Annotated in this window: 32 protein-coding genes; 11 read left to right on the forward strand and 21 right to left on the reverse strand. The window is 45.8% G+C overall.

Annotation, left to right across the window (positions count from 1 at the left end; all coding sequences use genetic code 11):
- Positions 1-174: 174 nt before the first annotated feature.
- Positions 175-1,680: a glutamine synthetase family protein gene (locus HMPREF0650_RS02975; protein WP_004348273.1), complete on the reverse strand. Its 1,506-nt coding sequence runs from the start codon at positions 1,678-1,680 to the stop codon at positions 175-177.
- 336 nt (positions 1,681-2,016) lie between these two features.
- Here HMPREF0650_RS02975 and HMPREF0650_RS02980 point away from each other — a divergent pair, with 336 nt between their 5' ends.
- Genes HMPREF0650_RS02980 through HMPREF0650_RS02990 form a run of 3 tightly spaced genes read left to right on the forward strand, consistent with a single transcriptional unit; the run spans position 2,017 to position 4,972 of the window.
- Positions 2,017-2,937: a glycosyltransferase family 2 protein gene (locus HMPREF0650_RS02980; protein WP_040562268.1), complete on the forward strand. Its 921-nt coding sequence runs from the start codon at positions 2,017-2,019 to the stop codon at positions 2,935-2,937.
- Positions 2,889-3,866 (forward strand): glycosyltransferase, encoded by a 978-nt coding sequence (locus HMPREF0650_RS02985; RefSeq protein ID WP_004348275.1) that lies wholly within the window; start codon positions 2,889-2,891, stop codon positions 3,864-3,866. Before HMPREF0650_RS02980 ends, HMPREF0650_RS02985 begins: the two co-directional genes overlap by 49 nt.
- A complete protein-coding gene (locus HMPREF0650_RS02990; protein WP_004348276.1) occupies positions 3,863-4,972 on the forward strand; it encodes a glycosyltransferase family protein in 1,110 nt (369 codons plus the stop codon). Before HMPREF0650_RS02985 ends, HMPREF0650_RS02990 begins: the two co-directional genes overlap by 4 nt.
- Before the next feature lie 89 nt (positions 4,973-5,061).
- On the opposite strand, the gene HMPREF0650_RS02995 is transcribed toward HMPREF0650_RS02990, so the two are convergent.
- The 11 genes from HMPREF0650_RS02995 to HMPREF0650_RS03045 form a co-directional block, all read right to left on the reverse strand.
- The gene (locus tag HMPREF0650_RS02995; protein ID WP_004348277.1) at positions 5,062-7,119 is read right to left on the reverse strand and encodes an NAD(+) synthase; all 2,058 of its coding nucleotides are present in this window, start codon (positions 7,117-7,119) and stop codon (positions 5,062-5,064) included.
- 210 nt (positions 7,120-7,329) lie between these two features.
- A complete protein-coding gene (locus HMPREF0650_RS03000) occupies positions 7,330-8,502 on the reverse strand; it encodes a DUF2027 domain-containing protein (RefSeq protein WP_004348278.1) in 1,173 nt (390 codons plus the stop codon).
- A 123-nt stretch (positions 8,503-8,625) separates the two neighbouring features.
- Positions 8,626-9,924 carry an S-adenosylmethionine:tRNA ribosyltransferase-isomerase gene (locus HMPREF0650_RS03005; RefSeq protein ID WP_004348280.1) on the reverse strand — a complete coding sequence of 433 codons (1,299 nt, stop codon included), beginning with the start codon at positions 9,922-9,924 and terminating at the stop codon, positions 8,626-8,628.
- Between the two features lie 22 nt (positions 9,925-9,946).
- Positions 9,947-10,645, reverse strand: coding sequence for a phosphatase PAP2 family protein (locus tag HMPREF0650_RS03010; protein ID WP_004348282.1), 699 nt, complete (start codon positions 10,643-10,645; stop codon positions 9,947-9,949).
- 26 nt (positions 10,646-10,671) lie between these two features.
- Positions 10,672-13,284, reverse strand: coding sequence for a BatD family protein (locus HMPREF0650_RS03015; protein ID WP_004348284.1), 2,613 nt, complete (start codon positions 13,282-13,284; stop codon positions 10,672-10,674).
- 19 nt (positions 13,285-13,303) lie between these two features.
- Positions 13,304-13,996 (reverse strand): tetratricopeptide repeat protein, encoded by a 693-nt coding sequence (locus HMPREF0650_RS03020; RefSeq protein WP_040562271.1) that lies wholly within the window; start codon positions 13,994-13,996, stop codon positions 13,304-13,306.
- Complete coding sequence (locus HMPREF0650_RS03025) at positions 13,993-15,030, reverse strand: VWA domain-containing protein (protein ID WP_004348286.1); 1,038 nt, start codon at positions 15,028-15,030, stop codon at positions 13,993-13,995. Before HMPREF0650_RS03025 ends, HMPREF0650_RS03020 begins: the two co-directional genes overlap by 4 nt.
- A gap of 90 nt (positions 15,031-15,120) precedes the next feature.
- On the reverse strand, positions 15,121-16,119 hold the full coding sequence (locus HMPREF0650_RS03030) for a vWA domain-containing protein (RefSeq protein WP_004348287.1): 999 nt from the start codon (positions 16,117-16,119) through the stop codon (positions 15,121-15,123).
- 37 nt (positions 16,120-16,156) lie between these two features.
- Entirely contained in the window at positions 16,157-17,245 is a 1,089-nt protein-coding gene (locus tag HMPREF0650_RS03035; RefSeq protein ID WP_004348288.1) for a hypothetical protein, read from the reverse strand.
- 49 nt (positions 17,246-17,294) lie between these two features.
- Positions 17,295-18,185 (reverse strand): DUF58 domain-containing protein, encoded by an 891-nt coding sequence (locus HMPREF0650_RS03040; RefSeq protein ID WP_004348289.1) that lies wholly within the window; start codon positions 18,183-18,185, stop codon positions 17,295-17,297.
- An 83-nt stretch (positions 18,186-18,268) separates the two neighbouring features.
- A complete protein-coding gene (locus tag HMPREF0650_RS03045) occupies positions 18,269-19,264 on the reverse strand; it encodes an AAA family ATPase (protein ID WP_004348290.1) in 996 nt (331 codons plus the stop codon).
- 827 nt (positions 19,265-20,091) lie between these two features.
- Here HMPREF0650_RS03045 and HMPREF0650_RS03050 point away from each other — a divergent pair.
- From HMPREF0650_RS03050 to ypfJ, 4 genes are all read left to right on the forward strand, one after another.
- Positions 20,092-22,125, forward strand: coding sequence for a DUF5686 family protein (locus HMPREF0650_RS03050; RefSeq protein WP_081454842.1), 2,034 nt, complete (start codon positions 20,092-20,094; stop codon positions 22,123-22,125).
- A 10-nt stretch (positions 22,126-22,135) separates the two neighbouring features.
- Positions 22,136-25,384, forward strand: coding sequence for a UvrD-helicase domain-containing protein (locus tag HMPREF0650_RS03055; RefSeq protein WP_004348293.1), 3,249 nt, complete (start codon positions 22,136-22,138; stop codon positions 25,382-25,384).
- Positions 25,381-28,263: a PD-(D/E)XK nuclease family protein gene (locus tag HMPREF0650_RS03060; protein ID WP_004348294.1), complete on the forward strand. Its 2,883-nt coding sequence runs from the start codon at positions 25,381-25,383 to the stop codon at positions 28,261-28,263. Before HMPREF0650_RS03055 ends, HMPREF0650_RS03060 begins: the two co-directional genes overlap by 4 nt.
- 218 nt (positions 28,264-28,481) lie before the next feature.
- Positions 28,482-29,357, forward strand: coding sequence for a KPN_02809 family neutral zinc metallopeptidase (gene ypfJ / locus HMPREF0650_RS03065; RefSeq protein WP_004348295.1), 876 nt, complete (start codon positions 28,482-28,484; stop codon positions 29,355-29,357).
- 267 nt (positions 29,358-29,624) lie between these two features.
- On the opposite strand, the gene HMPREF0650_RS03070 is transcribed toward ypfJ, so the two are convergent.
- Complete coding sequence (locus tag HMPREF0650_RS03070; protein ID WP_004348296.1) at positions 29,625-30,194, reverse strand: Maf-like protein; 570 nt, start codon at positions 30,192-30,194, stop codon at positions 29,625-29,627.
- 86 nt (positions 30,195-30,280) lie between these two features.
- Between HMPREF0650_RS03070 and HMPREF0650_RS03075 the strand changes: the two genes are divergently transcribed.
- Together HMPREF0650_RS03075 and HMPREF0650_RS03080 are read left to right on the forward strand one after the other, a co-directional pair.
- Positions 30,281-31,261, forward strand: a complete 981-nt coding sequence (locus tag HMPREF0650_RS03075; RefSeq protein ID WP_040562273.1) for a GNAT family N-acetyltransferase — start codon at positions 30,281-30,283, stop codon at positions 31,259-31,261.
- Between the two features lie 130 nt (positions 31,262-31,391).
- Positions 31,392-33,932 carry an ATP-dependent Clp protease ATP-binding subunit gene (locus HMPREF0650_RS03080; protein WP_004348299.1) on the forward strand — a complete coding sequence of 847 codons (2,541 nt, stop codon included), beginning with the start codon at positions 31,392-31,394 and terminating at the stop codon, positions 33,930-33,932.
- Between the two features lie 110 nt (positions 33,933-34,042).
- Here the strand turns inward: HMPREF0650_RS03080 and guaA are convergent, their stop codons facing one another.
- From guaA to gap, 7 genes are all read right to left on the reverse strand, one after another.
- The gene (guaA, locus tag HMPREF0650_RS03085) at positions 34,043-35,587 is read right to left on the reverse strand and encodes a glutamine-hydrolyzing GMP synthase (protein WP_004348300.1); all 1,545 of its coding nucleotides are present in this window, start codon (positions 35,585-35,587) and stop codon (positions 34,043-34,045) included.
- Positions 35,588-35,899: 312 nt separating this feature from the next.
- Positions 35,900-37,312: a glycoside hydrolase family 57 protein gene (locus HMPREF0650_RS03090; protein ID WP_004348301.1), complete on the reverse strand. Its 1,413-nt coding sequence runs from the start codon at positions 37,310-37,312 to the stop codon at positions 35,900-35,902.
- Between the two features lie 44 nt (positions 37,313-37,356).
- Positions 37,357-38,625 (reverse strand): glycosyltransferase family 4 protein, encoded by a 1,269-nt coding sequence (locus HMPREF0650_RS03095; protein WP_004348303.1) that lies wholly within the window; start codon positions 38,623-38,625, stop codon positions 37,357-37,359.
- Positions 38,626-38,641: 16 nt separating this feature from the next.
- Positions 38,642-40,585 carry a glycogen debranching enzyme N-terminal domain-containing protein gene (locus HMPREF0650_RS03100; RefSeq protein WP_004348305.1) on the reverse strand — a complete coding sequence of 648 codons (1,944 nt, stop codon included), beginning with the start codon at positions 40,583-40,585 and terminating at the stop codon, positions 38,642-38,644.
- A gap of 466 nt (positions 40,586-41,051) precedes the next feature.
- Positions 41,052-41,987 carry a diacylglycerol/lipid kinase family protein gene (locus HMPREF0650_RS03110; protein ID WP_004348306.1) on the reverse strand — a complete coding sequence of 312 codons (936 nt, stop codon included), beginning with the start codon at positions 41,985-41,987 and terminating at the stop codon, positions 41,052-41,054.
- Positions 41,977-42,891: a tRNA (adenosine(37)-N6)-dimethylallyltransferase MiaA gene (miaA, locus tag HMPREF0650_RS03115; RefSeq protein WP_004348307.1), complete on the reverse strand. Its 915-nt coding sequence runs from the start codon at positions 42,889-42,891 to the stop codon at positions 41,977-41,979. The genes HMPREF0650_RS03110 and miaA overlap by 11 nt, the downstream gene beginning before the upstream one ends.
- 80 nt (positions 42,892-42,971) lie before the next feature.
- Positions 42,972-43,991, reverse strand: a complete 1,020-nt coding sequence (gene gap, locus HMPREF0650_RS03120; protein ID WP_004348308.1) for a type I glyceraldehyde-3-phosphate dehydrogenase — start codon at positions 43,989-43,991, stop codon at positions 42,972-42,974.
- 298 nt (positions 43,992-44,289) lie between these two features.
- Between gap and mscL the strand changes: the two genes are divergently transcribed.
- The gene (gene mscL, locus HMPREF0650_RS03125; protein WP_004348309.1) at positions 44,290-44,709 is read left to right on the forward strand and encodes a large-conductance mechanosensitive channel protein MscL; all 420 of its coding nucleotides are present in this window, start codon (positions 44,290-44,292) and stop codon (positions 44,707-44,709) included.
- Positions 44,710-44,740: 31 nt separating this feature from the next.
- Positions 44,741-44,893, forward strand: a complete 153-nt coding sequence (locus tag HMPREF0650_RS13010; protein ID WP_155813561.1) for a hypothetical protein — start codon at positions 44,741-44,743, stop codon at positions 44,891-44,893.
- Here the strand turns inward: HMPREF0650_RS13010 and HMPREF0650_RS03130 are convergent.
- On the reverse strand, positions 44,890-45,591 hold the full coding sequence (locus tag HMPREF0650_RS03130) for an SIMPL domain-containing protein (protein ID WP_040562288.1): 702 nt from the start codon (positions 45,589-45,591) through the stop codon (positions 44,890-44,892). The two genes, HMPREF0650_RS13010 and HMPREF0650_RS03130, sit on opposite strands and share 4 nt — an antisense overlap.
- Between the last annotated feature and the right edge of the window lie 387 nt (positions 45,592-45,978).

Genomic DNA, 45,978 nt, shown 5'->3' on the forward strand with positions numbered 1-45,978 from the left:
TTTTAAAGAATTAAGAGATGTTAAGGAACTCGGGCAGCAACTATGCCCCTTTATCCTTCATTGTTTAATACCGCAGTTTTTAAAATATCAGGAGTTAAGGGATTGTGCAGCCGAGGTTGTCTCTTTGGCTTCGCAACTCCTTAACTCCTGAATATCTATTTTGCCGTTGCAGGCTTATCCGCAGTGGAAGTATTCCTGCACGAGCTCCTTCGTGGCATCGTGGTTCTTCTCGATGTCGTGGCGGAGCGTGCGGTCATTGAATGAGCGTAGCTGCTTGATGATGCCGTCGATCATGGCCTTGCTGAACACGCCCTTCTCCTCATACACCGCGCGCTGGCGCTCGAGGCAGTCGGCGGATGCGCAGCAGCTGTCAGGCAACTGAGCCAGTTTACTGAGTTTGTCGGCGTTTGCTGCATCGTGTATGTTGACGTTGACGTATGTGCTGTCTGCCACTTCGAGCGCGTTGTCCATCTCGAAGCCATGGCGGCATGCCACGCAGAGGCCGGCGATGAGTTGGTACAGGTCGGCGCTGCCGTCCGGTGAGCGCATCTCCACCGTCTGCTTTGCCGATGTGTCGGCGATGGCCTCCGGCTCCTGCGGGTTTGCTGCGTGGCAGAGGTCGATGCCTGCTGTCCACCCGAGCGGCACTCTGACGAGCACGCTGCGGTTGCGGTCGCCCCAGCAAACGTTTGTCGGCGCTTCCTGATGCGGCACGAGGCGGAAATATGACGTTGGGTTCTTGTTGCCAAAGGCGGTGATGCTCTCTGCCAGGTCCATCATTCCGGCGATGGCCTTGCGCGCTGCGGCGCTCAGTTTCCCGCCATCGAGCATCTGGTTCTTGCCGTCCTTCACCATGCGCATGTGTATGTGCAGCCCGCTTCCTGCCTTGCCCACGGTAATCTTCGGGGCGAACGTCACGTTGAGCCCCATCTCGTATGCCAGGTTCCTAATAGCCCATTTCGCCAGCATGAGCTGGTCGGCGGCTTTCTCGGCGTACACCGGCAGGAACTCAATCTCATTCTGTTCGTAGAGCAGGCCGTCCTCTGTGAAGATGCCCACTTCCGAGTGCCCGTATTTTATCTCCCCTCCGGTCTGTGCCACATAGAGCATGCACTGCTGGCGGAAGTCGTTCATCTTGGCATACGGGGCAGACTCGTGGTATCCGTGCTGGTCGATTGCCGGGAACACCTCCGGGTCTTCGTCTATGACGTAGTATTCGAGCTCGCCCATCGCATAGAACTCCATTCCCGTTGTCTCGCGGAATGCGCGGCACGCCTTGCGCAGCGTGTTCTCGGGAGAAGATGCGAGCGGATTGCCGTCTTTGTCGAAGTAACTGCACAACATGCAGAGCGTCGGGATTTCTGCGAACGGGTCGAGGAACGCCGTGCTGAAACGCGGCAGCACATACAGGTCACTGCTTCCCGCCTCGATGAATGAGAACAGGCTCGAGCCGTCGACACGCTCACCGCATGTCAGTATGGTCTCAAGGTAATCCCTGTTCGTGATGACAAAGTTGAGGGTCTTCAACTTGCCGTCGTCCGCAGGATACATGAAATTGACCATCTTCACTTCATTGGCCTCGATGAAGCGGATGATGTCTGCCTTCGTAAATTCTTCCGTAGGCTTCTGCAGGAATGCCACCACGGGGTTGGCATTCATTGCCAGTTCTGCTTTTGTCATAGTATTAATATATTTTACAAGTTAGTAATGTAATTTTGCATGCAAAATTAGTTATTTGTTTTCACACCGCCAAATAAAAACATGGAAATAATGCGGGGGAGGGGGGAGATTATAGACATAAAGTTTTGGATTATTTGATAAAGACAACGGGAATAGATCCTATAAAAAGATTTTTTCCTAACAAATTACGGAATTATCTTGCTTGAACCCACTTATAATTACCAACAACCTTCCTTCCATGAAAGAGCTGTGAGAGTTGCTTAACAAAACATGAAACCTATTTGTGTTTGTGCGTAGAAACAGTTACCTTTGCAGATACGTTACAACAGTCAAGACATGCTATTAAGTATCATCATACCTGTCTATTTTGTCGAGGAAACATTGCAACGATGTGTGAAGAGTATTTTGCAACAAACCTTTACCGACTGGGAACTTATCTTGGTAGATGACGGTTCACCTGACGGTTGTCCTGCGCTGTGCGATGAGTTTTGCCTGCAAGATAACCGCATCAAAGTGGTACATCAAACCAATGGCGGACTAAGTGCTGCTCGCAATTCGGGGTTGTTGCAGGCACAAGGTAGCTACGTCACGCTTTTAGACAGTGACGACTATGTGCGCAAAGACACCTACCAACAAGTGATGCAACAATTAGTGGATCAACCAGACATAGATATCATTGAATATCCTATTACCCTCCACACTCGAAACAAACAGCGAGAAAAGATATTATCCTTTCCTGCAAAGCGTTACAGCAATATGCTCACCTATTGGTTTGAGAGTCAAGCCTACCTACACACCTACGCTTGTAACAAGGTGTACAAACGCAGGCTTTTCAACCAAGTACGCTATCCTGTGAATAAGGTGTTTGAAGATGTGTACACCCTACCATTGCTTTTACGACAAAGCAAGGTGGTAGCCACCACCGATAAAGGTATGTATTTCTACGTTGACAATCCGCAGGGCATCACCGCAACGGCTGGTGGTGAACAACTCAAGGATTTGCTGCATGCTCATCTTGCATTGTTACAAGATTCTCAATTAACAGAACATGAGGGATTTGCCAATTACTACGAACACATATTAAACATACAAATGGATGTCTGCGAGATGACGGGAGCACAACCCACTCTACCCTCATTCAACTTTCGCGGTCAGCAAGACATTCCATTTAAGACGAGGCTTTCCAGTCTCATAGGAATACAACGCTTATGCCAACTGAACCAATTTATACACAAGGTGTATCGAAGAAGCCGTTAGTGAGCTTCATCATACCCGTTTACAATTTGCCAGCTTCTTTAGTTACAGAGTGCTTAGACAGTATTCTGATGCTATCGCTTGACGCAAAAAGTTGCGAGATAATTGTGGTAGACGACGGCTCCGACACGTCTCTCCTCAGTGCCTTGAACGCTTATCTCGACAAAATTGTCTATATACGCCAGCCCAACCAAGGGGCTGCAAGTGCTCGCAATATGGGTTTGTGTGTCGCCAAAGGCGAATATATCCAGTTTGTTGATGGCGACGACGCACTCATCCCCTTTGTCTATGAACATTGTTTGGATCTTGTGCGATGTCAGGATGCCGAGATGGTGAAGTTCGATTTGACACGCAACAAAAAGCAAGACAACAACTACAATATTGAAGGTCCAATGACTGGTAGCCAATATATGAGTACACACAACCTGAAAGTTGCTGTTTGGAGCATGCTCTTTAAGCGTGATTTGTTGTGCGGATTAAGATTTACACCAGGCTTGCTGAACGAAGATGAGGAATTCACACCCCTGCTCATCTTGCGCACCGAACGATTGTACATTACCGATGCCAAGGCGTATTACTATCGAAAGAGAGACAACTCGTGTACCACAAGCAAAAATAAGAAAACCCAATTGCAACGCCTGCAAGATACTCTTCGGATATTGGGACAATTTCAGCAACGCATTGACACGCTACCTCCCATGGAGCGAAACGCCATGCAGCGACGCATCGCACAGCTCTCTATGGACTATATATATAATGTGGCACGCTATACGCACAGTCTTCACCGACTTGAAACTGCTTTGCAGGAGATGAGGCGACATGGACTCTATCCGCTACCCGATAAGAAATATACCCGTAAGTACAGCCTTTTCAGACGGTTAATACGCACCAAAGCAGGCAGATATTTGCTCATTTTAATGACATTGAGATGAAGATTTTGCTTTTAGGAGAATACAGCAATGTGCACTGGACATTGGCAGAAGGACTGCGACAGTTGGGACACACAGTAACCGTGGTATCGAATGGTGACTTCTGGAAGAACTATCAGCGCGACATCGATTTGTCAAGAACACTGGGAAAATTAGGCGGTATGCGTTACATGGCGAAACTATACCGCTTGCTCCCCCTGTTATGTGGCTATGATGTCGTGCAGGTAGTTAACCCGATGTTCTTGGAAATCAAAGCACACCGCATCATGCCCATTTACAAATACTTGCGCAAACACAACAAAAAGATATTCATGGGTGCCTTTGGCATGGATTACTACTGGGTTCACACCTGTTGCACCGACATGCCGCTGAAGTATAGCGATTTCAATATGGGCAAAGAATTACGCCAAACAGCTGATGCACTAAAAGAGCAAAGGGACTGGTTGGGGACGGATAAACAATGGCTCAATGAATATATGGCACACGATTGTGACGGCATCATTGCAGGACTTTACGAATATTGGGTATGCTACCATGCCCACTTTCCCGACAAAACAACGTTCATCCCCTTTCCTATTCGGACAAAAACGATGAGTGAAAGGCAACCAATGACGAATGGTGACCATCGGCTAAAACTGTTTATAGGCATCAATCGTGAACGGTCTGTCTACAAAGGAACAGACATCATGTTGAAAGCTGCACAAGACCTCGTGCTGAAATATCCCCATCAAGTAAGTTTGCAAATAGCCGAAAGTGTGCCTTTTCATCAATACCAACGCATGATGGACGAAGCAGATGTCATACTGGATCAGCTTTACAGTTATACTCCTGCCATGAATGCTCTGGAGGCTATGAGCCGAGGTATCATCTGCATCGGTGGCGGCGAACCGGAGAACTACGAAATACTGAAGGAAACGGAGCTAAGGCCCATCATCAACGTAGAACCTTCCTATGAAAGCGTTGAGCATGAGTTGGAGTTGCTGGTACAACATCCCGAACGGGTGAAACGGCTACAACAACAAAGCATAGACTATATCAAGAAGCACCACGACTACGTGCAAGTGGCCAAGCAATATGTAGATTTTTATAACAAAAGTTTCACTCCCTAAAACAGTTTTTGTTGTTAATGAGGGAGTGAAACTTAAGCTATGTAATCATCTTTCGTATGCCTTGACAGCATACATGCTGTTCACATTGTTTACAAGCTATCACACTCTTCTAACCAAAGTCTGCTGGTTGCGTCGCTTGGCATGCGCCAATCACCACGAGGACTTAAGCTCACGCTGACCACCTTGGGTCCATCAGGCAAACATGAACGCTTGAATTGCTGAGAGAAGAAACGCTTGCAAAATACCTTGAGCCACTTCTTAATAGTTTCCTCATCATAATATCCTATCATCTTAAGCGAGTCACCCTCAAGGTCTTGCCGCTGCTGCGGTTTTGTTTCTGCGAAAGCTTTTTTGGCCAACAAGAATATCTTGCGAGGACGGAAGCCAAAACGTAAGAAATAATAAAGGAAGAAATCGTGTAACTCGTACGGGCCCACCAGATCCTCTGTCTTTTGCTTAATATCCCCATGCTCGTCGGCAGGTGTCAACTCGGGCGAGATGGGCGTATCAATAACATCCATCAAGATGCGTGCGGCCCGATCATCACAAGTGAGGTGTTGGGCATAGAAACGCACCAAAAACCTAATCATGGTCTTAGGAACCCCTGCGTTAACACCATACATGGACATGTGGTCGCCATTATAGGTTGCCCACCCTAAGGCCAATTCGGACAAGTCGCCAGTGCCAACCACCAAAGCATTGAGCTGATTGCTCAAATCCATTAATATCTGTGTGCGCTCGCGAGCCTGACAGTTTTCATACGTCGCATCATGTACATTGGGGTCATGCCCAATGTCTTCGAAATGCTGGTTGACGCTCTTACGGATGTCGATTTCCTTGATGGTGATACCAAGCTCTTGCATCAAATCAATAGCATTGTGATAGGTTCGGTCTGTCGTTCCGAAGCCTGGCATGGTCACACCGATGATTCCTTTGCGGTCGTAACCAAGTTGGTCGAACGTCAACACGCAAACCAACAGTGCCAACGTAGAATCCAAGCCACCACTGATGCCCAGGACAGCGTTACGACAACCTATGTGCTTGATGCGCGTAGCCAACCCCATCGACTGGATGTTGAGTACCTCCTCACAGCTTTCATCCAGTTGTTCTGTATCTGGGAGGAAGGGATGTGGATTAATCTCGCGCTCAAGCTTGAAGTCATACGACCGCAGACATGACAGGCATTGCAGGTAATGGATGGTTGAACCACTGCTAAAAATGGCGAACTGGTTAGGGATCAAGTTGTCAGCGAATCCTTTTTGCTTGGCGTAATTATTTACTTGTCGCTGGGCATTGACATACGTTGAATTGGTTCTGCGCTCTGCTCTCAACATCTCAATGTCTATCTGTGCGGTTTGTATCTGTCCTTCGAACGTAAATCGTTTCCCCTCTGCCAGCAAGGTTCCTTTTTCATAGATGAGTCCATTGCCCGCATAAACCAAGTCTTGCGTACTCTCACCAAAACCACTGGTCGCATAGACATACCCTGTGATGGTTCTCGAACTTTGTTGAGAGAGCAAGCTCTTGAGGTAGTTGTACTTGCCAACCACAGCATCACTGGCCGAGAGGTTGAAGATGATGTCGGCACCTGCCAATGCTAATGTATTACTGGGGGGAACGGGTGCCCACACGTCCTCACATATTTCAACACCAAATTGAACGCCGTCGGCAGTCACAAAGATTTGTGGATCGGGCGTCACCACGATTTGCTGTCCAGCATAACGTATGGTTGTTTCTTTCAAATCCTGCGAAGACGCAAACCATCTTTTCTCATAAAACTCACTGTAATCGGGCAGGTAGGTCTTTGGAATCACCCCAATAATCTGTCCTTGCTGAATGACCATGCCGCAATTCAAGAGCAAATCTCCGACAATGATAGGCAGTCCTACGATGACAATAACGTCTAACTTTCGCGTGAATTCCAGCAAATGAAGTACAGAAGCTTCTGACGCATCTAATAAAAGATTCTGCTGAAACAAGTCCTGACACGTGTAAGAAGTGATGCCTAACTCTGGAAAGACGATGATTTCGACACCCTGTTCTTCGGCTTGAGCAATCTGAGCTTCAGTTTGCTCAACGTTGTACTTGCAGTCAGCCACCTTGACTAGTGGTACTGCACATGCTACTTTGATAAATCCTGATTTCATATTGTATTGATTTAAAGTTGTTCGTATTATTTGACTGGAGTAAGTGGAGGCAAATGAAGTATACCAGCAAATTCGTTTTTATTGGAAAGAGTAATGTCTGTTTACTCCCATTAACTCCCCTCGTAACTCCCATTAACTCCTAAGTTATACTGTAAAGCTATTGTCCATTAACTCCTGTTAACTCCTCCCGTAACTCCCGTTAACTCCCCTTTATTTAATCGTCACCTGCGTGGCTCCGTAACCATATTCCTGGAAACTTGCGTCCTGATATGGATATTTCTTGTAGCGATAATTCAGGTCGTTGATGAGCGCTCGCCTCAGCACACCCTCACCTTTACCATGGATGAAGATGATTTTTTGCCCTTTCTTATTAGCATACTCAGCTATAGTGTCACGAAACTTCTTCCGTTGGTAATTCAGAATATCCGTGGCACTCATGCCCGCAGTAGAGTCCAACAACTCGTTGGCATGCAGGTCAACCACCAGAAGATTGTCATCACCCCGATGCTTCATCACAAAAGGATTACCTTTTCGGCGCTTGTCATCGTACCGACTCATGTAGGTATCGGTCTGTGTTTTTGCCGATGGTGCAACTTTGGTGTGATCCTGTTCAGCCTTTTGATACATCTCGGCCTTCAAAGCAGTGGGGTCCACAACCAACGGTCGCGCGGTTTTATCATTTTCGATGATGGTGTACAACAAGGCTGGTTGCTCAAAGAAGTCGTTCTCTTCGAAGGTGTGAAGCTTGTAGAATTTCACTGGATCGATTCTGAACTGCACATCCACTGCAGGCTTCAAGATGAATGGTTTCTCACGCTTGTAGGCAATCAGTTGAATGGCTACCCGACCCAATTCATTTAAATCCTCACGACCAAACTCGTCGATAAATTCTTTCGTATCAGGCTCTACCTCTTGCGTAGCTTTCAACGTCCAGCTCTGTCCTTCTGCTGCAAGGTAAGTGAATCGAACATAATAGTTGCTGTCGTTCACGAAATAACATTCGAATCTCGTATGAGTCACCTCCTTGATATCCAATGGTACAAAGGCAAGATAGCAACTAAGTTGGTTGCCACCTTTACGCTCTTCTACCGGAGCACGGAAGGTAATCTCCTTGTCAGCCGGGTCTTGCTCAATCTCTTCCTCCTCCTCATCCATTTCAGCATGGCTGACGGCCTGCTTCACAGAAGTAGGTTTCGGTGAAAGAGAACTCACAACTTTGCTGGTGCTATAATCGTCTTCCCGAACAAGCACCACTTCATTGATGGGAGTAGGAATCTGAAAACCATCTTCATCCTCTACCAATACGATATTTTTTCCTTGGAATCCTGCGATGATACCACCGCCAGACTCACTGAGAAAACTTACTTTATCACCTATCTTCATCTTATAAAAAAATGTAAATATCCAACATGTTTATTTCTACTTTCCCTGCCAGACGTGTCCAGCGCAGGGACGTTCAACGCTTATACTGCTATCATCGGACGTGGTATCGAGTGGTACTCCCGATTAAGGAATCAGCAAACTGCTGTCTCCATAGCTGAGAAAGCGGAAATCGTGTGCCAGCGCATAGTCGTAAATCTTCCGCCAGTCGCCATGAACGAATGCACTGACCAGCAGCAACAGTGTGCTCTGTGGTTGATGGAAGTTGGTAATCAACATCTTCACTATCTTGTATTCATAGCCAGGTGCGATGATGATTTGGGTAGAACTGTGCAAGGCTCCCAATTGATTTCGCTTGAGATAGTCGAGGACGTTTTGTATTGCTTGCATCGATGTGATGCCGTCTATCAATCCCCCGTCCAACTGTTCCGTCGTTCCATCCTCTCGCATTCTCTCATAAGGAGCCCATTGACTGACATGTAACTCGGCTTCTGAGGCATCGGGGTGTTCCGACAGATACACGCCCATATAATACAAACTTTCCAATGTCCGCACACTGGTTGTACCTACTGCGATGGCACTTGCATCGTGTCGCAACAGCTTCTCCAACGTTTGTTGGTGTACGCAGATGTACTCGGTGTGCATGTCATGATCTTCAATCTCTTGACTTTTCACGGGTTTGAACGTTCCGGCTCCAACGTGAAGGGTAACCTCTTCCCTATCGATGCCATGCTCGTCTAACGACTTGAGCACATCGTTGGTAAAGTGCAGACCTGCGGTTGGAGCTGCCACCGACCCTTTTATCTTAGAATACACGGTCTGATAAGTGGTCTTGTCGCTCTCTTGCGTTTCCCGATTGAGATAAGGAGGAATGGGCAGCTCGCCCATATCCTCTAATATTTCTGAAAAACTAATATCTTCTGCATCCCAATCAAACTCTATCCAATGATGAGTGGCAGGTGCTGACAGCTGTAGATTTCCCTCTGCCTGATCCTCTTTCTGCTGACTTTTCCTGGTTATAGTCAGCGTAAGACTGCGACCCTTTATTTCGTAGGAACGAGCAAGAGACCCTTCTTTCCATTTCTTCAAATTGCCAATCATGCAGTACCACGCACAGTGACCCCTTGTCTGGAAAATCTGTTCGTAATCAGTTGGAGCAGCAGGTTCCATCAAAAACGCCTCTATCCTGGCGCCTGTACTCTTCATAAAGTACATTCGCGCCTGGATGACTTTGGTGTTATTGAAAATCATCAAAGCCCCCTGTGGGAGATGATCCTTCAGATGATAGAACACATCTTCACCAACTTTTCCTTGATTGTACAAAAGCAGTTTACTGTGATCGCGCTGTGCTATAGGAAATTTTGCAATACGATCGTCGGGCAAATCGTACTGATAATCACTAATATGTATATGTTTTGTATCCATTATTTCTTCGTTCTTACCTCCATTAAGTAAACAACACTAATCCTCTAAATATAGCATACATGTAAGATACAGACATCACTAAGATAACAAGATGAACGTCCTTATAGTTATACCCCGTTTGGGTGTACTGACTCGAGATGTAATTCGTATTGGCCGAGAGCTTTCGATTCACCCGACAATACATCCAATAGGTACTGAATCCAACGACTGTTGCCCAAGCGAATCCCACCAGTACGTCACTTGGATAATGCACACCTAAGTATAGTCTGGTGTAGGCATTAATCAAAGACCATGTAATCATAAAGAAGCTGAACAAACTACTTCTGACTAACAGACAGAGAAACAGGGCAATAGAAAACGTGTTGGACGCATGACCTGAAAAGAAACTAAAAGTCCTCGGACGATATTGGTCAACCACGTCGATTTGGTATTTCAGCATCGGGTCGTTACAAGGACGAATCCTACCCACCAAAGGTTTGATGAAGGCATCGGCCATTCCCGATGATAGAAGCAAGCACAAGGTAGCAAAACCAAGAACGAGAAATATCTGTGTCATCGTCTCATTGTTCTTGATAACAAGATAAACCAAGGCGATATACAGAGGAATCCACGTCACACTGGACGTCATAGTCATCATCATTCCATCCAGAAACAATGAGTCAGAACCGTTCAGTGCAAACAGCAGTTGATGATCCAGATTAGTTATAGCTTGTATATTCAACTTCAGGATGCTGTATTAATAATGTATTATATTTCTTCTATCTGACGGGTTCGCAACCATCCTTCTCTCCCATCAGCCAAGCGAATGCCACGCCAATCGTTGAGTCCTTTGTCTGTGATGTCCACCTTTGTGCCCTCATGGATGACAAACTCGTCTGCACTACCATTAGCTGGTGTCTTCTTGACTGCGACGGAAGGAGCAATGACGATGGCTGCCTTCCTGTTCTGAAGATTATACTTCTGCTGATAGGCAAAGAAGTTACAGAAAATAAAGAGGACAAAGAACAAACAGCCGCCATAAAAGCCAATCTTTCGCAACATTACATTGGGGCCAAAGAGAAACATGAGTACTAGCAACAACACCAATACAATGGACGCAATTGCCATGACAGCCCAGTTGTCAACACTTGTAAAATTGACCAATGAGTGATACCAGGTAACGAAGAACATTTCACTCTCTGGGGTAATTTTGTCAATGGTTTTTGAGCTAGCAAACTGCAAATTGAAACGAATGTCATCGTCACCCGGAGACAACATTAGCGCACGTTCGTAGGCAAGGATGGCCTGGGTGATGTTATCTGTACGATAGTATGCGTTACCCAAATTATAGTACAAGTCAGCATTGACGCCTTTTTTGAGCAATTCCTCATAATCCTTGATAGCCTGTTGATAATTGCCTCGTTTATATTCGGTATCAGCGTTCTCCTTGGTGATGGCCGAAGCTGAAAATGAAACGAACACCATCAACACACAAAACAAAAATGTTTTGCTATGAACTGTCGAGCTGTTTTTATGTTTTGAGCTCGTTTTCATCACATTTTCTATTTCCATAATCGCGGTCATGGCTGAGTCAATCGTCTTATTCATATTACCCGATGGGTCACCAGGGGCATATCTTTCAAACTCACATTCATCCAGTGCCGAGATAAATGTATCGATAGTTTTGTTATCAACAGCCTGCCGTTGCAAATTGTCAGCGATATTCTCACGTGACAGCTGTTCGACCGGCATGTTCAATTTATCACTAACATATCCCCACAAGGCATGCAACACTTCATCATAGAACTCGGCTTGTTTATTCTGTTCCATGAGGTTTCTGGCTTTCTTCAGTCGCTTGGTCGCCACCTTGTTGGCTTTCTTACCACGCATTTTCACAATGTCTGCATGGTCTAAAGCGCGTTTACGGAACACAACCAACAAGATGATAAATGCCAACAGCGGCACCAACAAGCTCACCCAATATTGCGGAGAACCAAAGAAGAACTCATCCACACGGTGCATTCTCACCTTTTGTAATTTGAGACCTCTGATGTCGTTAGCCTTCTCCTGTCGATAGTCAGCCACCGAAGAGCCTTTGCCATCACCCTTCTTCACGTTGATCTTGAAAGCCTGTGTCTTGATGGTTTTGTAGGCATTCAGGCCTGTGTCGTAATAAGTAAACGCAATGGGAGGTATTTCATACTGTCCTTGATTTCTGGGAACCGCCAGTATGTCATAAATCATGTTGCCTTCAACACCATTTGCTGTCAATTTAGTTTTATCCGTTATCTTTGCATCATACTTGTCAAAGTCTTTGGGGAATGCAACGTCTGGCTGTTTAATCAGTTTCAGATTACCTACGCCTCCCACGACAACACGCAGGGATATGGGTTCGCCAGCCTTCACTTCCGTATGATTGACCGAAGCTGAAAGGTTGAATTTTCCCACCCCACCAGAAAAATCAGAGGGACGCTTAGGCAATGGGTCTACCTGCACCGTCAATCCCGGTGCCACGATGTTGCGTTTTACTTCCACATAACCAGAACCTCCGTTGAAGAACGCTTCAAAGGGATCGACGGCCCTGTTCTGCTGGACAACGATGCCTTTGAAGGTGATACTTGGTATCTCCAGTTTTCCCGTTACTTGCGGATACATGACATACTGACTCCACGTAACACAGCGATAGTTTTTCCCGTTGACCTTTTCTACATGGAAGTTTTTCTGCTGTGGCAACTTGATTTCCTGCGTGTGAAAGCCAGTCAAGTCAGGCATCTTACCCTCCAGTTGTGTCAAATCAACAAGCGTATATACTTTATAAGTCAGCAGGATAGGTTCTTGTTCATGCACTCTTCGCTTATTGGCACTCACCTTGATGAACAAATCGTTACCTGATATCTTACTCCCAGCCTTTCTAATTTGTGCCTCCCCTGCATAATCATCGTGCATCTGAGGCGCACCATTGTTCTGTCGTGCGGTACCTGACACAGTCACTTTCGCTGCTCTCGACGTAATGGTCTTTCCGTTGATACGTGCATGTGCAGGCGGAATGGTGTACGTTCCGTTCTTTGAGGCATACAACGTATAGGTGTAAGTGATGGATGACGAACTGCTGGTATGACCGTTGACCATCTGAAAGCTCGACTGGCTGGATGTGTACGGTCCGGCAATTACCTCGATAGCATCAGGAATGTTGCCAGCCCTGAAATCGTCTACCTCTTGTGTGTTGATGGTGTACGACAGTCTGAAGTTCTCTCCTACTGACACATGGGATGGCACTGACACGGTGATGGATTGTGCGTTGCCAACCAGTGGGCACAACGTACAAATGAGTATGGTGATAAATATATAATTGAGATATAGCTTCATCCTTTTCTTATTCATCCTTTTGATCACGTGTGATTTACCAATTCTTCTTCAGCTTTTTCTTGCCCGACTGCCGCATGGCTTTCTTCATGCGTTGCTGTGTGGCCTTTTCTTGCTGCGTGGCTGCATTTAAGAGTTGCTCCGCATTCTCCTTACTCATCCGATCTTTCGGCTTGTTCTTTTGCTGTTGTTGCTGATCCTGTTGCTTTTGCTGCTGATCATCTTTCTTCTGTTTATCCTTACCATTCTGATCGTCTTTCTTCTTTTGCTCGCCACCATTCTGTTTTTGATTCTTCTGTTGGCGTTTGCAAAGAGCCAGGTTGTAGCGCGTCTCGTTGTCATCCGGATTGTTACGAAGACTCTCTTTATAGGCTTCAATCGCCTCTCCATACATTTGATGATTCTGACAAATCACCCCAATGTTATGAAATATCTTCGCCTTTCTGGATTTACTGCTCTCCAACTTCCCCGCATTTTCATATTGCACAATCGCCGCAGAATCTTTCTGCTGCATCATCAGCGCACATCCAAGATTGTACAAAGCTTGTGGATTTTGACCATTTTGTGCAATGGCTTTACGATATTCAGCTTCTGCCTTGGCGTAGTTTTGCGACCGATACAGCTTGTTGCCCGAGCGAATAAACTGCCGGTCACTCTGCGCATACACGTTTGTCGCACACAAAGCCATGACAAACAAGCCCAGCATATATCTGATTAATGTATTATTCATCCCTCTCTATTCTCCTTTTTTTTGAACAGCCGAACCTTACTCAGCATTGGATTTTTGCTTTCCAATATGCATATTTCAAGAATCAACAACAGGAGAGCCAGAATGGCAAAAGCCTGAAACTGCTCGTCATATTCACTATAAATCACACTGTTGGTTTCACCTTTCTGTAGTTTGGCCAGCTCATCATTCAATTGCTTCTGCGCATCGCTCGTGTTGTCAACATGTATGTAGGTTCCTTCACCAGCCTTAGCCACTTCTTGACACATCTTCTCATTCAAGGCTGTCATGACGGTTTGTCCCCTATCATCAGTCATATAGCCACCGTCTGGTGTTGGAATGGGAGCACCTTTGGTTTCACCTACACCTAATATATATACGTTGATGCCTTTCTTCCGAGCTTCTTTGGCTGCCTCCAATGCCTCACCTTCATGGTCTTCACCGTCGGTAATCAAGATGATGGCACGCCCCACTTTATCTTGTTGCGTAAAGCTGCTCATAGACAAGCGGATGGCCTGTGCTATATTAGTGCCTTGGGTGGTGATGAGTGAAGGATCGGCATTCTGCAGAAACATCTTCGCACTGACATAATCACTCGTAATGGGCAGTTGCACAAAGGCCTCTCCGGCAAACACCACAAGCCCTATTTTGTCGTTGGTAAAGTTGTCCACCAAGTTTTCTACCATCAGCTTACTCTTGGCCAATCTCGACGGAACCACGTCTTCTGCCATCATGGAGTTTGATATATCCAAGGCGATGATGGTTTCTATACCTCTGCGTTTCTCGTTGGATATCTTCGACCCCATCTGTGGCCGGGCAAACATGATGATAAGCAAAGCCAGTGCAGCCTGCAACAACCAGAACTTGACAGACGGACGATACTTCGAGGTATCGGCCATCTGCAACTTCAAGAGTTCGGGGTCACCAAACTTCTTTAATTTCTGTCTTCTTCGGCGATAGCCCATAAAACGAACCAATGCCAATAGTGGAATCAGGACTAATAGCCAAAGATATATCGGGTCTTCAAATCTTACCATATACTTTCCGTATTCAACATATTATACAGCTTATACAGCCGTCGTACGTTTTTCACGCGAACAAGTTTGACGAGTTGCACAGTAAAACCTTTAAGGAATACGACGTAAAACCGTATTTCTCAGCAGCAGTTCCAACAGCAAGCTGATGATAGCTGCTAAAGCAAACGGCTGAAAGGCTTCATATCGCTTGGAGAATTTCTTGACTTCCATCTTTGTTTTCTCCAACTTGTCTATATCGTTGTAAATCTGTTTCAATTCTTTGTTATTGGTTGCTCTGTAAAAGTTGCCTTCCGTCACAGCGGCGATGTCACTCAAGGTCTTTGAGTCTATCTCCACCGGAATGTTCACATATTGTGTCGTCCCTCCCACATTCATGGGATAAGGAGCCACCTTGTTGGTTCCTACGCCAATGGTATACACCCTGATGCCCAAGCTCTGGGCAATCTGGGCACTGGTCATCGGCGAGATGTCACCCATGTTGTTGCTGCCATCGGTGATGAGAATCACCACCTTACTCTTGGCCTTGGAGTCTTTCAAACGCGAAACAGCGTTGGCCAATCCCATCCCTACGGCCGTACCATCAGAAATCAATCCACGCGCAGCGATGTCTGTACGAACGTTTCGCAACAGGTTCAAGAGCGAGGCGTGATCGGTGGTCATAGGACATTGGGTGAACGATTCACCAGCAAATATCGTCAATCCGATGTTGTCATTGGGCCTGCCTGAAATAAATTCGGCAGCAACATTCTTGGCCGCTTCCAATCTATTGGGCCTCAAGTCCTCTGCCAACATAGACGTAGAAACGTCCATAGCCAACATGATGTCAATGCCCTCGACAGACCTCTGATCCCAAGAGTTGCGCGTTTGTGGCCGAGCCAGCACGCACACCACCAGGATGAAGGTGAGGCACCGAAGCACCATAGGCAGATGAATCAGCCGCATTCGCCAGCTCTTAGGTGCGAACAGATAAGCATGCGTATCGCTCATTCGCATGGTTGGCTCACTCTTCTTGCGATAAAGGAAGTACCATACCACATAGGGAATGAGCAGCAACAGCAGTAGGAAATATTCTCTATTTACAAATTCCACGTTTCATTCATTTTAATGACATCACATCCGCTCCCAATTATATCACCAGGAGATAAACATGATAGATGACATAAACTAGCAAGCCCAGCACACCAATGCCTATGACCGCGAGTAGGGTCTTGATTGTCATTCTGTTTTTTTGCTTACGCCTGTCACTCTCATCAAGTTTAGGAACGATGCGTTCTTCGGTAGGCTGGCCCTCTATCTTTGTCTGATCAATGAAATTGATGGCATTGACAAGGTTCATGTCATTTTCGTTGATGAGTGCTTCGTGCTTGGCGAATTTCACCAAATCGGCCGTTTCGAACAGTCCCTTCAGCTCGTCCATCATCTTACGGTCACCGTTCTGCTGCAAATGGTAGATGATTTCGGTAGTGGTCATCTCCATGGCGTTGAAGCCAAAACGTTCCTCGATGTACTTTCTCAACGTGTCAGTCAGCTCGGTATAGTAAGTCTTCTGATCGGTTGAGGTAGTCATCTTCTCCACTTTCAGCTTCTCGATAGCCGTAAGGGCTTTCTGGTGAGGAGGTATCTTCTTGACGATTTTAATTCGGGTGATGATAGGCTTGTTGTTCTTGAGTCTGAGGTATAGATAAAATCCTATGATACAGAGTACTAACATGAGGACGCTCATCCAAAAGATAGGACTCCATTCGCTCCACAGGAAAGGATTATCCTGCACGTCCTTTGGTGGGAAAAACTGGTTAGGATGCAGCGTGTCCACATCCATGGTAACCACCTTCAACGCCAAGGTACCACCCACATATTCCTTTCCATCAATCTTTACTTTCTGCCCGGGAATGGCATACAATTTTTCATCGAACGAGGTGATGGTATATTTCTTAGACACCTTCACAAAGTGATTGTCCAATGCCGTTGTATCGGCATCCGAAACATCTATGATTTCTACTCCCGGAACTAAATATTGCGAGGGTTTGAGGGATGGAAATTGAATCTTGGCACGCTCATGAGCCGTCACGTCAATGGTCATGTGAGCCTGCTGCCCAATGAAGATGCCAACCGAATCAATCTTTTGTTCGACGGCCGTTTGGGCAGACAAGCTTGTTTTGCACAAAAGGCAAAGCAAGATACCAACGATATATTTTATGTTTACATTCATTCGCATAAGGTATTTACACACCAGATAGATGGTTCGCCCACCACGGACAAGCTTGTTAAACGCCACGCTGTGCAAATAGTCGCATCATGGCCTTCACATAGTCTTCGTCCGTTGCCACACTCGTCCAGTCTACCCCACTTTTGGCAAACGTTTGCTTAAGTTGGGCATTGCGTTCCATCCAATAAGCCGTATGGGCGCGGCGCAGTTTGGCCGACGAGGTGTCTATTATCATCTCATGCCCCGTCTCTGCGTCACATATTTTCATCAGGCCAATGTTTGGCAGGTTTTTGGCACGTGGGTCGTATATTTGCACGGCAACCATGTCGTGTTTATGGTTTGCAATGTTCATGGCATGCTCAAAACGATCGTATTCTTTGGCATCGTGCCGGATGTAGAAGTCGCTTAACACGCAGGCCGTGCAGCGTCGTTTCATCATTCGCGTGAGGTATTCTATGGCCATGGCAACATCTGTTTTCTTGCTCTCTGGATCAAAATCCAACATCTCGCGTATGATGTACAGAATATGTTTGCGTCCTTTCTTGGGCGGGATATATTTCTCTATTCTGTCTGAAAAGAAGATAACACCAATCTTGTCATTGTTCTGTATGGCGCTGAAGGCAAGAGTGGCTGCAATCTCAGTGGCCATCTCTCTTTTGGTTTGCTTCTTAGTTCCAAAATCCAAAGAGCCGGAGACGTCGATGAGCAGCATCACCGTGAGCTCGCGTTCCTCTTCAAACACCTTGATGTAGGGACGGTTAAAGCGGGCGGTGACATTCCAATCAATATCACGGACATCATCACCAAACTGGTATTCTCTCACTTCCGAGAAAGCCATACCATGCCCTTTGAAGGCAGTATGATACTGCCCTGCAAAGATATTCTGACTCAGTCCGCGAGTCTTAATCTCAATTTTCCTTACCTTTTTTAAAATTTCACTTGTATCCATATTCTTCATCCAGTAGAACCATGCCCTTCAGGGTTGTTTCTCATCAGACGCGACTGTCTGTGCAAGTTGTTCCTCGTCCCGCTTTAGGGCACTTCTATCTTGTTGATGATTTTCGACACGATTTCCTCTGATGTCATGTTGCTGGCTTCAGCCTCGTACGACAATCCGATGCGATGACGCAGCACGTCGTGTGCCACCGCTCTCACATCTTCAGGAACAACGTATCCGCGATGTTTGATGAAGGCGTATGCGCGAGCTGCCTTGGCCAGGTTGATGGAGGCACGCGGCGAACCGCCGAACGTAATCATGTCTTTCAGTTCGGGCAGCTGATAGCGTTCGGGATATCGAGTAGCAAAAACAATGTCAGCGATGTACTGTTCAATTTTTTCGTCGATATACACTTCGTTGACAATGGTACGAGCCTTGAGAATTTCCTCCGCAGTGGTCACGGGCGTGACCTGCGGCATGGCACCTTGAAGGTTTTCACGGATGATGAGTTTCTCCTCTTCCAAGGTAGGATAATCAATGACCACCTTCAGCATGAAACGGTCTACCTGAGCCTCGGGGAGTTCATAAGTACCTTCTTGTTCAATGGGGTTTTGCGTGGCCATCACCAAGAACGGATTAGGTAACTTAAAGGTGTTTTCACCGATAGTCACCTGGTGTTCCTGCATGGCTTCCAGCAAGGCACTCTGCACCTTTGCTGGTGCTCGGTTAATCTCATCTGCCAAGACGAAGTTGGCGAACACCGGACCCTTTTTCACTTGAAACTTCTCTTCCTTCTGCGAATAAATCAGGGTACCAATCACGTCGGCAGGCAACAAGTCGGGGGTAAACTGAATTCGACTGTAGTCTGCTTCTATCAATTGGGCCAGCGTTTTGATGGCCAGTGTCTTGGCCAATCCAGGAACACCTTCCAACAAGATGTGTCCATCGCTGAGCAAGGAAATCAATAAAGAATCAACCAAATGTTTCTGACCGATGATGACTTGATCCATACCTCGAACAAGGTCGGTCACAAAACCGCTCTGTTGTTCTATCCGCATGTTTAACTCACGAATATCAATAGCTTCTGCCATAATTGTGTTGTTATTCAATTTTTAAACTGAACGCAAAAATACAACAATAATGACACAGAAGCGAAAGTTGCCCACCATTTTATATTTATTTTACCACTATATTTCAATATTTTAAGAACTTTTGGCCTTCATGCTTCACAAGGGGATGATGATGTGCGATAATGGATTTGATGAATTTTTCTTAACAAAAGGTGCTCTGTGCTTCGCGTATTTTCCATGAAGACGTCCAAAGATGAAAATATCGCAAAAATGAGCGAAAAACGCAATGCTTTAGTTGTCAGTATTTTACGATTTTCATAGTGATTTTCAACGTGACTTATCGCTCGTTTTAATAGCTAAAATGGCGTTTTAACGCTTTTATATGATACCATTTACGCACCAAACGCATGCTTATTAAAGAGCAAACTCATACACTTTACAAGAAAAACTCCATGCTTTTACAACTTAAGGATGTAAAACTTGGTTTTTTACCCCTTCTATGCATCCCGAATACCTATCAATTTTTTCTATTTCAACCTTTTGCAACAGCAAATTTATTGTCATTTTTTAGGACAATTTTCACAATACCATTGTGCGTCAAAGTTTTTTGAGTTGTCAGAAATTATGGGGAGAGATAAATAATGAAAACGGCCAAGGAGCCAACTATGGATTATCCTGCTCGAGCGCAAATTGCAGGGTACCTTCTGCCATTTGCCATCACTCGTATGGAATTTTTTCCATCCGCAGATGAATAAAAAATACCGATAAGAAATTAACTAATTGTTCGTTTTTTTGTCAAGGTTATCGTACCTTTGTCCTTGGTGAGAACAGCATTGTTGAAAGTAGTGATGTTAATACTTCCCTGCCTCGCATTGCCACAGGAAGTATGGTCTGCAAAAAGTAAACTCGACACTTTGTTGCACCGCGTTTTCAGCTACCCGCAAAATATCGAAATCAGGCGAGTTGCCGACACCACCAGCTATGCTTACATCAAGTCTTCGTTGCGTGTGAACAAGCGCAATGTGTTCCTCATGGCCGTACCTACCATGTATGCGGTGGCCCATGGCGGCAGACGGGAATATGTACAGGAAAGTTTCAACGAAGTGTCGTTACTGCCTTCTGGCGACTTTACTACAAAAAAGCTGCTGTCACTGTCCACCATTCCCCGCCGACACGTTGCCATGCCAACCTTGATGAGCTATCTCACGCCCAACATATACGACGTGACCATGATTGGCGAAAACATTCTTTCACCCTTCAACAAGCAGAATAAAATATATTACAAATACAGCTTAGAGCAGGAATCTGACAGTGTTATCCGACTGAGGTTCAAGCCCAAGCTGAAAAACACGCTGCTGGTTAACGGGGTGGCCATCGTAACGCCCCATGACGGCCGCATCATACAAGTGAGGCTGGCGGGTGAATACGACATGATACAATTCAGGCTTTTCATCAAAATGGGTAGCGGTATCATGCAAGCTATACGCCCGGAGAAATGCAACTTGGATGCTCGTTTCCTGTTTCTGGGCAATGACATCAAAGCTCATTACACCATGGCTTACAATCTGCCCAAACCTGTTGACGACCACATGGAGGACGACCATGATATGAACAAGATGAAACAGTTGAGACCAGAGCCGCTCACTTCGTACGAGAAACTAATCTACGGCAGGATAGTGAAGGCAAGAGAAGCTGCGGAGAAGGACACGACAAAGATTGACAGTCTTTCGCCAACCAGCAAACGAATGAAACTGAAAACCATTTTGTGGGACATGATTGGGGAAAATGTGCTGACGCATATCAACCAAAAATTCGGGCCAGACCAACAAGGATACTTTAGAATCAACCCCATCTTGAACCCGCTCTTCATGGGATACAGCAACAACCAAGGATTTTATTATAAGTTTAATATTCGTGGCGGATACAAGTTTACGAACAACAGTGACCTTTGGCTTCAGTTCAAGGCCGGCTATTCTTTCAAACTCAAACAGTTTTATTTTTGGACGCCACTCATCTATTATTTTGACAAACAACACAACGCATACCTGAAAACTACCCTATCCGGTGGTCGCCGTATCAAAAACAGAAGACTGGTTAACGAGCTGAACTTGGCCACCGACAACAATCCCATTTGGGAGGGCATGCAATTGGATGAGTTCAAAGATACTTACTGGGATTGTTTTACCAATTATGACCTAACCAAGCACATTGGTTTCCAAGCCGGACTGATTCTCCACCACCGTTCCGCCGTACACAAAGAGGGATTCGTCCTCATCAACAAGCCTAGGGTGTATTCTTCTCTCGCCCCAAAGTTACAAGTGCAATATAGACCCTGGGGATATGCGGGTCCTACCCTGACCGCCAGCTACGAACAAAGCCTCAATAAGTTGGCGAACACCAACGTGCCGTACACGCGTTGGGAATTTGACGGTCAGTACATCCTGCCCTTGTGGAACGTGCAGAGCTTGTCCATGCGCTTGGGAGGCGGTTTTTATACCCATCGCTCCAACAATGATTACTTTGTGGATTTTGAGAACTTCAGACAGACGTTCCTCCCCGATGGATGGATAGACGATTGGTCAGGCGAATTTGAACTGCTGGATTCAGACCTGTATAATTCATCTCATTATTATGCGAGAGCCAACTTCACATACGAGTCACCTTTCTTAATACTTGCCTGGGTGCCACTCGCGGGACATTTCATAGAGCGAGAAAGACTATATTTCAGTGCTTTACACGCAAAGCAGGCCCATCCTTATATCGAACTGGGTTATGCTTTCAAGACGCGTCTGGCCTCTGTTGGAGCATTTGTATCGACCATCAATGGCAAGTACAGGAACTTCGGATTCAAGTTTGGTTTTGAACTATTCAGACAATGGTAAAACTCGGAATATGACTGCAACGAACAACTCATCTGAACAACAACCATCGCTCACGGTGTATAAAGCAAGTGCGGGAAGCGGCAAAACCTTCACACTGGCCACAGAGTATATGAAGCGTGTCATTGAGAACCCCGACGCCTATCGTTCTATTTTGGCTGTCACCTTTACCAACAAGGCGACGGAAGAAATGAAGATGCGCATCCTGAGCCAGCTGTATGGCATCGCTCATGGTTTGCCCGACTCTGATAGTTATTTACACAAGATACAAGAATCCATCCCCTTTCCCTGTGTTAAAATCCGTGAACGGGCGCAAAAGGCTTTGGGACAGTTGCTGCATAATTACAACTATTTCAGGGTAGAAACCATCGATGCTTTCTTTCAAAGCGTGTTGAGAAACCTGGCGAGAGAACTTGATCTCACAGCAAACCTAAGAATTGAGCTGAGAGATAAGCAAGTGAAAGAGAAGGCAGTAGATGAGTTGATTGAAGAATTGCAGCCAAACGACAAACTCTTGAGATGGATATACGAATACATCCGACAAAACATCTCTGACGACAAGTCATGGAATGTTATTGGAGAAATCAAGGATTTTGGCTCGAACATCTTTAAGGATGTGTATAAAGCGCACCGCGATGAACTGGAGAACGTACTGAGTCAAGACAACTTCTTTGTGCAATATACCAAACAATTGAGAAACATCCGAGATCGAGCATCAGCAGAATTCAGTAAAATGGGGGAAGCCTTCAACGAAACACTCAACCGACATCAGGCTTCTATTGATGATTTAAAGAGAGGGAAAATGGGACCCGCAGGCTATTTCATCAAGCTCGGTTCGGGTAAATATGACGACGACAAGCTGTTCAACGCCACGGCGCAAAAAGCTGCGGAGGCACCGGAAGAATGGTTGACAAAGACCAAACAAAAAGATGAGGGGTTGATGATGCTGGCTACAGAGCTCACCAACTTGCTGAATACCACAGAGCAAAGACGAAGACAACTACTTGTTCCTTTCCGCACAGCAACACTCATTTTGCGACATCTCAACCAGCTAAGACTGCTCGGGAGCATTGAGAATAAGGTAAGAGAGCTAAACGCCGACTCTAACAGCTTCTTGCTCAGCGACACACAACTGTTGCTCAACAAGCTTATAGAGGACAGCGACTCGCCCTTTATCTTTGAAAAGATAGGCACACAACTCAAACACATCATGATTGATGAGTTCCAAGATACCAGCACCATCCAATGGCAAAACTTCAAAATTCTATTGAAAGAAGTCATCAGTCATGCCGACGGTACGGGGCTCATCGTGGGCGATGTCAAACAAAGCATCTATCGGTTCCGCTCTGGTGATTGGCGACTGTTAAACAACATTGAGCAGGAATTTCCATCACAAGGTCATCTACTCGAAACCCTAAAACTTGACGTGAACCGCCGATCGGAGAAGAACATTATTGATTTCAACAACACATTCTTCTCGATTGTCGCACGAAAAGAGTATGAAGCACTGGCCACAGACAACCCTGAAGAAGCAGAGCAAGTGAAGAAAGCGTACGAGGACGTGTGCCAAAAAGCACCTGATGAGAAGACCAGGACAGGCTTTGCCAACATCAAACTCTTTCCAAAAGAAGACTATGATAACCTGATGGTGACCGAAATCGCACAGACCATCTCCACGCTGATGGAACAAGGAGTGCGGCAAAAAGACATCGCCATCCTGGTTCGTAACAACAAAGAGATACCAACCATCGCTGACTCACTGATGGAAACCATGCCGGAAATACGTCTGGTATCTGACGAAGCTTTCCGGTTGGACTCATCCATTGCGGTCAATCTGTTGATAGATGCCCTGCATTGTCTCATGCATCCAGAGGACAAAATCGCCTTGGCCAATCTATCAAAAGTATATCAAAAGCGAATACTTAACAACCAATTGGACGACAATGACTTATTCATTCAATGGAAAGATGTTACGGATTGGCTTCCAAAAGAATTCACACAACAGGCCGATTCATTGCTGACGTTACCACCAATCGATTTGGTTGAACGTTTGTTTGCCATCTTTCAGCTCGACACGCTCAAGGATCAAAGTGCATACATCTGTGAGTTTTATGACCTGCTGAATCAATATTTGACTGACAACATCACTGGATTGGACAACTTTCTGGAGCAGTGGCACGAGACATTGCATGACAAAACCATTCAAAGTGACGGCTTTGATGGAATCAGGATACTGACCATTCATAAGAGTAAGGGACTGGAATTCGACCATGTCATTATTCCTTTCTGTGATTGGCAGCTGGAAAAAAGGTACACATTATGGTGCAGAACGGATGCTGAACCCTTCTGTCAACTGCCGCTCATACCGATAGATTTCTCGGAGAAAAGCATGACAAACACTTTCTTTGAGCCCGATTATCAGCACGAACATCTGCAAAACATGGTTGACAACCTCAACCTTCTCTACGTCGCCTTGACCAGAGCAGGCAAGAGTCTCTTCATCCTTGGCCAGCGAAAGAGTGCTGGTAGGCGATCAAAGGTAATTGAAGAAAGTGTGGAAGAGATGCAACAAGCACTGTCGGGAAGCATTCTCACGGGCGATATGGATAACAAGAACGACACCATCAGCCTGGAGTTTGGAACCCTGTCCACGCCTAAAGACGAAACAAAGAGGGCTTCAGAAAACATCTTTCAGCTGCCTGTCAAGACGTTGAAGATAGGCATAGAGAGTTTTGACAACATGGTTGAATTCAGACAAAGCAACCAAAGCAAAGAGTTTGTCAGCCAAGATGAGGAGCAAGATGATAGACAATCCAGCTACATCCAACTGGGAAACATCCTCCATCAGCTGTTTTCTCAAATCAAAACCGCTGACGATGCGGAGGCAGTTTTGAAGCAATTAGAATTTGATGGCGTATTATACGATGACGTTGTGACCCGAGAAAAACTGCAAGAGATGTTGAACAAGCGGCTCAATCATCCTAAGGTTGCGAGCTGGTTCTCTGGCAAATGGAAACTATTTAACGAATGTAGCATCTTGCATGTCAATCCCACGACGGGAGAAGTGATGACCCATCGCCCGGACAGGGTGATGACCGACGGACAACAGATGATTGTAGTTGACTTCAAGTTTGGCAAGCCGAAGCCCCAACACATCGATCAAGTCAAGCAATACATGCAACTGTTAACCCAGATGGGTCATGCCCATGTGACAGGATATCTGTGGTATGTTTATAGCAACAAGATTGAAGAAGTGATATGAAAAACAGCTTTTTAAAATATGTAGCCCAAGACTTGATTGCCAAGTTCGGGCAGGATTTATCCCGCGTGGCAGTGGTTTTTCCCAATAAGCGCGCGTCGCTGTTCATGAACGAACAGCTGGCATGCCTGTCAGACCGCCCCATCTGGAGTCCGTCCTACATCACCATCAGCGACTTATTTCGTCGGCATTCTCCCTTCACCGTCGGCGATTCCATCAAATTAATCTGTGACTTGCACAAATCATTCAATGCATGTACCGGAAGCGATGAAACGCTTGACAAGTTCTATGGATGGGGGCAACTGTTGCTATCCGACTTTGATGACATTGACAAGAACATGGTTGATGCCGACAAGGTGTTTGCCAATCTTCGAGACATACACGAGTTTGATGACGTTTCTTACCTGTCTGAGGAACAAAAAAAGATACTCCAAGCGTTTTTTAAGAACTTTGATGAAGATCACGATACCGAACTCAAGCGTCGCTTTCTCAATCTGTGGAGCCATTTCAAGGATATCTATCACGATTTCAACCAGCGCCTGTCAGACCAGGGAATCGCCTACGAAGGCGCTCTCTATCGACAAGTGGCACAGAATGAGGACATCGAATTTGAATACGACCAATATGTCTTCGTGGGCTTCAACGTGCTGCAAAAAGTAGAACAAGCCCTCTTCAAACGACTGAAAGACACGGGTAAGGCCTTGTTTTATTGGGACTTCGACCGCTATTACCTGGCAGATGGCAAGCAAGAGGCCGGCCATTTCATCCGTCAATACCTGGATGTGTTCCCGAATGAGCTTGACAACCAGTCGGACGAGTTGTACAAACAGTTCACGAAACCGAAAGACATCACCTACCTATCGGCTCCCACAGAGAACATGCAAGCCCGCTACATCACCACTTGGCTTCGTGAAAAGGGGCGTATCGAAGCTGGCAAGAACACCGCCATCGTGATGTGCGACGAGCAGCTCTTGCAAACGGTGATCCACTGCATCCCACCAGAAGCGGGAAAAATCAACATCACCACGGGCTATCCGTTGGCGCAATCGCCGGTGGCATCACTCATCAACGTCCTGCTGATGCTGCAAACCTCCGGCCACATCCTCAACACAGACAAGTACCGACTGGCAGCCGTCAAGCGCGCGCTAAGGCATCCGTATGCCCAGTATATTTCAGAGAATCACCAAACATTGCTGACACATCTCGATACCGAGAAGCATTACTTTCCAACCCGCAGCGAGCTTTCCATGGACGACGGTCTGTCGCTTTTGTTCACAGACATTGATGACGACCCAACCAACAGCTTGCTAACAACATGGATACTCAATGTCCTTAAACGGATAGGACAGCAAGGAAGAGACAACGAAGACGCTTTTTTCCAGGAATCGGTGTTCAGAATGTACACCTTAATCAACCGACTGTCAGACCTGATTGCAGCTGGCGACCTCACCATCAACCTCACTACCTTCGAACGACTCATGGCCCAACTCATACAAGCCACCAGCATCCCGTTCCATGGCGAGCCCGCTGAAGGCATCCAGGTGATGGGCGTGTTGGAAACGCGCAACCTCGATTTCGACCACCTGCTTGTGCTGTCGTGCAACGAAGGCAACATGCCAAAAGGGGTGAGCGACACGTCTTTCATCCCTCACACCTTGCGTGAAGCCTACGGACTCACCACGGTGAAGCACAAAGTGGCCATCTATGCCTACCATTTTCACCGCTTGATACAGCGAGCCAGCGACGTGACGCTGACCTATAACAATTCAACCGAGATTAGCCATACGGGCGAAATGAGCAGGTTCATGTTGCAGATGATGGTAGAAAGTGGGCACCCCATCCAACGATACTCCATGCTGTGCGGGCAAAGCATGGAGACACATGGGCCGGAAGTGATTGAGAAAAACGAACAGGTGATGCAGGCTTTGAACCAGCTGGAGCAGCTCTCTCCCACCGCCATCAACCGCTATCTGCGATGCCCGTTGCAATTTTACTACAACATCCTCGCGAGATTGAAGGAGCCAGAGGCAGAGGATGCTGTCGACAATCGCATGTTCGGCAACATTTTTCACCGCAGCGCAGAACTGATTTATACCCACCTGAAGGAGAAAAACCAACGCATACAAGCCAGTGATATACATGACCTGCGAACGAAAGGAAAGCGCATTGAACAGTTTGTAGACCAGGCTTTTAACGAAGAATTGTTCAATGTAAGCAACAAGGGCTACCGACCCGAATACAATGGTCTACAACTCATCAACCGAAGGGTCATCATCGACTACCTCAACCGCTTGCTGCAAATTGATGAAAAGCTGGCACCCTTCGTCATCAAGTCACTGGAGGAGAAGGTCAGTTCGACAATTACTTTCGAGACAGCGCAAGGCTCCCACTCATTGTCCATCGGTGGTTACATCGACCGATTGGACGAGATTGTCAATCCCGACGGCACGCATCGCATACGGGTCATAGACTACAAAACAGGCAAATCCATGACATCGACGCCCGTTGACGTGGATGACATCTTTACCGATGAAAAGCTTTCAGAGAAGCACAAGGATTATTATCTACAAACTTTCTTATACGCTTCCATCGTCAAGCACCATCCCCAGCTCAATCCTTCGCAGCTACCAGTAAGTCCGGCACTGCTCTTCATCCAACAAACCGCTGGCGAAGACTACGATCCGACACTACTTTTAGAGAAGGAAAAGGTGTTGGACATTGGGGAGCATGATGCGAAATTCAAGGAAAATCTACAACAATTGCTGAGCGAAATCTACAATCCATCCATCCCCTTCGCACCCACCAGCGAACTGAAACGATGCACCTATTGTGCTTATCGCCAGCTTTGTGACCGTAACGTACCTCCAACATCGAGAAGTTAGCAGAGCCGTACACCGATAAATCGGGGTGCGGCAAACCTAAAATAACACACCCACTTCGGCTGCGTGCGGCCGTATTTCAACCGACCTCATCATGCAAAAACAGGTGATTTTACCGCAGCGGAACATCATTCCTGAGCAATTTCGACGGAGTTATCAAATAAATGATTAAATTTGTCAGTCATTCAATTCAATAAGTCAACCATAAAACAACATACAAAATGAGATTAAACGGACGAAGAGAAAGCAACAATGTAGAAGACCGCCGGCGCATGGGACGAGGCGCAAAGGCTGGCATCGGAGGCTTAGGAGCCATTGTTGTCATTGCCCTGATGACATTTATGTCGGGCGGAAACCTCGGTGACGTGATAGGAAACGTCATCCAGCAAGGCGCACTGAACGGCTTGCAAGAAGAACGTGCCCCGCAACAACGGGAATTCACGGCAGAAGAGGAAGAACTGGCAAAGTTTTCCAGACAGATACTCGCAGGCACGGAAGACGTATGGACAAAGGTATTTCAGCAGATGGGACGCAAGTACACTCCACCTACGCTGGTGTTGTATACGGGTGGCGTACAGAGTGCCTGTGGCTCGGCGACATCGGCAGTAGGGCCGTTTTATTGTTCGGGCGACCAGAAGCTGTACCTTGACCTTTCGTTCTTCACCACCATGAAACGCCAATTGGGAGCCAGTGGCGACTTTGCCTACGCCTACGTCATCGCGCATGAGGTGGGCCACCATGTGGAGCATTTGCTGGGCATCTTGTCAGAAGGACATAGCATGATGAGCCGCATGAGCAAGGCTGAAGCCAACAAGGTGAGTGTGCGCTTGGAGCTTTTGGCCGACTATTACGCCGGCGTGTGGGCCCATTATGATGATGCGGAATACAATTCACTAGAAGATGGCGACATTGAAGAGGCCATCAATTGTGCCGAAAAAATAGGTGACAATTACCTGCAAGAAAAGGCACAGGGATACAGTCAGCCAGAGTTGTTCACCCACGGAACCAGTGCACAGCGCATGAAATGGTTGAAGATGGGAATTGAAAAAGGCGACATGAGCATCAACACTTTCGATGTAAGTGAAAGTGACTTGTAAATGGGAAGCTAAAACGAAGAGCAACACTGTTTTTCGTTTTATTTTTCTATCAATCTGCTCATCGATTTTAATAGCATTGAGTTTGGCGTCCAATCTCTATCACTTTGGACACCAAACTCAATGACTTTAAGCACCAAACTCAATGCTATTGAAAAACCACTTTGCATGAATGGAAAGAACGCATGATGCAGAAAGGTGACAAACACACTTGCAATTGCCTTTTTATTTTCAAATCATCAAGATCTTAAAGCGTTGTATTGAAGAGGGTTACTTCATTTTATTCAACTCTTCATAAATGCGCTGAACGGGCAATCCCATGACATTGAAGTAACTACCTTCGAGCTTGGTTACACCAATATAGCCAATCCACTCTTGTATACCGTATGCACCTGCTTTGTCGAAAGGCTGGTATTTCTCGATGTAGTAATCTATCTCAGCATCCGAAAGTTCTTTAAACGTCACGTTTGTCACCACCGAAAAGGCACGCTGCTCCAATGTCGTTTTCAGACAAACGCCCGTTACCACTTGATGCGTCTTGCCACTCAACTCTCTTAACATGCGTCGGGCATGGTCGGCATCCGCAGGCTTACCCATGACATGTCGGCCCAACACGACCACCGTATCGGCTGTAATCAACAGCTCGTCTTGCGCCATTTCGTAGGCAGCGGCCTTTTTTTGTGCGATAAACTTGGGTATCTCGACCGTGTCTAAATCGGCTGGATAATCCTCGGGAATGCCTTCTTTCACCTTAACCTCAAAGCTCACATCAAGGCCCCGCAGCAACTCTTGACGCCGTGGAGAATGTGAAGCCAGAATGATTTTGTATGGTTTAATCATCAGAATAGTTAAAAATCTGTGGGACAAAGTTAATCAAATTCACCGAAACATTGTTTTTTTCAGAAAACATTTCGTATTTTTGTCCTATGGACAACATCAAGGTGAGTATCATTTCCAAGAGCTCTGAGTTGCCACCGATGACCTGCAACAACTTTTTTCACAGCACGGAGCTGTTCCGGATAGCCGAGCGTACATCCGGTCAAACGCCTTACATGGTTGTCGCACAAGACCAAACAGGCAAGTGTGTGGCTCACATGTTAGCCCTATTGAGATGGCATGGCACCTGGATTCCACCTTTTATATATAAGCAAGGGCGAGTTTACGGAGAGGGAGAATATGAGGACAGTTGTGAGAACAAGGAACAAGTGTTTGGGCTGATGCTGTATGAAATCAACCGCTTTTTTAGGCGCAAACTCGCGCTATACACAGAGTTCAGTGCCTTGAGCCAGAAGATGTTTGGCTATCAACACTTCAGACAGAACAAGTACTTCCCCATGAACTGGCAAGAGATTCATAACTCGCTGCACAGTATGCCGCCAGAAAACCGGTTGAGCAAGAAGACCTTGAAACGTATCGCACACGCTGAATCTGCCGGAGTGACAACGAGTGAGGTGGCTACCACAGAAGAACTCCAACTGTTTTACAATCACTTGAAAAACCACTTCAGAAGCAAAATCAAGAGATTCATCCCTTCTGAAGAGATGTTTACGAAGTTGTATCAAAATCAACACACCAAGACATTCATCACACAGTATAAAAACAAGCTGATTGGCGGATGCACCATTATCCTTTCACAAGGAAACGCTTATCTGTGGTACCTGGCGTCCAAGCGCAAGACTTTCTATCCCCTGCACCCCGACACGATCACGGTTTGGAATGCCATCAAATATGCATACGACAATCATTGCGAGCACTTCTACTTCCTCTACGCTGGCTTACCATTTAAGAAGAGTCAGTTCAGAGAGTTCATCCTCAGGTTCGGAGGCAAGCCAGTGACCAAATACCGCTGGTTCAGGATATACGTACCGTGGGTGAATCGTCTATTTTCATGGCTCTACCGGCAATAAGGTTGATGCCGAGGCGAGGCACCTCTAGACAATAAGACATCAGGATTGGATGGCGATGCAATCGTAGATTGGCACGATTTTTGCAAACTATTCAGTAGTATTTAATTAGAAAAGAAAGGTAAAAAGAGATATGACTAGTCAGTTTTCACCAAAAGTATCCGAAGTACTGGCATTCAGTAGAGAGGAAGCTACCCGACTGGCCAGCCGATCAGTTGGGCCGGAACATCTTCTTTTGGGGATGCTCAGAGAAAAGGATAGCCTGGTTCAAAATGTGTTTACACGATTGAACATCAATCTTCCAACCGTGAAAGCAGAATTGGAAAACCGGGTACGAATAGAAGAAATCAACGAACCCATCAACACGTCGGAACTCGTTTTGAACGAACGAGCCAGCAACATTTTGAAGCTGGCCGTGCTGGAAGCGAGGATTCAACATACGCAAACGGTGGACGTGCATCACCTGTTGTTGGCCATTTTGCATGACCAAGCCAACAATGGTGCCAAAGAAATTTTAGAAACAAACAACATGAATTACGAAGATACACTGACCTATCTGCGACGAATGGCAAAACCAACAAGCAGCAGACTTGACTTGCCAGACGAGGAAGAGGAAGCTGAATTTGAAGCAAGAGGGCAACACACGGGCTCTAACCAAAGCAATGCCGCACCATCTACAGCGACACAGTCGAGAAAAGGGAATGGCAAAACGCCTATCCTGGACAACTTCTCTACCGATTTGACACAAGCAGCGAGGGAGGGAAAACTGGATCCGGTGGTAGGAAGGGACAAGGAAATTCTACGCGTTATCGAGATTCTGGGACGACGAAAGAAGAATAATCCTATATTAATAGGTGAGCCGGGCGTTGGCAAAAGTGCCATCGTAGAGGGATTGGCACAACTGATTGCCAAGCACAAGACATCTCCCGTGCTATTCAACAAGCGAGTGGTAAGTCTGGATATGACAGCCATTGTGGCCGGAACGAAATACCGGGGACAATTTGAGGAGCGTATTCGTGCCCTGTTGAAAGAATTGGAACAGAATCCTGACATCATCGTTTTCATTGATGAGATTCACACACTGATTGGTGCGGGAAGTACACCAGGAAGCATGGATGCCGCCAATATCATGAAACCAGCATTAGCTCGTGGCGTGATTCAGTGTATTGGTGCCACCACATTGGATGAATATCGCAACTCAATAGAGAAAGATGGTGCCTTGGAACGCAGATTCCAAAAGGTGCTGATTGAGCCGACCACCACTGATGAAACGCTGCAAATACTGAAAAATATCAAGGAGAGATACGAACAGCATCATCATGTTCAATATTCGGATGAGGCACTGTTGGCCTGTGTCAAGTTGACAGAAAGGTATGTAACCGACCGTTTCTTCCCCGACAAAGCCATTGATGCCATGGATGAAGTGGGGTCGAAAGTGTTTTTGCAACATGCTGAAGTGCCTTCCTCTATCACCGACAAGGAAAAAGAAATCGATGCGGTGAAGATAAAAAAGCAAGAAGCTGTACGCAATCAGAATTTCGAATTGGCGGCCAGTTATCGAGACAAACAAACCGAATTGGAAATTGAGTTGGAAGACATGAACAAGCAATGGTCGTCTGGCAAGATGGATGAAAGGGTGAACATCACGGCAGACGAGGTTGCTGATGTTGTGTCGATGATGACTGGTGTGCCTGTTCAACGCATGGCAGAAGCTGAAGGCGTAAGGTTGAAGGGAATGGCCAAAGAACTGAAAGACGCAGTTATTGCCCAAGATCCTGCCATCGACAAGTTGGTAAAGGCCATACAAAGGAATCGCGTTGGATTGAAAGATCCGAACCATCCCATAGGCGCTTTCATGTTTTTGGGACCCACTGGCGTAGGAAAGACCTATCTGGCCAAGAAATTGGCAGAGCACATGTTTGGTTCAACAGACGCGCTGATAAGGATTGACATGAGCGAATACACCGAAAGTTTCAATGTTTCGCGGCTCGTGGGAGCACCTCCTGGATATGTAGGATATGAGGAAGGAGGACAACTAACCGAGAAAGTTAGGCGCCATCCCTACTCCATTGTTTTGCTGGACGAAATAGAAAAGGCGCACGGTAACGTGTTCAATACGCTACTGCAAGTGTTGGATGAAGGAAGATTGACGGACGGAAACGGTCGCTTGGTTGACTTTAGAAACACCGTCATCATCATGACTTCGAACGCAGGAACACGCCAACTGAAGGAATTTGGACGTGGTATTGGCTTCAATGCTGCCAACAATTTAGGTCCCAGCATGAATGATGAGGATAAGGAATACGCCCGTTCGATTATTCAAAAGAGCCTGAGCAAGCAGTTCGCACCAGAGTTTTTGAATCGTTTGGACGAAATCATTATCTTCGATCAGCTTGACTTGAATGCCATTAAGAAGATTATCAACATCGAATTGACGGGGCTTTTCAAACGCATTGAAGGCATGGGATACCACATTCATGTATCGGATAAGGCCAAAGAGTTTGTGGCAACAAAAGGTTACGACGTGCAGTTTGGTGTCCGTCCACTGAAGAGAGCCATCCAAACCTATATTGAAGATGGCGTTGCAGCACGCATTCTATCGGGCGAACTCCACCCTGGTGACACCATCACCATCGAGAAAAAGCCTGGAAAAGATGAGCTGGTTTTCAAATAATCAGTGCAGGCTTCGAATAAAAACGAACAAACATTCATGAACAAAAAGTCCCAAAGGTGATTTTCATCTTTGGGACTTTTTGTTATATTTTGCACGGAAATGTGGAATCATCATTCCCATTCGATGGTCGAAGGCGGTTTCGAAGAGATATCGTAACAAACCCTATTCACCCCTTTTACCTTGTTGATAATCTCGTTAGACACCTTTGCCAAGAACTCGTATGGAAAGTGTGCCCAGTCGGCAGTCATAGCATCTGTGCTGGTAACGGCACGCAATGCGACGGGATGCTCATAGGTTCGTTCGTCCCCCATCACACCCACACTGCGAATGGTAGACAGCAATACGGTTCCGGCCTGCCACACTTTATCGTATAATGGCTCGCCATCGTCGCAAATCCAATCATGCAATGCACGGATATAAATATCGTCCGCCTCTTGTAAAATGGCAACTTTCTCGGGAGTAATATCCCCAAGAATGCGAACTGCAAGGCCGGGTCCGGGGAAAGGATGACGCTTGATGAGATGCTCTGACATCCCCAATTGGTACCCAACTCGGCGCACTTCGTCCTTGAACAGCCATTGAAGAGGCTCGCAAAGTTGCAGATGCATTTCCTTTGGAAGGCCACCCACGTTGTGATGACTCTTGATAACCATGCCGGTAATACTCAAACTTTCGATGCGGTCAGGATAGATAGTTCCCTGCGCTAACCACTTAGCATCGGTGATTTTCTTCGCTTCTGCATTGAACACCTCAACGAAGTCGCGGCCGATAATCTTGCGTTTTTGCTCTGGATCGGTCACCCCTTTCAAGTCAGCAAAGAACTTCTTGCTGGCATCAACGCCTATTACGTTCAGCCCAAGACCTTCATAAGCCTTCATGACATTGCTGAACTCGTTCTTACGCAACAAGCCATGATCAACGAAAATACAGGTCAAATTACGACCAATGGCCTTGTTTAATAGTGTTGCACACACAGAAGAATCTACGCCACCACTCAGTCCTAATATCACCTTGTCATTGCCCACCTGTTGTCGAATGCTCTCAACCGTGCTCTCAATGAATGATGCAGGGCTCCATGTTTGCTTGCTGCCGCAGATATCTACCACAAAGTTTTTCAACAAAGTAGTACCTTGTGTGGTATGAAATACTTCGGGATGGAACTGAACAGCCCATGTTGGATTCTTCTCACTGGCATACGCTGCATACTTCACCTCACCCGTACTGGCAATAACATGACAATCACTTGGAATGGCAGTAATGGTATCACCATGGCTCATCCACACCTGTGACTGTGGTTGAAAACCCTTAAATAGCGGATTAGTTGCATCAAACTTTTCCAAACGAGCGCGTCCATATTCGCGCGTTCCCGTGCTTTCTATCTTTCCACCATTGGTGAATGAGATGAATTGAGCGCCGTAGCAGATGCCCAAGACGGGATACTTGCCTATGAAATCACTTAAATCACACTTGAATGCCTCATGGTCATGCACCGAATAAGGCGACCCACTCAGGATGACACCAATGACAGATTCGTCACCTTTAGGAAACTTATTATACGGTAATATTTCGCAGAAGGTATCCAGTTCACGCACTCTTCGGCCAATAAGCTGTGTAGTTTGTGAACCAAAGTCTAAAATGATAATTTTCTGTTGCATATTGATGATATTACTGGATACTGATTCGTAATGTCTAGAACGACACATTCTGCACAAGAACGAGCTAGCTTATTATTACAGTATGCCCCACTCTAATCTTCATGTCCTTCTATGGTACAAAGTTAAAGGTTTTCGAGCAAATAACAAAGGGGTGCGAAAAAAATGTCGTTGAGTAAACAATTTTAGGCGCAATTGCAGAAACCTCATATAAAAATCTTACTGACCTATCACCAAAAAGTGGCATGCACAATCCTTGAAGTGCATGCCACTACTATGATTTCTCACATCTTAATCTCTAAAAACGACAACGAATCACGCCTGTAAATCTTTGTTTTTGGCGGCGATTGACGTTGCCTCTGTACCAGAAACCGTACCTTTTTCCTTGTCTGTATCGTCGTCCAGCTTCGCCTTTAGTTTATCACTGGCCGCCTCTATCTTTTCGATTTTTGTCTGCAAACGTAGGATTTCTTTCTCCTTTATCTCAATTTCTTCACCTTGATTCCTGATGGTTGTCAATAGAGAATTCAGCTCTTCATTATCGATTTCTTCAGGATAAAGCGTGTTTACCCGATTGATAAAGTCGCCCAAGATGTTCATATAATTGGTAAAGGCATCGAAAGGACTGCTGTAAATGCCTCGATCCAATCCCACTCCAGACGATTTAGTGGTCATGAATCTAAAGTTGTTGCTGGCTTGTAAATAATCCCAATCCTGATTAATTCGCGGATCATTGGCGATTCTCACGCGATCAGCAACACTGTAAAGCTTGTTGAATGCCTCTCGCTGCATGGGGTTTCCAAGCCAAGCACTCACATCTCTCTCCTCATCATTCCAGCTAATTGTATCTGGAACATCCAAGGCACCAACGCTCTGGGTCTTTGAACATATCTCATAAGGAGTAGAAAACACGATGTCTTTATGCTTCGCACAAAACGGCAATGCCTTCAAGAACTCAAGAATGTTGCTGTCCAATGGCTGCGACATACCTATGGCAGACAGATTCATGAAGATATTGATTACCTGCTCTTTATCAGGAAGTTCAGCGATTCGGTTGATGTAATTGTCGGCAAACAAAGGATAACCTTCCCATGAACGGTTGTTGAAACGCAGTGAAATGTCGTCACTCAACTCCACGTCACGCAACAAAAGTTTCAGCTTTGGCGCCAACGTACAATGATAAACATAATGAGGTGATTTCCATCCCAGCACTTGCTTGGCGCCCTCTGTCAGCATACCATCAAACCCCATCTGCGAAACTTGCAGTCCGATGTCATCACTGTAAATCAATGACGAATTACGAAGAACGCGCGGTTGTTGGCCAAAATACTCTTCCATCTTCTTGCACTGGCGCTTCACCTCTGCCGCAAAACATTCCTCATTAATCAGCGATGAAAGACCGTGCGAATAGGGTTCAGCCAAGAACTCCACGCATTTTGTCTCATTGAGTTCTTGCAATTTTTCAAGCACTTGCGGCGCATGAATCTCCATTTGCTCTATTGCCACGCCTGAAAGAGAAAAGGCCACCTTGAAATATCCATTGTGCGTCTTAATCATGTCCAACAGGGTGTTGAGGGCTGGCATGTACGATTGATTGGCAATCTCTGTCATAGACCGCTCATTTTCATAGTCATCATAATAATAATGGTCGGTACCAATGTCAAAAAAGCGATAACGCTTCAGATGCCTAATCTGATGTATTTCGAAATATAAACAAATTGTTTTCATTGTTATTTATAGGTTTTTCGTTATTTCACACATATCTATCACACTTAACGCCAGCCCATTGTACGCTCGTAAAGCTCTCTAATCCAAACGCCTACCTTCTCCCACGTAATCTGATCCACCTCTTTCTTTCCCTCTGTTTGCAGGTAGGTGAACAGACTTTCATTGTGACAAATGGAGTAGATGGCATCCGCCAGGGCATGGATGTCCCAATAGTCAACTTTGATACAGTTGGTCAGAATTTCGGCACATCCGCTCTGTCTGGAGATGATGGAGGGTGTGCCACATTGCATAGCCTCTAGCGGAGAGATGCCAAACGGCTCGCTCACAGACGGCATGACATAAACGTCAGAAGCCTTCAAACACTCGTATACCTGTTTACCACGTAAGAATCCGGGGAAATGGAAGCGATGTGCAATGCCTCGCTGAGCCGCCAGATAAATCATCTGGTCCATCATGTCGCCCGACCCTGCCATACAAAAACGTACATTGTGTGTGCGATGAAGCACCATGTTGGCAGCCTCCACAAAGTATTCAGGACCCTTCTGCATGGTCAAACGCCCTAGAAAAGTGACGACTTTCTCTTTCCCGCGGTGGTCCGCGCGAGGGATATCTTGTAATTCTTGTCGCAGTGGATAAACCGCATTATGTACCGTAAAGCACTTTCTGGGATCCTGATGATACTGATTAATGACCGTCTGTCGGGTCAGCTCACTCACACACATGATACAGTCGGCATTGTCCATTCCGTTTTTCTCCATGCCATAAACGGTTGGATTCACCTTGCCCCGACTACGGTCAAAGTCGGTTGCATGCACATGAATGCATAGCGGTTTCCCGCTCACTTGCTTCGCATGGATGCCGGCAGGATAGGTCAGCCAGTCGTGTGCATGGATAATGTCAAAGTCAAGTGAACGAGCAACCACGCCTGCCACGATAGAATAATTATTGATTTCTTCATGCAAATTGTCGGGATAACGACCTGAAAAATCCAAACATCCCAAGTCGTTAACATTCATGTAATTGAAATCAGCATAAATGTGATCCCTGAATCGATAATACTCCTGGTAGTCAGTGATGTTGCCTATCCTACTTTTCACATAGTCAGCATCCACGTCACGCCAGGCAATAGGCACGTTGTTCATGGCAACCACATGGGCGTTCGACTGATCTTCGTCACCCCATGGTTTTGGCAGACAAAAGGTAATGTCCATGTCGCCCTGCGCTTTCAGTCCTTCGGTGATACCAAAACTGGCCGTACCCAGACCACCGAGGATATGAGGAGGATACTCCCATCCAAACATCAATACTTTCATTTGTTCATCCTCCTTTTCAATATTTATACTTTTCTAACAACTCCAGTGTGCGCAACACCTCTGCCACGTTCATGGCATACGAGATGGCTCCACGCCCATGGAACGGCGGATTGCCATCAAACAACTCGGGAATCGTACCCAAGCAGTGCTGCATCATCTCGTCCTCATAACCCACCATCTGACGCTCAATGAAACTCAATCGCGTTCGTTTGTACAATTTCAGACACGCTTCCATATAAAAACCACCCAGCCAGGGCCACGCCGTTCCCTGATGATAGGCATGGTCGCGCTGCGTCTGCGGCCCCACATACATGGGGTTGTAACCATTGCTTTTGGGTGACAACGAACGCAATCCCTTTGGGGTTAGCAGTTCTCGGGTACAAACATCCAAGACATTTTTCTTCTGCTCTTGTGTAAGCGGTGAATAATCAAAGGCAACAGGGAATATCATATTGGGTCGAACGCTCCAATCGGGGCGCCCATCATCAACATAATCAAACAGATAACCGTGTTCGTTATAGAAGGTATTCACAAACGATTCCTGGCATTTTGTCGCCAAAGCTTCATAATGATCTACAGTTTTTAGGTCTCCGCTTTCTTCTGCCAAGGCTGCTACATACTTCAGCGCATTGTACCATAGCGCATTAAACTCTACGATGTACCCCGAACGTGGCACAACCGGACTGCCATTCGCTATAGAGTTCATCCATGTCACCGGCTTATCTCTGCCATTCGACTTGAGCAGTGCATTACTCTCGAGGCTGAGATTAGGATGGCGTCCAGACTCGATGAAATCAACGATTTTCAACACAAATTGATAATACCGACTGATACATTGTTCCATTCCAGCTTCCTTACCGTATTGCTGAATGGCCCATACCGCCCACAACAACACGTCGGGTTGCTCTATCTCATATATTTTTACGGTCAACGGCCTGCCTTCCATAAACTCGGTGAGACCTCTCATGGCCGTTGCCATCACTAACTCAAAATAGTCTTGTTCCTCGATAGACAAGGTCAATCCAGGCAGGGCGATAAACGTATCGCGCGCCCTACACTTAAACCAGGGATAACCAGCCAGGATGTACCGTTCGTCTTCAGACGTACGATTGTGGAACTGATGGGCAGCGTTGACCAGACAATGAAAGAAATTGTCGCGCGGACTACGCGCCTCTACTTCTTCGCCGAAGAGTTGTTGCAGCTCTTTCGGATCGCAGGAAGAGGTAGATGCCGAGAACACGACCCGCTCTCCTTTCTTGATGTTCAGCTCGAAATATCCGGGCACATAGAGATCTTCATTGGACGCATACCCACGCTCACGTTCTTTAGGATACTCCACCCCACGATACCAATCGGGCTGGAACACAAACTCATTGTCTTTAGAGAACTGCATGAACAGCTCCGGATAACCTGGGTACATACATGTCTTGATGCCCTTGTCCACTTGCACAAAGTCTCTGCTGGCCGTCGCATTTTCGTGCGTGAACTGTCGAACGCTACGGAATGCCAAGAAAGGTTTGAAACGCAAAGTGGTTTCAGAGTGTGCATCCAGCAGCGTATAGCATATCAAGATTCGGTCTTCATAGTGCTGGAAAACCACTTCTTTCTTCAACATAACTCCACCTACCCGATAGATGGTCGTAGGAACTTTGTCACAATTGAACTCGCGAATATACTTGTGTCCATTCGGACTGAAATGATCGCCCTGATATTTGTGCAAACCCAGGTTGAAGGCTGCACCATGCTGGATGACCGTAACATCCAACGACGACAATAACACATGATTATCATCGTCAAGTTCGGGGACGGGAACAACCAACAAGCCGTGATACTTGCGGGTGTTGCAATCCACAATGGTAGAACAGGAATAGGCTCCCGACCGATTGGTACGCAGCAATTCTCTCTGAAGAGATTCCTCCAAATTAGTCATGAAAGCCCGCTCAAATTTAAGATAGCTCATAGGCCTATTAAGGTATAATATTGGTCTGTTACTAGATTTAACGGCCGCAGCAAACAACATTTCTGCGTGTTTGACGGCGGATTCAAAGTTAGTCATTTTTCAATTGAAAGCAAAATAAAACCGAACTTTATTTGTAAAATTCATCTTATTTCGCTCTGGATGAGCAACAAATGTGGTTTTCTCTCTTGTCTGTCGATGTTAGTAGGCAACGTGGTTCCAGCATCATTCACAAGCATGTTTTCACCAATATCATTTCCGTAAAAAACCAATACCGATACAGGTACGCAGACGGATGTAACGCCCAAAAACCAGTTCAGTGAACGCTGGTAAACAAAACTCAATGAGTTTGATGCCCAAAGTCAATGAGTTTGGAGGTCAAAGTCAATGCGTTTAGAGGCCAAACTCAATGGGTTTGGAACCGAAACGCTGAAGCCTTGGGAGACAACTGCAAAAATAAGAAAAGAGATTAGTCGGGCAACAAGAAATTGATGGCTTCGGGTTCTATCGACAACGTGAATTTTCCAACCGGCGTCTTCATCAGTCGTCCATCAATACCCACCATGGCATGTTCTGCTGTAAACACCTCAACTTTTTTAGTACGATAAGGGTGTACGCTCTTGTGATTGAGAAACTTACCCCGCAAGAACAAGTAGATTCCCTCAAAAAGTTGGGTCATTTCGGGATGATAGACCAAAGAAACATCCAACTGACCGTTGTAGGGAACGGCGTTTGGCGTTTGGCCATACCCCAGCGAGTTGCCCACGCACACCGTCATCACCTTACGCTTAATGATATCGGTATTAATCTTGAGATGCATTTTATAATCCAGTCGTTGGAAGATTAACAAGGCGAAAGAAAAAAAGAACGACAGGGTTCGCGACCCAAATAAGCGGCGTGTTTTGCGGCGCAGGTTCATGATGGCTGCTATGAAGCCTATGTTCACACAATTCAAGAAATAGCGCCTGCACGCCTCACCGTTTTTATTAGTGTACCGCATGCAACCCAAATCCAATTTCTTGACACGGTGTTTTTTCAGCGCTTTGATAATACGTTCTTCCTCACCTTCCCGCATATTCCAGAAATGAGCAAAGTCGTTCATCAGTCCATTGGGGATAAGTCCTAAAGAAATCTCGTCACGCAGCTGCGAGTCGGCCTGCATCATGCAGTTGATGGTGTCATTGAGAGCCGAGTCACCACCAACGATGACAATCGTCTTGTACCCCGAATTGATGAACATCTTGACCAAACGACTCACGCTTGCGGAATTCTCGCTTTGCACATAGTCGTACTCCACCCCATTGGCCTTCAGGCTTCTTTCGATGCGCTCCCAATGTTTTTGTGGTCTTAAAGCATTGCTCTTGGGGCAGTAAATAATCCCCCACCGTTTGTTGTCAATAGCCATATATCTCTTTCGTTCTTGTTATTTTTTCTTCCATGGGCAGCGTCGCGTCAATCCAATGGATGACGAACCCTCGCCGTTCCATTCCCCTGAACCAAGTCATTTGTCGCTTGGCAAACTGATGGATGGCAATTTCGAGTTGCTGAAACATCTCGTCATAGGTAGTTTTTCCAATGACATATTCGGTCACATACTTATATTCCAATCCGTAATAGATTAGATTTTCGGGCGGTATACCTGAAGCCAATAACCCTTGAATCTCCTCGATCATGCCATTTTCCAAACGGTGCTTCAGTCTGTCAGTAATCTTTTTCCGGCGTTCTTCCCTGTCAATGCGCAGTCCGATGATGCATGCGTCAATGGGTGGCAGTGCGCGTTGGGGCATGGGATGCTGCAATAGATGGGTTTCAATCTCAATGGCCCTGATGGCGCGCTGCGCTGTATCTACGTCAGATTGATTGTGCATCACCGAATGGTTTTTATGCTTCAAATCAATCAATATGTCCGTCAATTCGGCCAAAGACTTGCCGCTTAGCTGCTGCCTCAGATGCTCATTCTGGGGCACGGGCGACAGCGCATAACCTTTCAACACGGCTTCTATGTACAGACCAGTGCCGCCACAGAGGATGGGAATGATGCCTCTGGAAACAATATCCTCGTATGCTGCATGAAAATCTTGCTGATACCGGAACAGATTGTACTTCTCACCAGCATCTACAATGTCAATCAAATGATAGGGAATTTGCTTGTGAACGACATAGTCAGAGAGGTCTTTGCCTGTACCGATATCCATCCCTCGATACACCTGTCGGCTGTCGGCGCTAATGATTTCAGCACCGATATCGGCTGCAAGATGGGCTGCAAATGCCGTTTTCCCACTGGCCGTTGGACCTAAGATTGTTAACATCTTCACGCGACAAATATACTAAAAAAAAGCCGTTCGAGCTATCTCGAACGGCTTATTTATCGTTAAACGACTATTTTTGATTAGCCATTAACCTTTGCCATGTGCTTGATCAACTCAACAACCTTGTGTGAGTAACCAATTTCGTTATCGTACCAAGATACAACCTTTACGAAGGTGTCTGTCAAAGCGATACCTGCCTTAGCGTCGAAGATAGAGGTACGTGGGTCGCCCAAGAAGTCAGAAGAAACAACAGCCTCTTCGGTGTATCCAAGAATACCCTTCAGTTCGCCCTCAGAAGCGTCCTTCATTGCCTTGCAAATCTCGTCGTATGAAGCTGGCTTAGCCAAGTTAACGGTCAAGTCAACAACAGAAACATCCAAAGTAGGAACGCGCATTGACATACCTGTCAGCTTGCCGTTCAACTCAGGAATCACCTTACCTACAGCCTTAGCAGCACCTGTAGAAGAAGGAATGATGTTGCCAGAAGCGGCACGTCCACCACGCCAATCCTTCATAGAAGGACCATCAACAGTCTTCTGTGTAGCGGTAGTAGAGTGTACAGTGGTCATCAAACCATCGGTAATACCAAACTTGTCGTTCAACACCTTAGCGATAGGAGCCAAGCAGTTGGTGGTGCAAGATGCGTTAGAAACAAACTGTGTACCCTTCTCATACTTCTCGTGGTTTACACCGCAAACAAACATTGGAGTGTCATCCTTAGAAGGAGCTGACATCACAACATATTTGGCACCAGCCTGGATGTGAGCTTGTGATTTCTCTTTGGTCAAGAACAAACCTGTAGACTCAACAACATATTCTGCTCCAATCTCATCCCACTTCAAATCAGCAGGGTTGCGTTCTGCAGTCACACGAATCTTATTACCGTTTACAATCAGCTCAGATTTCTCAACGTCATACTCGATTGTACCGTTGAACTGACCGTGCATGGTGTCATATTTCAGCATGTATGCCAAGTAATCAACTGGACAAAGGTCGTTAATACCTACAACTACTACGTCTTTTGCATTAGCTTCTTCCAAAGAAGCACGGAAAACGAAACGACCGATACGGCCAAAACCGTTAATACCAATTTTAATCATTTTACTTTTAGTTTATTTATTAAAGGGTTAAATTATAAATCATAGAAATGATTGTCATCCTGATGACAGAATCTCTCATCGTGTCATGAAACAACGAAAAAAACGAACGTCAAGTAACAATTATCCTTTATTTGTATGCAAAGTTACAATTTATTTTCTATATTTGCATGTGATTCATGTATTAAATAATATAAAAAAGCCTTGTTATTCGATAACTTTACAGAATATAATCATCGAAAAAGAACAATGACAAGTCTACATGACAAAATATCGATTATTATTATAAAAAAAGACAATTATGAAGAAGTTTTTAAATGAGTTCAAAGCATTTGCCATGCGTGGCAATGTAGTAGACATGGCTGTCGGTGTAATCATCGGAGGTGCCTTCGGCAAAATTGTTACGTCCCTCGTGAATGATATCATCATGCCTCCCATTGGTTTTCTGCTTGGCGGTGTCAACTTTAAAGACTTGAGTATCAAACTGGGCGAGAAACTTTCAGAAGATGGCAAGACCATGGAAGCCGTAACGGTGAACTATGGCAACTTTATTCAGCAGACAGTAGATTTCCTGATTATCGCCTTCTGCATATTCTTGCTCGTCAAAGCTGTCATGAAACTCACCAAGAAGAATGAAGAAGAACCTGAACCCGCAAAACCTGAACCAACAGCAGAAGAGAAACTGTTGACGGAGATTCGTGACTTGCTGAAGAACAAATAAGCAAAATTCTTCGTTTACATACAAGAAACAAGTGGGTAGGTCTATCATCTTTACAGACCTATCTGACGATAACAACGGATGCTTCACGATGAAACATCCGTTGTTTTCTTCGTCTTTCACGCACAAAGCCAACGGCAGGCGCGCAGAAAATCAACCCACTGGTGCGACCTTCAACGGCGACTAATCTTTCAAAGAATAGGTAATGGTGGTCACCACTCTTACTTTTTTGATGTAAGGCGTGTTGGAATCACGGTCCTCAATGGAGAACTGTCCTTGATCAGCACTGGTTATTTTGTTCAGTTTGCTGCGACTGTTTTCGGCAAATTGCTGGGCTGTTTTCTCTGCATTATCTATGGCTTCCTCCATCATCTTGGGCTTCATGGCCGCGAAAGACACATATTCGTATTTCACAGGATTCTCATATCCCCCATCCACGATGGCCACTCCTTCCTTTAGTAAGCTACCTTGCTTGGCGATAATGCTTCTCACCAACTTCACTTTCTTCGAGGTTACGGTTATCGATGAGGTGATGTTATAGCGATAACGCGACTCATTGCTGGAATATTGGTTAGCATTCATGTCAATCACGGAGGGTGCGTTAACGCTGATTTCGCTTTCCGAAATACCATTGCTCAGCAAGAAATTTTTGATGATGGCCTGTGTGTTGGCGATGTTTTTATACAGCTGTGGCAGGTCGTTGCCAATTTCTTTTGATAAGATGGGCCATGTCACTTTGTCCGCCTCAACCTCTTTTTCTGACAATCCTTTTACCGTTACCTTGTTGTCTTTGTTCACAAAGTTATCGATACCGCCCTTAATCGCAAATCCTAAAACGACGATACTGAAGGCGATGAGTGCCGCAGATAAAACTTGTCCTTTCATATTTTTATGTTTTTGATAAATCATTCTGTATGACACAAATATAGGGTTTTCATTTCAATTGCATGCGCGAATGGAATAACAAAAGCACATAATTAGAATAAAATAACCTTTTGTCAAACATTATAACACATCAAATAGTAAGGGAAAAACATCTCACACGTAGGGCTGACAGCTTCTTCCTAAAAGAGAAAGTCAAGGTAAACGGAGACCAAGAAAAACCAACTAATATATTTTGAAGTATGCACTGTTTGGGCTAACTTTGCAGACAAAACGCAGAAAGGCTTTGCATCTTTGAATCTAATAGATAGAATACGCCCGGCTCATTCTGCTTAGTCATCAACTCTTAGTAAGACAAAAACAGTGCATATAGCCATCGCAGGAAACATC

The organism is Hoylesella buccalis ATCC 35310 (assembly GCF_000177075.1).
Taxonomy (GTDB): domain Bacteria; phylum Bacteroidota; class Bacteroidia; order Bacteroidales; family Bacteroidaceae; genus Prevotella; species Prevotella buccalis.

Coding starts and splice junctions, on each gene's coding strand:
- HMPREF0650_RS02975 (WP_004348273.1), bottom strand. CDS start 1,680: ATGACAAAAGCAGAACTGGCAATGAATGCCAACCCCGTGGTGGCATTC.
- HMPREF0650_RS02980 (WP_040562268.1), top strand. CDS start 2,017: ATGCTATTAAGTATCATCATACCTGTCTATTTTGTCGAGGAAACATTG.
- HMPREF0650_RS02985 (WP_004348275.1), top strand. CDS start 2,889: ATGCCAACTGAACCAATTTATACACAAGGTGTATCGAAGAAGCCGTTA.
- HMPREF0650_RS02990 (WP_004348276.1), top strand. CDS start 3,863: ATGAAGATTTTGCTTTTAGGAGAATACAGCAATGTGCACTGGACATTG.
- HMPREF0650_RS02995 (WP_004348277.1), bottom strand. CDS start 7,119: ATGAAATCAGGATTTATCAAAGTAGCATGTGCAGTACCACTAGTCAAG.
- HMPREF0650_RS03000 (WP_004348278.1), bottom strand. CDS start 8,502: ATGAAGATAGGTGATAAAGTAAGTTTTCTCAGTGAGTCTGGCGGTGGT.
- HMPREF0650_RS03005 (WP_004348280.1), bottom strand. CDS start 9,924: ATGGATACAAAACATATACATATTAGTGATTATCAGTACGATTTGCCC.
- HMPREF0650_RS03015 (WP_004348284.1), bottom strand. CDS start 13,284: ATGAATAAGAAAAGGATGAAGCTATATCTCAATTATATATTTATCACC.
- HMPREF0650_RS03020 (WP_040562271.1), bottom strand. CDS start 13,996: ATGAATAATACATTAATCAGATATATGCTGGGCTTGTTTGTCATGGCT.
- HMPREF0650_RS03025 (WP_004348286.1), bottom strand. CDS start 15,030: ATGGTAAGATTTGAAGACCCGATATATCTTTGGCTATTAGTCCTGATT.
- HMPREF0650_RS03035 (WP_004348288.1), bottom strand. CDS start 17,245: ATGCGAATGAATGTAAACATAAAATATATCGTTGGTATCTTGCTTTGC.
- HMPREF0650_RS03040 (WP_004348289.1), bottom strand. CDS start 18,185: ATGGATACAAGTGAAATTTTAAAAAAGGTAAGGAAAATTGAGATTAAG.
- HMPREF0650_RS03045 (WP_004348290.1), bottom strand. CDS start 19,264: ATGGCAGAAGCTATTGATATTCGTGAGTTAAACATGCGGATAGAACAA.
- HMPREF0650_RS03050 (WP_081454842.1), top strand. CDS start 20,092: ATGTTAATACTTCCCTGCCTCGCATTGCCACAGGAAGTATGGTCTGCA.
- HMPREF0650_RS03055 (WP_004348293.1), top strand. CDS start 22,136: ATGACTGCAACGAACAACTCATCTGAACAACAACCATCGCTCACGGTG.
- HMPREF0650_RS03060 (WP_004348294.1), top strand. CDS start 25,381: ATGAAAAACAGCTTTTTAAAATATGTAGCCCAAGACTTGATTGCCAAG.
- ypfJ (WP_004348295.1), top strand. CDS start 28,482: ATGAGATTAAACGGACGAAGAGAAAGCAACAATGTAGAAGACCGCCGG.
- HMPREF0650_RS03070 (WP_004348296.1), bottom strand. CDS start 30,194: ATGATTAAACCATACAAAATCATTCTGGCTTCACATTCTCCACGGCGT.
- HMPREF0650_RS03075 (WP_040562273.1), top strand. CDS start 30,281: ATGGACAACATCAAGGTGAGTATCATTTCCAAGAGCTCTGAGTTGCCA.
- HMPREF0650_RS03080 (WP_004348299.1), top strand. CDS start 31,392: ATGACTAGTCAGTTTTCACCAAAAGTATCCGAAGTACTGGCATTCAGT.
- guaA (WP_004348300.1), bottom strand. CDS start 35,587: ATGCAACAGAAAATTATCATTTTAGACTTTGGTTCACAAACTACACAG.
- HMPREF0650_RS03090 (WP_004348301.1), bottom strand. CDS start 37,312: ATGAAAACAATTTGTTTATATTTCGAAATACATCAGATTAGGCATCTG.
- HMPREF0650_RS03095 (WP_004348303.1), bottom strand. CDS start 38,625: ATGAAAGTATTGATGTTTGGATGGGAGTATCCTCCTCATATCCTCGGT.
- HMPREF0650_RS03100 (WP_004348305.1), bottom strand. CDS start 40,585: ATGAGCTATCTTAAATTTGAGCGGGCTTTCATGACTAATTTGGAGGAA.
- HMPREF0650_RS03110 (WP_004348306.1), bottom strand. CDS start 41,987: ATGGCTATTGACAACAAACGGTGGGGGATTATTTACTGCCCCAAGAGC.
- miaA (WP_004348307.1), bottom strand. CDS start 42,891: ATGTTAACAATCTTAGGTCCAACGGCCAGTGGGAAAACGGCATTTGCA.
- gap (WP_004348308.1), bottom strand. CDS start 43,991: ATGATTAAAATTGGTATTAACGGTTTTGGCCGTATCGGTCGTTTCGTT.
- mscL (WP_004348309.1), top strand. CDS start 44,290: ATGAAGAAGTTTTTAAATGAGTTCAAAGCATTTGCCATGCGTGGCAAT.
- HMPREF0650_RS03130 (WP_040562288.1), bottom strand. CDS start 45,591: ATGAAAGGACAAGTTTTATCTGCGGCACTCATCGCCTTCAGTATCGTC.